This window comes from Vibrio sp. 10N.247.311.14 (assembly GCF_041467715.1).
Taxonomy (GTDB): domain Bacteria; phylum Pseudomonadota; class Gammaproteobacteria; order Enterobacterales; family Vibrionaceae; genus Vibrio; species Vibrio crassostreae_C.
Map to the genome: position 1 here is coordinate 1 of NZ_JBFSVE010000038.1, position 51,913 is coordinate 51,913.

The 51,913-nt window shown below is 44.7% G+C and carries 46 protein-coding genes and 2 pseudogenes; 17 read left to right on the forward strand and 31 right to left on the reverse strand.

Annotated features, from left to right (window positions below; translation table 11 throughout):
• Positions 1–110 precede the first annotated feature (110 nt).
• The 11 genes from pyrF to AB6F11_RS14515 all read right to left on the reverse strand — a co-directional run bounded on the left by pyrF (position 111) and on the right by AB6F11_RS14515 (position 11,714).
• The gene (gene pyrF, locus AB6F11_RS14465) at positions 111–806 is read right to left on the reverse strand and encodes an orotidine-5'-phosphate decarboxylase (RefSeq protein WP_017060241.1); all 696 of its coding nucleotides are present in this window, start codon (positions 804–806) and stop codon (positions 111–113) included.
• 124 nt (positions 807–930) lie between these two features.
• Complete coding sequence (gene lapB, locus AB6F11_RS14470; RefSeq protein ID WP_017060240.1) at positions 931–2,106, reverse strand: lipopolysaccharide assembly protein LapB; 1,176 nt, start codon at positions 2,104–2,106, stop codon at positions 931–933.
• Positions 2,107–2,118: 12 nt separating this feature from the next.
• Entirely contained in the window at positions 2,119–2,391 is a 273-nt protein-coding gene (locus tag AB6F11_RS14475; RefSeq protein ID WP_017066774.1) for a LapA family protein, read from the reverse strand.
• Between the two features lie 129 nt (positions 2,392–2,520).
• Positions 2,521–2,805: an integration host factor subunit beta gene (gene ihfB, locus AB6F11_RS14480; protein WP_017060238.1), complete on the reverse strand. Its 285-nt coding sequence runs from the start codon at positions 2,803–2,805 to the stop codon at positions 2,521–2,523.
• A gap of 121 nt (positions 2,806–2,926) precedes the next feature.
• A complete protein-coding gene (gene rpsA, locus AB6F11_RS14485) occupies positions 2,927–4,597 on the reverse strand; it encodes a 30S ribosomal protein S1 (protein ID WP_010439921.1) in 1,671 nt (556 codons plus the stop codon).
• Between the two features lie 106 nt (positions 4,598–4,703).
• Complete coding sequence (gene cmk / locus AB6F11_RS14490; protein ID WP_017060237.1) at positions 4,704–5,384, reverse strand: (d)CMP kinase; 681 nt, start codon at positions 5,382–5,384, stop codon at positions 4,704–4,706.
• Positions 5,385–5,676: 292 nt separating this feature from the next.
• Entirely contained in the window at positions 5,677–6,423 is a 747-nt protein-coding gene (gene kdsB, locus AB6F11_RS14495) for a 3-deoxy-manno-octulosonate cytidylyltransferase (RefSeq protein ID WP_102398036.1), read from the reverse strand.
• Positions 6,423–6,602, reverse strand: a complete 180-nt coding sequence (locus AB6F11_RS14500; protein ID WP_004736429.1) for a Trm112 family protein — start codon at positions 6,600–6,602, stop codon at positions 6,423–6,425. The genes kdsB and AB6F11_RS14500 overlap by 1 nt, the downstream gene beginning before the upstream one ends.
• Positions 6,583–7,590 (reverse strand): tetraacyldisaccharide 4'-kinase, encoded by a 1,008-nt coding sequence (lpxK, locus tag AB6F11_RS14505; RefSeq protein WP_102321280.1) that lies wholly within the window; start codon positions 7,588–7,590, stop codon positions 6,583–6,585. Before lpxK ends, AB6F11_RS14500 begins: the two co-directional genes overlap by 20 nt.
• A gap of 13 nt (positions 7,591–7,603) precedes the next feature.
• Complete coding sequence (msbA, locus tag AB6F11_RS14510; RefSeq protein WP_102321278.1) at positions 7,604–9,352, reverse strand: lipid A ABC transporter ATP-binding protein/permease MsbA; 1,749 nt, start codon at positions 9,350–9,352, stop codon at positions 7,604–7,606.
• Between the two features lie 31 nt (positions 9,353–9,383).
• The gene (locus AB6F11_RS14515; protein WP_102394227.1) at positions 9,384–11,714 is read right to left on the reverse strand and encodes a DNA internalization-related competence protein ComEC/Rec2; all 2,331 of its coding nucleotides are present in this window, start codon (positions 11,712–11,714) and stop codon (positions 9,384–9,386) included.
• A 17-nt stretch (positions 11,715–11,731) separates the two neighbouring features.
• Between AB6F11_RS14515 and AB6F11_RS14520 the strand changes: the two genes are divergently transcribed.
• Positions 11,732–12,244, forward strand: coding sequence for a DUF2062 domain-containing protein (locus AB6F11_RS14520; protein ID WP_017060232.1), 513 nt, complete (start codon positions 11,732–11,734; stop codon positions 12,242–12,244).
• A gap of 205 nt (positions 12,245–12,449) precedes the next feature.
• Here the strand turns inward: AB6F11_RS14520 and lolE are convergent, their stop codons facing one another.
• From lolE to lolC, 3 genes are read right to left on the reverse strand one after another with little or no spacing between them, the layout of a single operon-like run.
• On the reverse strand, positions 12,450–13,694 hold the full coding sequence (gene lolE, locus AB6F11_RS14525) for a lipoprotein-releasing ABC transporter permease subunit LolE (protein WP_102394226.1): 1,245 nt from the start codon (positions 13,692–13,694) through the stop codon (positions 12,450–12,452).
• The gene (gene lolD / locus AB6F11_RS14530) at positions 13,695–14,387 is read right to left on the reverse strand and encodes a lipoprotein-releasing ABC transporter ATP-binding protein LolD (protein ID WP_017060230.1); all 693 of its coding nucleotides are present in this window, start codon (positions 14,385–14,387) and stop codon (positions 13,695–13,697) included.
• Entirely contained in the window at positions 14,380–15,588 is a 1,209-nt protein-coding gene (gene lolC / locus AB6F11_RS14535; protein ID WP_102394225.1) for a lipoprotein-releasing ABC transporter permease subunit LolC, read from the reverse strand. Before lolC ends, lolD begins: the two co-directional genes overlap by 8 nt.
• Positions 15,589–15,815: 227 nt before the next feature.
• Here lolC and AB6F11_RS14540 point away from each other — a divergent pair, with 227 nt between their 5' ends.
• The 4 genes and pseudogenes from AB6F11_RS14540 (at position 15,816) to AB6F11_RS14555 (ending at position 21,367) form a co-directional block, all read left to right on the forward strand.
• Positions 15,816–16,385 carry a PilZ domain-containing protein gene (locus AB6F11_RS14540; protein ID WP_102394224.1) on the forward strand — a complete coding sequence of 190 codons (570 nt, stop codon included), beginning with the start codon at positions 15,816–15,818 and terminating at the stop codon, positions 16,383–16,385.
• 6 nt (positions 16,386–16,391) lie between these two features.
• Positions 16,392–19,853, forward strand: coding sequence for a transcription-repair coupling factor (mfd, locus tag AB6F11_RS14545; protein WP_102394223.1), 3,462 nt, complete (start codon positions 16,392–16,394; stop codon positions 19,851–19,853).
• A 63-nt stretch (positions 19,854–19,916) separates the two neighbouring features.
• The gene (locus AB6F11_RS14550; RefSeq protein WP_102398037.1) at positions 19,917–20,684 is read left to right on the forward strand and encodes a peptidoglycan binding protein CsiV; all 768 of its coding nucleotides are present in this window, start codon (positions 19,917–19,919) and stop codon (positions 20,682–20,684) included.
• 137 nt (positions 20,685–20,821) lie between these two features.
• Positions 20,822–21,367 (forward strand): annotated as a pseudogene (locus tag AB6F11_RS14555) (GNAT family N-acetyltransferase).
• A gap of 111 nt (positions 21,368–21,478) precedes the next feature.
• Here AB6F11_RS14555 and AB6F11_RS14560 read toward each other — a convergent pair.
• From AB6F11_RS14560 to hinT, 7 genes are all read right to left on the reverse strand, one after another.
• On the reverse strand, positions 21,479–22,768 hold the full coding sequence (locus tag AB6F11_RS14560; protein ID WP_009847154.1) for an NAD(P)/FAD-dependent oxidoreductase: 1,290 nt from the start codon (positions 22,766–22,768) through the stop codon (positions 21,479–21,481).
• A gap of 512 nt (positions 22,769–23,280) precedes the next feature.
• Positions 23,281–23,820: an alpha/beta hydrolase YcfP gene (ycfP, locus tag AB6F11_RS14565; protein WP_009847155.1), complete on the reverse strand. Its 540-nt coding sequence runs from the start codon at positions 23,818–23,820 to the stop codon at positions 23,281–23,283.
• Positions 23,821–23,928: 108 nt separating this feature from the next.
• Positions 23,929–24,783, reverse strand: coding sequence for a phosphotransferase (locus tag AB6F11_RS14570; RefSeq protein WP_017060224.1), 855 nt, complete (start codon positions 24,781–24,783; stop codon positions 23,929–23,931).
• 185 nt (positions 24,784–24,968) lie between these two features.
• Positions 24,969–25,559, reverse strand: a complete 591-nt coding sequence (gene lpoB / locus AB6F11_RS14575) for a penicillin-binding protein activator LpoB (protein ID WP_017060223.1) — start codon at positions 25,557–25,559, stop codon at positions 24,969–24,971.
• Positions 25,560–25,645: 86 nt separating this feature from the next.
• Positions 25,646–26,029, reverse strand: a complete 384-nt coding sequence (locus AB6F11_RS14580; protein WP_017060222.1) for a YcfL family protein — start codon at positions 26,027–26,029, stop codon at positions 25,646–25,648.
• Positions 26,029–27,420: a COG3014 family protein gene (locus tag AB6F11_RS14585; protein ID WP_017065296.1), complete on the reverse strand. Its 1,392-nt coding sequence runs from the start codon at positions 27,418–27,420 to the stop codon at positions 26,029–26,031. Before AB6F11_RS14585 ends, AB6F11_RS14580 begins: the two co-directional genes overlap by 1 nt.
• Positions 27,421–27,706: 286 nt before the next feature.
• Positions 27,707–28,057, reverse strand: a complete 351-nt coding sequence (gene hinT / locus AB6F11_RS14590; RefSeq protein ID WP_017060220.1) for a purine nucleoside phosphoramidase — start codon at positions 28,055–28,057, stop codon at positions 27,707–27,709.
• 277 nt (positions 28,058–28,334) lie between these two features.
• Here hinT and AB6F11_RS14595 point away from each other — a divergent pair, with 277 nt between their 5' ends.
• Together AB6F11_RS14595 and AB6F11_RS14600 are read left to right on the forward strand one after the other, a co-directional pair.
• Positions 28,335–30,326, forward strand: coding sequence for a methyl-accepting chemotaxis protein (locus AB6F11_RS14595; protein ID WP_102398038.1), 1,992 nt, complete (start codon positions 28,335–28,337; stop codon positions 30,324–30,326).
• A 197-nt stretch (positions 30,327–30,523) separates the two neighbouring features.
• Positions 30,524–31,690 carry a DUF1887 family protein gene (locus AB6F11_RS14600; protein WP_017060218.1) on the forward strand — a complete coding sequence of 389 codons (1,167 nt, stop codon included), beginning with the start codon at positions 30,524–30,526 and terminating at the stop codon, positions 31,688–31,690.
• 213 nt (positions 31,691–31,903) lie between these two features.
• Here AB6F11_RS14600 and udp read toward each other — a convergent pair whose 3' ends face one another.
• The 4 genes from udp to AB6F11_RS14620 all read right to left on the reverse strand — a co-directional run bounded on the left by udp (position 31,904) and on the right by AB6F11_RS14620 (position 37,507).
• Positions 31,904–32,662, reverse strand: a complete 759-nt coding sequence (udp, locus tag AB6F11_RS14605; protein WP_017065292.1) for a uridine phosphorylase — start codon at positions 32,660–32,662, stop codon at positions 31,904–31,906.
• Positions 32,663–32,944: 282 nt separating this feature from the next.
• The gene (locus AB6F11_RS14610) at positions 32,945–35,302 is read right to left on the reverse strand and encodes a zinc/cadmium/mercury/lead-transporting ATPase (protein ID WP_102398039.1); all 2,358 of its coding nucleotides are present in this window, start codon (positions 35,300–35,302) and stop codon (positions 32,945–32,947) included.
• Positions 35,303–35,455: 153 nt separating this feature from the next.
• On the reverse strand, positions 35,456–36,919 hold the full coding sequence (locus tag AB6F11_RS14615) for an MATE family efflux transporter (protein ID WP_017065289.1): 1,464 nt from the start codon (positions 36,917–36,919) through the stop codon (positions 35,456–35,458).
• Positions 36,920–37,090: 171 nt separating this feature from the next.
• Positions 37,091–37,507, reverse strand: a complete 417-nt coding sequence (locus AB6F11_RS14620) for a CBS domain-containing protein (protein ID WP_017060213.1) — start codon at positions 37,505–37,507, stop codon at positions 37,091–37,093.
• A 302-nt stretch (positions 37,508–37,809) separates the two neighbouring features.
• Here AB6F11_RS14620 and AB6F11_RS14625 point away from each other — a divergent pair, with 302 nt between their 5' ends.
• Together AB6F11_RS14625 and AB6F11_RS14630 are read left to right on the forward strand one after the other, a co-directional pair.
• Positions 37,810–38,043: a hypothetical protein gene (locus tag AB6F11_RS14625; RefSeq protein WP_017060212.1), complete on the forward strand. Its 234-nt coding sequence runs from the start codon at positions 37,810–37,812 to the stop codon at positions 38,041–38,043.
• A 178-nt stretch (positions 38,044–38,221) separates the two neighbouring features.
• Positions 38,222–38,518, forward strand: a complete 297-nt coding sequence (locus AB6F11_RS14630; RefSeq protein WP_029235295.1) for a hypothetical protein — start codon at positions 38,222–38,224, stop codon at positions 38,516–38,518.
• 97 nt (positions 38,519–38,615) lie between these two features.
• On the opposite strand, the gene AB6F11_RS14635 is transcribed toward AB6F11_RS14630, so the two are convergent.
• Positions 38,616–39,602, reverse strand: coding sequence for a glycosyl transferase family protein (locus tag AB6F11_RS14635; RefSeq protein WP_081324522.1), 987 nt, complete (start codon positions 39,600–39,602; stop codon positions 38,616–38,618).
• 167 nt (positions 39,603–39,769) lie between these two features.
• On the opposite strand from AB6F11_RS14635, the gene AB6F11_RS14640 reads away from it, so the two are divergent.
• Entirely contained in the window at positions 39,770–40,378 is a 609-nt protein-coding gene (locus AB6F11_RS14640; protein WP_017066785.1) for a TetR/AcrR family transcriptional regulator, read from the forward strand.
• A 123-nt stretch (positions 40,379–40,501) separates the two neighbouring features.
• On the forward strand, positions 40,502–40,996 hold the full coding sequence (locus AB6F11_RS14645) for a peptidylprolyl isomerase (RefSeq protein ID WP_017060208.1): 495 nt from the start codon (positions 40,502–40,504) through the stop codon (positions 40,994–40,996).
• A gap of 130 nt (positions 40,997–41,126) precedes the next feature.
• Here the strand turns inward: AB6F11_RS14645 and AB6F11_RS14650 are convergent.
• Positions 41,127–41,243: pseudogene (locus AB6F11_RS14650) on the reverse strand (cytochrome c); the annotation flags it as partial.
• Between AB6F11_RS14650 and AB6F11_RS14655 the strand changes: the two are divergent.
• Positions 41,211–41,366, forward strand: a complete 156-nt coding sequence (locus tag AB6F11_RS14655) for a hypothetical protein (RefSeq protein WP_017070441.1) — start codon at positions 41,211–41,213, stop codon at positions 41,364–41,366. The pseudogene AB6F11_RS14650 and the gene AB6F11_RS14655 sit on opposite strands and share 33 nt — an antisense overlap.
• Positions 41,367–41,466: 100 nt before the next feature.
• Here the strand turns inward: AB6F11_RS14655 and AB6F11_RS14660 are convergent, their stop codons facing one another.
• The 4 genes from AB6F11_RS14660 to AB6F11_RS14675 form a co-directional block, all read right to left on the reverse strand.
• Positions 41,467–42,333: a DMT family transporter gene (locus AB6F11_RS14660; RefSeq protein WP_102394218.1), complete on the reverse strand. Its 867-nt coding sequence runs from the start codon at positions 42,331–42,333 to the stop codon at positions 41,467–41,469.
• Between the two features lie 110 nt (positions 42,334–42,443).
• On the reverse strand, positions 42,444–43,541 hold the full coding sequence (locus AB6F11_RS14665; RefSeq protein ID WP_017065285.1) for an alkene reductase: 1,098 nt from the start codon (positions 43,539–43,541) through the stop codon (positions 42,444–42,446).
• Positions 43,542–43,555: 14 nt separating this feature from the next.
• Positions 43,556–43,933 carry a lactoylglutathione lyase gene (gene gloA, locus AB6F11_RS14670; RefSeq protein ID WP_017066787.1) on the reverse strand — a complete coding sequence of 126 codons (378 nt, stop codon included), beginning with the start codon at positions 43,931–43,933 and terminating at the stop codon, positions 43,556–43,558.
• 203 nt (positions 43,934–44,136) lie between these two features.
• On the reverse strand, positions 44,137–45,072 hold the full coding sequence (locus AB6F11_RS14675; RefSeq protein WP_102394217.1) for a LysR family transcriptional regulator: 936 nt from the start codon (positions 45,070–45,072) through the stop codon (positions 44,137–44,139).
• A 773-nt stretch (positions 45,073–45,845) separates the two neighbouring features.
• Here AB6F11_RS14675 and AB6F11_RS14680 point away from each other — a divergent pair.
• From AB6F11_RS14680 to AB6F11_RS14700, 5 genes are all read left to right on the forward strand, one after another.
• Complete coding sequence (locus tag AB6F11_RS14680; RefSeq protein ID WP_017065282.1) at positions 45,846–46,457, forward strand: hypothetical protein; 612 nt, start codon at positions 45,846–45,848, stop codon at positions 46,455–46,457.
• A complete protein-coding gene (locus tag AB6F11_RS14685) occupies positions 46,457–47,446 on the forward strand; it encodes an efflux RND transporter periplasmic adaptor subunit (RefSeq protein ID WP_102394216.1) in 990 nt (329 codons plus the stop codon). The genes AB6F11_RS14680 and AB6F11_RS14685 overlap by 1 nt, the downstream gene beginning before the upstream one ends.
• 310 nt (positions 47,447–47,756) lie before the next feature.
• Entirely contained in the window at positions 47,757–49,733 is a 1,977-nt protein-coding gene (locus AB6F11_RS14690) for an alkyl sulfatase dimerization domain-containing protein (RefSeq protein ID WP_102394215.1), read from the forward strand.
• Positions 49,734–49,888: 155 nt separating this feature from the next.
• The gene (locus AB6F11_RS14695) at positions 49,889–50,377 is read left to right on the forward strand and encodes a hypothetical protein (protein WP_102394214.1); all 489 of its coding nucleotides are present in this window, start codon (positions 49,889–49,891) and stop codon (positions 50,375–50,377) included.
• Between the two features lie 363 nt (positions 50,378–50,740).
• Complete coding sequence (locus AB6F11_RS14700; RefSeq protein WP_102394213.1) at positions 50,741–51,814, forward strand: YafY family protein; 1,074 nt, start codon at positions 50,741–50,743, stop codon at positions 51,812–51,814.
• Positions 51,815–51,913: the final 99 nt, after the last annotated feature.

Here is a 51,913-nt window from a genome sequence, read left to right on the forward strand (position 1 = left end):
GAGCCCGTAGAGGACTTTCACCTCCTAGATCAACGCCATGCTCGGCGCACAAAAATTAAGGCCAGCAATTTGCTGGCCTTCTTTATTTATATCTCAATCCAAATATAGACTTAAGCAAGCGTACCGTTGATCTCTGCAAGTACAGCAGCAGGGTCTATCGCTTGCGTAATCGGACGACCAATAACAAGGTAGTCTGAACCTGATTCAATCGCTTTAGAAGGCGTCATGATGCGCTTCTGGTCACCAACATCTGCGCCGACAGGACGAATACCTGGAGTAACTAGCTTGAACTCTTGACCAAGTGCACCTTTAAGCAAAGAAGCCTCTTGTGCAGAACATACAACACCGTCTAAGCCAGAGTTTTTCGTTAGAGAAGCCAAGCGCATCACGTGTTGTTGTGGTTCAAGATCCAGACCGATACCCGCTAAGTCAGATTGCTCCATACTGGTGAGTACCGTTACACCGATTAACAGTGGACGATCTTTGCCATAAGGTTCTAAGATTTCGCGAGAAGCCGTCATCATACGCTCACCGCCACTTGCGTGTACGTTCACCATCCAAACACCCAGTTCAGCGGCAGCACGGACTGCTTTTGAACATGTGTTCGGGATGTCGTGGAATTTAAGGTCTAAAAATACTGAGAAACCACGCTTATGTAATTCACGAACAAATTCAGGGCCAAACAGGGTAAACATCTCTTTGCCCACTTTTAGGCGGCAAGATGCTGGGTCAATTCGATCGACAAAGGCTAACGCATCCGCTTGATTATCATAATCCAAGGCTACAATGATTTTTTGGTCGTTCATTTCATCTCCTAACGCAGTTAACTTTCTAAAAATTTCTAATCACCTAAGCAGGTGATAAATAACAGTCATAAAAATGCAGCCCGAAAGCTGCAATTAATAATTTGGTCTTAAAGTGACCACAAATCTATTCACCATCAAGCCCACGAATAGGCTTGATCGTCCCCCACCCTTTACATGAAGGGCAGTGCCAATACAAAGAGTGTGTCGAGAAACCACACTGACGACAACGGTAATGAGGCTTAACCTTAAGCTGTTCACCAACCATAGATTGAAGTGTGGTTAAGCTGTCTTTTGCTCGGCCTTCTTCTGCTTCCGCTAGGTGGTAATCGATTAATCGATAAAAACCTTTCATGGTTGGATTTTTAACAAGCTGCTTTGTCAGTAACTCTTGAGCAGAGCCTACATCTTCATGGTGAGCAACCAATTGCGCCAGCATCAGTTCGGCAGATACACCGGCTTTCTTCTGAATACACGCTTTGAGGAACTCGACCAATTGAGCTTCTTGTCCAAGCTTGTGGTAACACTCAGCAAGGGTTGGCAACACCTCACTGATAAAATCGATATCTTGTTCAAGTACCGATTCAAGACAATCAATTGTCTTTTGGTAATCTTCGTTCGCTAAGTGGAACTTCCCTAGTGCGATACTTGCGCGAACACATTTAGGGTCTTCAGAAAGCGCCTTCTTAAAATGCTGAAGCGCTTTAGAACGATTACCATCGGCTTGTTCTTGCATTGCAAGCTCACACCAGAAATGCGCGACTGTGGCACGCATCTTCATTTTTTTCTTGCCGAGCTTAACTAAGATATTTCCGTAATGGATAGCCTTGTTCCACTCACGGGTCTGCTGATAAATAGCCACCAACTGCTGTAAAGCGCCCTCTTTATGGTCAGGTTCTTCTACAAGTTGTTCAAAGATTTTTTCAGCGCGATCAAGGAAGCCAGAGACCATGTAGTCTTTAGCTAATTGTTGCAGTGCGAGATTTTTCTGATCGAGGGTAAGCCCCGAACGAGAGATGAGATTTTGGTGAATACGAATAGCGCGGTCGACTTCGCCTCGTGAGCGGAACAAGTTGCCCAAAGCCAAGTGAGTATCGATGGTTTCATTGTCTACTTGAAGCAGTTCAATAAAGTGATCAACCGCTTTGTCAGATTGATCTGACAGTAATAGGTTCAAACCCGTCACGTATTGACGGGAGATCTGGTGTGATTGCTTTTGTTTTTCTTGCTGAGCGTTACGATTACCCATATACCAGCCATAAGCGGCTGCGATGGGCAAAAGTAAGAACAGTAACTCTAACATCAAATATAGCCTTTAAGCTTTAGTATCAGCAGCGACCTGCTTTGATTGCTTATTGAGTTGCTTCTTCAAGCGATGAATTTTTAGCTGAGACCGCATGTGCATATTACCAAAGACTAACCAAGCAAGGGCGAAGCCTGAAACGAATACAACACCTAATAAACTTGATAGGTGGAAGTCACCTTGCGCTAGCAGATAGTTGAAATTCACAGTTGTTTGGTTTTGAGAGCCTAAAGCCAGTGCAATTAGGAAAAGTGCGATAACGGCGACTATTTTTATAATTTTCATAGTTCATCACTCATTGGTTGGTTAGCTGTACGATTATGCAGGAAAATTACTAATCAGACCACCATATTATGGTCATAAAAAAGCGGCATACATTATAGTATGCCGCTTTTCTTAATTCCGATAAGTAGGCTACATTCCTGAGTTTACTCGTTCACGCAGCTCTTTACCTGGTTTGAAGTGAGGAACGTATTTACCTTCTAACTCAACCTTGTCACCAGTCTTTGGGTTACGTCCAACACGAGGCTCACGATAATGCAGAGAAAAGCTGCCAAAACCGCGAATTTCGATTCGATCACCACTTTCTAGTGTTGAAGCCATATGCTCTAAAATGTCTTTTACAGCGTCTTCAATTTCTTTTGCAGAAAGATGCGTTTGCTCAGCGCACAGTCTCTCAATCAATTCAGACTTAGTCATAGTTACCCTCGTTGGTTTTCTTTTTAGAAATTATAGACCTATCGGAAAAATAAGCAAAAAAAAAGGAGCCTTACGGCTCCTTTCTTGGCTAGATAGCTATAATTCTCTTAATGAGAAGCTATTATTCGCCTTTAGCAGCTTTGAATGCGTCTGCCATTGCGTTACCGAACGCGCCTTCTTCAGACTTGTTCAGTGAAGCCATTGCTTCTTGCTCATCAGCTTCATCTTTAGCTTTGATAGATAGGTTGATTACGCGGTTCTTACGGTCTACACCAGTGAACTTCGCTTCAACGCTGTCGCCAACGCTTAGGATTAGAGATGCATCTTCGATACGGTCGCGAGAAACTTCAGAAGCGCGGATGTAACCTTCAACGCCTTCGATTAGCTCGATAGTAGCGCCTTTCGCGTCAACTGCAGTAACAGTACCGTTTACAAGAACACCTTTCTTGTTGTCAGCAACGTATGCGTTGAACGGGTCGTTTTCCATTTGCTTAACGCCAAGAGAAATACGCTCACGCTCTGCATCTACTGCTAGAACAACAGCAGAGATTTCGTCGCCTTTCTTGTATTCACGTACAGCTTCTTCGCCGGCAGCGTTCCAAGAAATGTCAGATAGGTGTACAAGACCGTCGATACCGCCTTCTAGACCGATGAAGATACCAAAGTCAGTGATAGACTTGATCTTACCAGTAACTTTGTCGCCCTTAGCTTGCATTTCTGCAAATGACTGCCATGGGTTAGCTTTACACTGTTTCAGACCTAGAGAGATACGACGACGTTCTTCGTCGATATCAAGAACCATAACCTCAACTTCGTCGCCAACATTAACAACTTTAGAAGGGTGGATGTTCTTGTTAGTCCAATCCATTTCAGAAACGTGTACTAGACCTTCAACGCCTTCTTCGATTTCAACGAAGCAGCCGTAGTCAGTTAGGTTTGTAACACGACCAGAAAGCTTGTGACCTTCTGGGTAACGCTTAGCGATTGCTACCCATGGATCTTCGCCTAGTTGCTTAAGACCTAGTGAAACACGAGTGCGCTCACGATCGAACTTAAGAACTTTAACTAGGATTTCGTCACCAACGTTAACGATCTCTGATGGGTGCTTAACGCGCTTCCAAGCCATATCTGTGATATGTAGAAGACCGTCAACACCGCCAAGGTCAACGAATGCACCGTAGTCAGTAAGGTTCTTAACGATACCTTTAACTTCAGTACCTTCTTGTAGAGTTTCAAGAAGTTCGTCACGCTCAACACTGTTTTCAGATTCGATAACAGCACGACGAGAAACAACAACGTTGTTACGCTTCTGGTCTAGCTTGATTACTTTGAACTCTAGCTCTTTGTTTTCTAGGTGAGCAGTGTCACGGATAGGACGTACGTCTACTAGAGAACCAGGAAGGAAAGCACGGATACCGTTAAGTTCAACAGTGAAACCGCCTTTAACTTTACCGTTGATGATACCAACAACAGTTTCAGCTTCTTCGCAAGCTTTCTCAAGTACGATCCAAGCTTCGTGACGCTTAGCTTTCTCACGAGAAAGTTGAGTTTCACCGAAACCATCTTCAACAGCGTCTAGAGCTACGTCTACTTCAGCACCAACTTCAACTTCAAGTTCGCCAGCAGCGTTCTTGAATTGTTCAGCAGGGATAGCAGATTCAGACTTAAGACCAGCGTCTACAAGAACGAAACCGTTCTCGATAGCTACTACAGTACCTTTAACGATGCTGCCTTGTTGGAATTCAGTTTCAGATAGAAACTCTTCAAAGAGTTGAGCAAAAGATTCAGTCATTATTTAATCTTCAATAATTAAACGTCCATGGGTATCCTACCGCATGGGGTTGATAAATTCGCCGGTCATCATCCTTGCGACCAACGTTCGTACTAGCTCGGCGAAATTACCCAGCCAGTTTCGATTCAATATAGTGTAGTGCTTTTTCTACTACCTGCTCAATATTCATTGAGGTGGAATCAAGCACTAGAGCATCCTCTGCAGGGCGAAGTGGCGCCACTGGGCGATTACGATCTCGGTCGTCTCGCTCTTGGATCTCGCTCAAAAGGTCGTCAAATTTAACATCTAACCCCTTCTGTTGCAACTGTTTAAGGCGGCGACTCGCACGCTCTTCAGCACTTGCATCTAAAAATATTTTCGCTTCAGCTTCAGGAAACACAACCGTTCCCATGTCACGACCATCTGCAACCAAACCAGGCGCAGCGCTGAATGCACGTTGACGACGAAGCAGTGCTTCGCGAACGCGAGGTAAAGCAGCAACTTTTGAAGCCGCCATGCCTGTCTCTTCTTTACGAAGTTCACCAGACACATCTTCACCTTCTAGGATAACCTTAACTAAGTCGCCTTCAGCAATAAACTGCACGTCTAAGTGTGTAGCAAGCGGTACTAAAGCATCCTCTGATTCAGTATCCACACCATGGTGAATTGCCGCTAAAGCCAATACGCGATAGATCGCGCCTGAGTCTAGAAGATGAAAGCCTAGCTTATCTGCTAGCAACATACACAGGGTACCTTTACCTGCACCACTTGGTCCATCAACCGTAATCACTGGGCTTTGAGAAGGCATCTTTTACTCCACGTTTTGTCGTAAGTTTTATTCTGTACTAGCGATTCGCCACTACTTTATAGGCGGCATATTATAGAGAAAAATTGGAACTCGAGCGAGGTAAATCTCAGATAATTCCGTGTTGATGATGCATAAACCAATGCAACTATCCCAATATCCGTTTGCTTAGGTCAATAAGACACACACGCGCTTTTCGATAGCGCACTTTTCGGTAGATAGAAAAAAGCCTCGCAATAGGCAAGGCTCATGATTTTTCATTTTGTAGAGCAAACAAGAATTCGCTCAAAGAAGCTTAACCAATAATAGCTCGAACCGCTTCTAGGTCTTCAGGCGTATCAACACCAGCCGCAGGTGCTTCCGCCGCAACGTCTACGTGGATTTTTTCACCGTACCAAAGTACTCGTAATTGCTCTAGGCACTCAATACGTTCAAGAGTGCTTGGTTCCCAGTTAATGTAGGTATTGATAAAACCCGCTCGGTAAGCATAGATACCAATATGACGAAGCAAAGGAGATTCCGCTGCAGTACCGTTGTTCGCGTAAGCATCGCGATCCCAAGGGATGGTTGCTCGGCTAAAATACAAGGCATAACCGTCTTTATCGGTTACAACTTTAACGGCATTAGGGTTAAACACTTCATCAGCATGAGTGATTTCCACACCTAACGTTGCCATCGGGGCTGTACTGTTAGCAAGATTGTTGGCAACCTGATTAATGACCGAAGGTGGGATAAGTGGCTCATCACCTTGAACATTCACGATAATATGATCATCAGGAATATTCATAACTTCAATCACCTCAGCTAGGCGTTCAGTGCCCGATTCGTGATTCGGTGATGTCATACAAACGGTCGCGCCAAATGCTTTAGCCGCTTTTTCAACTCGAGCGTCGTCGGTAGCGATAATAACGTTATCGGCACCCGCTTTCATTGACTGTTCGTATACCCATTGAATCATCGGCTTTCCACCAATGTCAGCAAGTGGCTTCCCTGGTAAACGGCTCGATTGGTATCTTGCAGGTATAACAACCGTATAAGACATTACTTACCCTCATCCATAGAAACGGTGCGAGCTTCAGGTTCTAAAAGAACAGGAATACCCTCTTTAATTGGGTAAGCAAGGCGATCAATTTTACAAACAAGCTCTTGCTTATCCTTGTCAAAAGTTAGTTTACCTTTACATACAGGGCAAGCAACGATCTCAAGTAGACGGTGATCCATAGTATTCCATAACCTCTTTTATTCTTTTTAAAATTTGCTGTTGCGAATCTTCATCGAACTGCGCAGAAACTGGAAGATACCACCAGTTATCTTGAGCATATTCTTCGCATTTTACAGCGTCTTTTTCTGTCATAATCAGATTCATACCTTTATTAGCTAAGGCATGAAGTTCATCTTTATCAAAATCTTGATGGTCGGCGAAGCCCTGTGTGAAAACCACATCACCATCAAGATCTTCCAATGTTTTAAAAAAGCGCGGTGGGTGGCCAATACCGGCAAAAGCCACCAGCTTGTGTAATTTTGCCACAGACCTTTTCTGACCAGTCTTTAGGTTAACTGCTTGGCTTGGAAGCAAAGACATCGAGAACTCTCGACCGTGCGCTTTACCGCCATTGTTTACCAAAAAGTCGACTTCATCTAAACGAGAAACCGGCTCTCGTAATGGACCTAAAGGAATCAAACTCTCACTACCAAAGCGTCTTGCGCCGTCGATAACTGCAAATTCAATGTCGCGTTCAAGCGCGTAATGCTGAAGGCCATCGTCAGTGATAATCACATCAACGCCTTTGCTCAGCAATGCTTTCACTGCGTTAGCTCGCACAGGGTCGACTGCGACTGGCGCACCAGTTCGCTTACGAATCAAGCGAGGTTCATCACCCGAATGCTCAGCTGGGGTATTTTCATCCAACACCAACGGATAGCTTGGTGCTTTTGCACCGTAGCCACGAGATACGACTCCGGGTTTAAAGCCGTGAGCCTGAAGCATCTCAACTAACCAAATCACAACCGGTGTTTTACCATTTCCACCAGCAGTAATATTGCCCACAACAATAACAGGTAAAGGCGGGCGGTAGGTCTCTTTATTCCCTGAGAGATAAGCGTCACGACGCCGACTACTGATCATTTTGAACAGCAGACTCAGTGGCCACAAAAGCGGCCAGAGAAGATATTTCAACGGGTGATTGTTAAACCAAATCTTTTCGATCACAACAAGACCTAATTTATCCGCTGAACTGAATTCGGTGTAATTGTGCATAAGCACCATCATGCGCGATTAGCTCAGCATGTGCGCCCCTTTCTACAATATGTCCATCATCAACCACTAGAATTTCATCAGCTTGCTCGATGGTAGAGAGTCTGTGTGCGATAACTAATACTGTTTTGTCTTTCTGCAGTTCTTCTAGTGCAGATTGAATCGCTCTCTCTGACTCTGTATCCAGTGCAGACGTTGCCTCATCAAGAATCAAAACCGGTGCATCTCTCAATAGCGCTCGTGCAATCGCAATACGCTGTCTTTGACCACCAGATAGACTCGCGCCATTCTCGCCCACAACCGTATCAATGCCATTTTCCATACCATCGATAAACTCACTTGCATGAGCAAGCTTAGCCGCGTATTCGATCTGTTCACGTGAATACTGTTCTTCTGCTGCGTAAGCGATGTTGTTAGCCACCGTATCGTTAAACAGATGTACATTTTGAGAAACGAGCGCAAAGTGCTCACGCAGATTTCTCAATTCGTAATCACGAATGTCGTGGCCATCAAGCTCAATTGAACCAGAGTCTACGTCATAAAAACGAGTAAATAGGTTGGCAATGGTACTCTTACCCGAACCCGATCGCCCAACAAGCGCAACCGTTTTACCTTTCGGTATATTAAAGCTGACCTTATCAAGTGCTGGTTTCTCTGCACCGTCATAAGTAAACGTGACATCTTTTACTGCAACTTCACCCGTTACAGTTTCAGGTTTCAACGTTCCTTTGTTTTGCTCGGTATCTAGATCCATCAAGCCAAATAGAGTCGTACTCGCAGCCATACCACGTTGGAATTCAGACGTTACGTTAGTTAACGCCTTTAGCGGACGTAATAGACCAAACATTGCAGAGAAGACAACGGTAAACGTACCAGGAGTAAGCTCGGCTTTAATAGAATCGACACTAGCAAGGAATAGAACAACAACAATCGCAACTGATGCGATCATTTGAATAATCGGGTTAGCGGCCGCTTGAGCAGTGATTAACTTCATGCTTTGTTGGCGCATTTGGTTACTAACTTTATCAAAGCGGTGTTTTTCTAGATCTTGACCACCGTAAGTTAGAACCACTTTATGCCCTTTCAGCATTTGTTCAGCTGAAGAAGCAACGTGACCCATGCTAGTTTGCATGTTCTTAGAGATCTTTCTGAATCGCTTCGATACGATACTGATCGCCCACGCAACCAAAGGCGCTACAGCAAATAACACCAAAGATAACTGCCAACTATTCCAGAACATCAGCGTCAACAAGCCTATAATACTTGCACCTTCACGGACAATACTGACTAACGCTTTACTGGTTGCTGCAGACACTTGCTCTGAATCGTAAGTAATTCGAGATAGCAATGCGCCTGTCTGTTCTTTATCGAAGAAAGAAACAGGCATGTGCATGAAATGGCTGAAAATCTTACGACGAATTTCCATCACCACATTGCCAGAGACCCAACTCAAGCAATAGGTTGAAACAAAGCCACTGACGCCACGAACGAACATCATGGCAAAGATAATAAGTGGAAGTGTACGTAAAAAGTCAGATTCAGCATTACCAAAGCCTTCATCAAGTAACGGCTTTAGTAAGGAAATCATATAGGTATCAGAAACGGCATTTATAATAAGCGCAATTACCGCAACACCTAGGCCGGCCTTATATAATCGAATATAAGTCCAAAGTCTTTTAAATGTGACCCAGGTAGTTTCATCTGTTTGTGTTGACATAGAATCGCTTAATTTTCTCACAATAATCTATCTATTCTACTCCCTTACGGAGCATCTGCCTATACCACTGCCCGCCTTGTTGTTCTCTAATCGCATGATATTGCCAACCTTCTTTGCTAAGAGTGATGGTTATTTGTCCGCTTTCTCCAGTATCTAGCCAAGTACTCCCCGCTTCCTGATAACGTTCAATAACAAACTCACTCGGCATTCCCCACTGGTTGCCTTTGGCAAGAGAAGCTATCGCCAGCTGAGGAGACACCGCCTCAATAAACGACTTAATCGATGACGAATCGCTGCCATGATGCGGAACCAACATAACATCACTCCTTAGCTGTTCTCCTTCACGAGCAAGTAACCACTCACTTACCAGTTCAATATCACCAGTGAGCAACATTGAGAAATCAGCACTATGATCTGAGATCTTGACCACACACGAATGTGGGTTATACGCCCTCTTTACTTGCTTAGGCGGCCACAACACCTCAAAAACAACATCTTGCCAGTTCCAAACCTCTCCAATAGTACATGTTTGAATATTAGACGGGGCTTGAGTGATAGATTGGCGTTCTTGAATAATGTTCTGACTGGTTCTTATCCACTTTGGCGTATAGTTCTCAAGTAATGCCGGATAACCACCAGCATGGTCAGAATCGAAATGACTCACAATCACGCCTTCTAATTCATAAATCCCCCGCTGATTCAAAGTAGGAATCAACAAAGACTCAACAACCGAGCCTCCTGGCCACGCATTGCCAAGATCATAAACAACAATCTGATTGTTCTTTTCCAAGACCAAAGACAACCCATGCCCAACATCCAAGATATCAATAGTTAGTTTGTCTTGCTGGGGTTTGCTGAACTCCCACCACAGCACAAACACTGCAGTTACCAATATCGATAATGTTCGCTTGAAATACCGACTAACAAAGCTCAAAAACAAGATAAGGAATACTGATAATGCAATCGTCTGATTATCGACTTGGATCCAAAATCGCTCAGAGAAAGGAAGACTAAATACGAGAGGCTCAAGCGATAAGTCGACTAACTTCCACAGCTGACTGACCAAATCATTGTCTAGCGCTGTTATACCAACCACGCCAGACACTGACTCCGATATTAAGCTTAGAAACATTGCCAGAAACAACAGCGGGATCGTCACCATCGATACCCAAGGCAAAAGGAACAAGTTGTAGAAAACAGAGACTAAACTGACTCCTTTGAAAAACAACATCGAGGAAGGCGCGATAAGGAATGTCAGCATCAGTTGAAGCTTAATAAGTTGGAGTGCGTAGTCGATAAATGTAAAGCTTGAAGCTGAGCGCTGAGTATTACAGGCGATATAGAAAACAGCGCCCAATGCACCAAAGGACAACCAAAAACTGCTCGACAAAGCTGAAAACGGCCAAATCAGCAGAACCACGCACACACTTAAAGTAACATACCGAAGCAAACTGATATTTTGCCCACGCCACAAGAAATAACTCGCGATAACGCACATCACCAAAGCTCTCAAAGTTGGCAGCGTGAATCCAGCAAACCAACTATAGAAATACGCCAAGCCGAGCCCGAATATTGTAGGTAACCAAAGAAATGAAGGGGAAAGTAACCTTAATATCTTGCCAATCTGATAGCCGATACCAAAGGCAATCCCAATATGCAGCCCCGAAATAGCCATCAAGTGAATCAGGCCACTGCTTTTAAGCATATCCCACCGCTGAGGCGGAATAAGGTTTCGATATCCAAAACTCAAAGCGATAATGAGATCTTGATTTGCCAGCAGACTTAACCTTTCAAGGCTGGCTTCAAACCATTGGGCGCGTAAGTTGGTGCTAGAATGAATTCGGTACTTGGTATCTGCTCTGTAAGTTGCATTGGCAACCACGCCAGCACTAAACAAGTACTTTTCTCGGTCAAAGCCGGCTTCGTTGAGTTTGCCCCATATCGGCTTTATTGAGGCCGATAAATAGACATCATCTCCAAGCGTTAGCTTGAAAGGAGTAAACAAACGCAATTTTATCAATTGAGGAAAGATTAATTTTTCGCCGCCAATTGATCTGACTACTATTACGCTTTCAAAACCGTGGCTATTTTCACTAAAAAGGCTAACAACCGACGCATTTATGGTAGTATTCTGCCCTGATTGGAATAAGCGACTCGTTTGTATTTCAATCGCATTCCCTAGGCAGATAACTAGTATCAATGCTGTTACTGGACCTCTTGCACTCCGGAAAACGCTATACTTTGTTGGTGCTAGCAGTAACAACAGCATCAATGGTGCCCAAACCCAATGTGGCATCACAGGCCAGAAGCTGGCAGACACAACTGTCGCAGCAAATGAAATCAAGAACCAAGTGTTAAACAAGAGAGTAGCTTCCTCCTATGCCAAGAAAGTTTATCAAACGATTTATGCCTGACCATGATCTAATCAAGCGTCAGAAAGCATTGAAAGTTTTTGGCAATGTTTTGTACAACCCCAACTTATGGTGCCTTAATCGTCGCTCTGCGGCTGGCGCGTTTGCTGTTGGGTTATTCATGGCGTTTGTCCCTCTACCAAGTCAAATGATTATGTCTGCAGGCCTTGCTGTCGCATGTGGCGTTAACCTGCCTTTAGCTGTCGCACTTGTTTGGATCAGTAACCCGGTTACCATGCCTGTTCTCTTCTACTTTGCTTATAAAGTCGGGGCGTTTGTTATGCATGTGCCACCGCAAGCCTTCCATTTCGAATTGTCTTGGGACTTCATCTTGGCGCAAATGAGCACTATAGGGCCTCCGTTCTTATTGGGTTGTCTGATTTGTGGCGTGGTTTCAGCAATGATTGGCTACTTTGGTATTCGCGGTTTATGGCGCTACTCAGTAGTAAGAAGTTGGAAGAAGCGACAAGCAAGGCACTGAACGCCATTTCTTGTTATTCAATCTAACCTTGTATGCGCTTCACTTAAAACGTACACAAGTTAAAATCGGATGAGCTACTTACCTCTGCAAGATTGGCATGTAACGAAAGTCGTAAAGAACACGAATTGAATTCAATAAAAAAGGATCCCACTGGGATCCTTTTTTGTATCGACTGAAAACTGACGGCCTGTTATTTAGGCGAATGCTATTTAGAACTCAGCACTGAGGCTGGATTCAACTTCGCCGCGCGTGATGCTGGGTACCATGTCGCCAGTAAACTCAGCACAATCGCAGTGCCGGAAACCACAACAACATCCGTCATATCAAGTTGTGATGGCAAGAAGTCGACAAAATAGATATCACCGGACAAGAACTGGTGATCGACCAACTTTTCAAGTCCTTTGATTAGTGTCGTGAGATTAAGAGCGACTAGCACACCTATTGCACTGCCCACTAAACTGCCTAACACTCCTGAGAATACGCCCTGCCAAACAAAGATGCGCTTCACAAGGCCGTCTGATGCACCCATGGTTCTTAAAATCGCGACCTCTGATGCTCTGTCTTTTACTGCCATCATTAGCGTCGAGACAATATTGAAACAAGCCACACCAATAACCAGTACCATCACCAGATACATGATGGTACGAACGAGTTGGATATCTCGATACAAGAAACCAAACTTCTGCTGCCAGCTTCGTAGATACACATACACATCAAGCTGATTGCCCACTTCACGCACAATAGAGTTCGCGTTCAGCACATCGGTCACTTTTAAAGAGACTCCAGTTACCGCCTCACCTAAGTTGGCGTAGACCTGAGCATCACCAATCGGAATCAGAGCCAAGCTGTGGTCAATCTGGCCATTAAGCGTCAGCAAGCCAACCACTTTCACTCGAACACGCTTTGGCGCCTGAACCTTCACAGAACCGTTTACCGCTGGAATCATCAAAGTCAGATAATCACCGACTTTCGCACCCAGCACATTCGCTACACCAGAACCTAAGATGATTTGTTGTTGCCCTGCTTTAAACTCACTCCAAGCTTGCTTATCGATAAAACTCGACAGGCTCGATACTTGTTGCTCAAGTTGTGGGTCAACGCCGCGAACTTCAATTGCTTTGAGTTCTTTGCCCTTTTCAGCAAGCGCTGTAATTTTTACATAAGGCGCAGCAGCAACGACTTTATCGTGCTTAACCGACTCCTCAATCACGTGCTCCCAACGAGTCACAGGCTCATTCACGCCTTCAAATTCACCATGAGGAATGACAGAAAGTACTCGTGATTGAAGCTCTCGCTCAAAGCCATTCATCGCAGATAAGCCGATAATGATCACCGCGACACCAACCGCAATACCAATGGTCGAAGACAATGAGATGAACGACACCATCTTGTCTCGTTGTTTCGCACGGCTAAATCGGCCGCCTATCAATAGAGATAAAGAGGAAAACACTTAGCTCTCCTCTTTTTCTACGTTGACCAGTAAACCATCTTGCATGTGAAGTTGGCGATCCATCTTACCGGCAAGTTCACCATCGTGAGTCACGACCAAAAAGGCAGTATCGTATTCACGGTTCAGTTCACGCATTAAGTCGTAAATAGACAGTGCGGTGTTATGGTCAAGGTTACCGGTTGGTTCATCCGCCAACACTAGCGCAGGCTTATTCACCAATGCACGAGCAATCGCCACACGTTGCCTCTCGCCACCAGAAAGCTCTGAAGGTCGGTGGTCCACGCGGTGACTCAATCCAACTTTGTCCAACAAACGTTGTGCTTCTTGCTTTGCTTTAGCGGGCTTTTCGCCGCCAATCAATAACGGCATCGCCACGTTTTCTAAAGCTGAAAAGTCAGATAGAAGATGATGGAACTGATACACAAAGCCAAGATGCTGGTTGCGAAGCTTCGCCTGCTTATTCGAACTCAAAGATGCTAAATCTTGACCAAGAAAACTCACACTGCCCGCAGAAGCATCGTCTAATGCGCCTAAGATATGCAGTAAGGTACTTTTGCCCGAGCCAGAGGTACCGATGATTGCTACTAGCTCACCCTTTTCGATGTCAAAGCTGACTCCCTTGAGCACCTCAGTATCTAACGAGCCTTCACGGTACGTTTTACGGATATCATTACATTGAAGAAAATTACTCATAACGAAGGGCCTCAGCAGGTTTCACAGACGATGCACGATAAGAAGGGAATACAGTGGCAATCAGGCTAAGTGCAATAGCCAGAACCACAACAACAGCGATTTGAATTGGGTTAATCAAAATAGGTAACTGACCACCAAACGAGAATAGAGCAACACCCATCGCTTCTAAAATCGGGTTAAGGTTCATTGCCAGAACAACACCTAGTGCGCCGCCGGATAGTGCGCCAATCACGCCACTACTCGCGCCCTGAACCATAAAGATGCCCATCACTTGGCCGTCAGTCATGCCCTGAGTTTTAAGTATCGCGACCTCAGATTGTTTCTCCATCACCACCATAATCAGCGCAGAGATAATATTAAATGCAGCAACCCCGATGATCAGACCAAGCATTAGGCCCATCATGTTTTTCTCCATACGAACCGCTTGGAACAGCTCGCCACGTTGGTCACGCCAGTCGCTCCACAACCAACCTTCCGGTAATGGCTGAGTTGATAACTCTGCGACTTCAAACGGGTCTTCAAAAAATAGTCGCCAGCCTGAAATAGTGTCTGATTTATAACGCATCAAACGCCCAGCGTCTTGGATGTCTGTCACCATCAGTTGAGCGTCGATATCAGAACCTGTATTGAAAATACCGGCAACGGTGAAATTTCGTTGGCTTGGAATACGACCTAACGGGGTGTACTGGCTCGCGCTGGTCACCATCAGGCGAACTTTGTCACCCATAGATACCTTCAAATTTCTGGCCAAGGTGTGACCAAGAAATAGCTGATACTGGCCCGCTTTAAGTGAAGACAATCTGCCCGCAATCAAGTGGTTTTGAAGAGGGTCATCTGAATTGGGTTCAATGCCAATTAACAAACCCGCAGATAATTGAGCCGGACTCTGAATCACTGCCTCACTGCGGACAATCGGTTCAACGTGACCATTAAGCGAGATTTGCTCTGCAAAATTAGGCGCTTGGGCAGAAAGAGAGGTAGTGCCACCTTGCTCATAAACCACCGCTTGAGGAAGAACACCAAGAATTCGGTCTTTTAACTGCGCTTCGAATCCATTCATTACCGATAAAACAGTAACCAAAGACAGCACACCAATGGTGATACCTGCCGTCGACATATAAGAAACAAAACGGCTAAAGCGATCACCTGAACGGCCTTTCAAATAGCGTAGGCCAACAAACAACGAAATAGGATGAAACATACTTTGAACCATCTAAAGGGGATGCGGGTTAATGTAACGGGTATTGCTGTTACTGTGTAGGGGTTAATTGAAAATATAGAGTGAATTAACTCAATTAGTTAGGCTTGAAAAACAGAACCTTGTCAAATAGCCAAATTTCAAACAACTATTTGAGACTTTCAATTAACTGACCTTGATTACTGTGGCCACATAGCGATAATCAATAGATCACTTCAAGGAACTAACGCATGACAGAACAAGAGTTTTTCACCGTTCACCATAGCCTTACCGCTAATATTGAACCAATGGACAGCGGCTTCACTTTACCTTCTCAAATTCAATTCGAATCTGAGATCCCAGCACCATTTGTGGTGGCAAGTGAATTTAGCCAATTGGATCTGTTAGCTGACAGCGCTCGAGCGGAACTGAAAAACAGCGACTTGAAGAATGTCACCAGTTTATTGGATGCACAAAACTCAAAATTAAACCTCTTGTTGAGCTTTATGTTATCGCAGCAAGATGATGAGAAATTTCGCACTCACACCTATTCATTTGGTGCGAGTCAGTTTTCCTGCTTTTCAAAAGCAGACATCGAAGCGGGTCGCTTAGTAAAAGCCAAACTTTTTCTAGAGCACCCTGCCGCCGCTATTTATTGCTACGCAGAAGTCTTCGCTAGCGAACCAAAAGATTCAGGCTTCGAAATCAAATTCAAATACGCTCATCTTCGTGATACTGACCAAGACTTGCTGATCAAAGCTGCGCTTCATCAACAACAAAAGCTCTTACGTCAACGCTCTCTAGAACGAGATAACAAGTAAATAGACATGACAAAACAATCCATTTTCACACTACCTAAGCTCAAAGGTGCCGGTGATAAAAAACACATCGGTAACCTAGTTGGTTCATCTCTCGCGCTTGCTATCGCTAGACTTGCGGAGCAGCATAACAGCCATACTTTACTTGCAGTGCCCGACCCTCAAATCGCACTCAAGCTTCAATCAGAAATTGAGCAGTTTACGTCACATGAAGTGGCACTATTCCCTGATTGGGAGACACTGCCATACGACAGCTTCTCACCGCACCAAGAGATCATTTCGGACCGTATCGCTCGCCTTTATGCATTGCCAACGTTAAAAGATGGCATCACGATCGTACCGATCAGCACGCTACTACAACGTCAGTCGCCACGTGACTTCTTGTTGCAGCACACCTTAATGGTGAAAACGGGTGATCTGTACTCGCTTGAGAAGCTGCGTCTTCAGCTTGAAAAATCCGGCTATCGTTACGTTGACCAAGTGTTTGGCCCCGGTGAATACGCAAGCCGTGGCTCTATTCTCGATCTGTTCCCAATGGGCAGTAAAGACCCGTATCGAATCGATTTTTTCGATGACGAAATCGACACTATTCGTACTTTCGATCCTGAAAACCAGCGTTCTATCGAAGACATCTCTGAGATCCGCCTGCTGCCTGCTCACGAATTCCCGACCTCGGAAACAGCGATTGAAGATTTCCGTATTCGTTGGCGCCAACAGTTTGATGCGCGCCGCGAACCAGAATCGGTTTATATGCAGGTTTCTAAGGGTACTTGGCCTGCTGGTATCGAGTACTGGCAACCGCTGTTCTTCGATCACACAGAAACCTTGTTTGATTACGTTGCCGATGAAGCGCAACTGCTGATTCTAGGTGATGTCGAGACTGCAGTAGACTCATTCCTAACGGACGTTGCTCATCGATACGAACAGCGCGGTGTTGACCCATTACGGCCACTGCTTACGCCTGAACAACTATGGCTGAAGAAAGACGAGCTGTTCGCACACTTCAAACAGAAGCCGCAGGTCAACCTCAGCTTAGAATCAATCGAAGAGAAAGCTGGACGTACCAACCTTCCGGTTGTGTCTCTTCCTGATCTCAGTGTTCAGCATCAAAATAAAGAACCTTTAGCTAACCTAAGAAAGTTCACAGAAGCCTTCGACGGCAAAGTAGTATTTTCGGTTGAATCAGAAGGTCGTCGTGAAGCGCTGAGTGAACTGCTTCGTGGTATTAAAGTACGACCAAGCGAAGTTGAAAACCTCGATGCCTCAATTAAAGGCAAAGACAAGTTCAGCCTCATCCTTGGCTCTGCTGAACACGGTTTTATCCATGAAGAGCAAAACATCGCCCTTATCTGTGAAAGCGACCTGTTGGGTGATCGCGTTGTTCAGCGCCGTAAGAAAGACAAAAAAAGTGTTAACAGCGACACTGTCATTCGTCACTTAGCCGAACTTAAACCAGGTCAACCTGTAGTGCACATTGACCACGGTATTGGTCGCTACATCGGCTTGCAGACACTCGAAGCCGGTGGCATGAAAACCGAATACGTGACACTTGAGTACCAAAACGATGCCAAGCTGTACGTGCCCGTTGCGTCTTTGAACCTTATTGGACGTTACTCTGGTGGCGCCGAAGAGTCTGCACCGCTACACAAACTAGGTGGTGAGGCGTGGCAAAAAGCGCGTAAGCGTGCCGCTGAAAAAGTACGTGACGTTGCTGCAGAGCTGCTGGATGTTTACGCCAAGCGTGAGCTTAAACCTGGCTATAAATTTGTTTTAGATCGCGGGCAATACGCAACCTTCAAATCTGGCTTCCCATTTGAAGAAACCGATGACCAAGCGATGGCAATCAATGCGGTGATGTCTGACATGTGCCAAGCAAAAGCCATGGACCGCTTAGTGTGTGGTGATGTTGGCTTTGGTAAAACCGAAGTCGCGATGCGTGCAGCATTCGTTTGTACCGACAACAGCAAACAAGTAGCGGTTTTAGTTCCTACTACTCTACTTGCTCAGCAACACTTCGAAAACTTCCGTGACCGTTTCGCCAACTTGCCGATTCGTGTTGAGGTTCTATCCCGATTCAAATCAGCTAAAGAGCAAAAACTAATCATGCAAGATGTCGCCGACGGTAAAGTGGATATCCTAGTCGGGACTCACAAGCTGCTTTCGAGCGATATTAAGTTTAAAGACCTAGGCCTGCTGGTTGTCGATGAAGAACACAGATTTGGTGTACGTCAGAAAGAGAAAGTGAAAGCGATGCGTGCGGATGTCGATATTCTAACGCTTACTGCGACACCGATCCCGCGAACGCTGAACATGGCAATGAGTGGCATGCGTGACCTTTCGATCATCGCTACACCACCCGCACGACGCTTGGCAATTAAAACCTTCGTTCGCGAGAGTGATGATGCCATCGTCAGAGAAGCGGTGCTGCGTGAAATCATGCGTGGTGGCCAGGTTTACTTCCTACACAACCAAGTCGACACGATTGAGAAAACAGCAGAGTCATTGCAAAAGCTGATTCCAGAGGCGCGCGTGACTGTAGCTCATGGCCAGATGCGAGAGCGCGAACTGGAACGCATCATGAATGACTTCTACCACCAGCGCTTCAACTTACTGGTGTGTACAACCATCATTGAAACCGGTATCGACGTACCAACGGCAAATACCATCTTGATGGACAGAGCCGATAACCTTGGTTTAGCACAGCTGCACCAATTACGTGGTCGTGTAGGTCGTTCGCACCACCAAGCTTATGCTTACTTGTTAACGCCACACCCTAAAGCAATGACCAAAGATGCGATCAAGCGATTGGATGCGATAGCTTCGCTCGAAGACTTGGGCGCAGGCTTTACCCTAGCAACTCACGATTTAGAGATTCGTGGTGCGGGTGAGCTGTTGGGTGATGAACAGAGTGGTCAAATCCAGTCGGTTGGTTTCACCTTGTACATGGAGATGCTTGAACAAGCGGTTGAAGCGTTGAAAGAAGGTCGAGAGCCTTCGCTTGATGATCTATTGCGTGAACAAACTGAAATTGAGATGCGTCTGCCTGCACTATTGCCAGACGACTATATTCCAGACATCAACACGCGTTTATCAACATACAAACGTATTGCGAGTGTGAGTGACACCGACGAATTGGCAGAGTTGAAAGTCGAGCTGATTGATCGCTTCGGCCTTCTGCCTGATGCAACCAAGAACTTGTTATCAGTTTCTGAGCTAAAATTAGCCGCAGCGTCTATCAAAGCGAAGAAAATTGAAGCCCACGATAAGGGTGGATTCTTAGAATTCTACCCGGATGCTGACATAAACCCGACCTACCTTGTTAAACTGTTGCAATCTCAACCGCAAAAGTTTTCAATGGAAGGACCAACAAAGTTCAAGTTTACGATACCATTGGTCGACAGACGGAAGCGAATTCAATTTGTTAGTGATTTATTGGGCGAATTCAGACAAAACTTGCTGCCTTCAGCATAAGACCCAATCCACTTGCACATATAAATTATCCAGCCGGTAGTTCGGCTGGAAGACGGAGTAAAAATGAAAAGACTGATCCCACTGCTACTATTGTTCGTCTCACTGCCAAGTTTGGCGCAGAGACAATTTGATATAGAAGTGATCATTTTTAAGCGCGCTGTTGATGCAGAGAAGGTGAACGAATCTTGGCCAAATACACAGCCTAAGATTTCACTTGAACGCGTTGGTTCATTTCAAGATACCCAATACCGAGCAAAGAAAGGCGTTCAAATGCTACCTTACTCGGAATACAAGTTAACGCCTCAGAAAGACACGCTACGTAAACACGCTGGCTTTGAAGTTCTGATGCATACCGCTTGGCGTCAAGGCGACCAAGGTAAGAGCTCGGCACCTGTTTTCCATATTCAAGCAGGTAAAGATTTCTCTAAACAGTTTAATGCTGATGGCTCTGAAAAAGGCGCAATCACTGCAGGCAGCGCTGATGGGTTCCAAGAAGAGACCATTGATAAGCCACTCTACGAATTAGACGGCAAGCTGCAAATCTACGTTCAGCACTACCTATACGCTGAAACGACATTAGATTTAAAAGCGCCAAGCGTTCGTGAAGTGACTCTGCAAGAGCAACAAATTGAGCTAGATTCACCAGTAAGTGGCGCAGAAAGCAACGTCCAGGTGGGCAATCTAACTGAAATTTCTCCGACGGTTGAAGTCCAAGAGTTCCTTAAGAGCTACCGCATGGACCAAAAACGTCGTATGCGCAGTACAGAAACTCATTACCTTGACCACCCACTTCTTGGAATGGTGATTCAAGTTAGACGTGTAGCGCAGTAAATTACTTGCCGATTCGGCTATAATTATATAAATAATTCAATCCGCCCTCCTAGTGAGGGCGTTTTATTAAGTGCTATCTATCTTTATTCTGTACTGACTCTCTTTGCTCAGTACTTACACGTTACTTGGTACGCTCTATGAGCCCTGAATTTCAGATCAACACACAAAATCTTAGCCTTAAAATCATTGAGGCCTCAGATGCTCAAGAATTTTCTCAGCTGGTTAAGTCCTCCCCTAGCTTGCTGCCATGGGTCGACTGGTGTCATAAAGAGTTTTCTATCGTCGAGGCCGAGAAATTTATTCTGGCAACTCGCCTGAACTGGGTGAAAGCCGATGCGTTTGGCTTTGGCATCTTTGAACGAAAAAGCGATAAGTTAGTCGGTATGGTTGCCATTAATGAGCTTTACCACACCTTTAATATGGCGAGTTTAGGTTATTGGGTCGGTGATGACTTTCAAAGGAGAGGCATCGCCAAAGAAGCGATGTTCGCCCTATTTGAATTTTGTTTCGCGCAACTCAAGTTAACGCGTTTGGAGATTGTCTGCGATACCGAGAACCTACCCAGCCAAAAGTTGATCGAGAAGTGTGGCGCTGAGTGAGAAACCATTGCCCAGAATCGATTTCTGTTTAACGGTAAGCCGAAAGATGGCGTGGTTTATTCTGTGCTACCTCCAACGTCTTAACAGCAGAAATGAGTTCAACACCTGCGATAATCCATAATCGACACGATCAAAAAAGAGCTCCGAAGAGCTCTTTTTTATTATCAGCGTAATGCTCTGAGAAGGCTTACCTGATTAGTGAAGCTTTAGGTTTGGACGAAGTACACGGTTAATACGACCAACCAGCATCATCAGTGATGTTTTGATTAAGCCGTGAAGTGCCATCTGGTGCATGCGGTACAAAGAGATGTAAACCACACGAGCAATACGACCTTCGACCATCATCGAGCCTTTCGTCAGGTTACCCATCAAACTACCTACCGTAGAGAAACGGCTAAGTGAAACTAGCGAGCCTTTGTCTTTGTAGATGTAGTCTTTCAGGTCACGACCGTTCAACTTAGCAATGATGTTGCTGAATGCACAGCTTGCCATTTGGTGAGCCGCTTGTGCACGTGGCGGAACGAATGAACCGTCTGCTTGTGTACATTGCGCCAAGTCACCGATTGCAAAGATGTTGTCATCCAGTGTTGTTTGCAGCGTGTTCTTCACAACCAACTGGTTGATACGGTTGGTTTCAAGACCACCGATATCTTTCATGAAATCTGGTGCTTTGATACCTGCTGCCCATACCATGATTTGAGCTGGGATCTTGTCACCATCTTTGGTTGTTAGGCCGTCAGAATCCGCCTGAGTCACCATCGTATTCGTACGAACGTTCACACCAAGCTTGGTTAGCTCAGAGTGTGCTGCACTTGAAATACGAGGAGGTAGAGCTGGAAGAATACGCTCACCCGCTTCAACTAGGTTTACGTTCAGCTTGCTTGAATCTAGGTCGCCGAAGCCGTAAGTACGAAGTTCTTTAACGGCGTTGTGTAGCTCTGCAGAAAGCTCTACACCAGTTGCACCAGCACCAACAATCGCGATGTCTACCGTGCCTTGACCGTTCTTAGCGTGAAGCTTTAAGAACTGATTGTTCATTTCTGTACGGAAACGGTGTGCTTGCTCTGGGCTATCAAGGAAAATACAGTTGTCACGAACGCCTGGAGTGTTGAAGTCGTTTGACGTTGAGCCTAGCGCCATCACTAGAATATCGTATTCAAGTTCACGGCTTGGCATCAGCAGTTCACCGTGCTCGTCTGTAAGCTCGCTTAGTGCAATCACTTTACGCTCACGATCGATGTCGTTCAGGCTGCCCATTTGGAAATCGAAGTAATGGTTTTTTGCGTGCGCACGGTAGCTTAATGCATCAACACCTTCATCCAGTGAGCCCGTTGCTACTTCATGAAGTAATGGTTTCCATAGGTGGCTTGCTTTACGGTCTACCAGAGTAATCTGGGCACGTTTCTTACGACCTAAAGTGCGGCCTAGCTTAGTTGCTAGTTCTAAACCACCAGCACCGCCGCCTACTACGATAATTTTTGTCACAATGACAATCCTCTACAAAATGAATAAATGGGGTTCGGCTCGATTACTCCAACCGATAAATTCTATGTATCTACTCGGCCTTGAATGCGAAGGCTGTTACAAATTGGGTTACCGCGAAAAAGAATAACGACAGCTCACCGAGTAGTTAGAGGGGTTACAAACAACAAATAATGGTTTGTTGCTTTGCTCACGTGGATATAAAAGGTGACTACCTGAGAGGCAGAACACAAATTATGGGCAAGTTTTTTCACTCGCTCTCAATTTTTTTTGATATTTGTCAAAATATTTTGCTTGGGAACATTATATATAGCAAAAAGATGACCGCAACAAAAAAATCCTTACCCTCAATGAGGATTCGCGACTAATTAGTTAACGTTTGCGCAAACTGATCTATAAATGCACAAACCGACCGATAAAACATATACAACTACTTTATCAATACCAATCTCTAAGATTCAGATGTGAAAAAGCAGCACTCATTGAGCACTGCTTTTATAAAACATCTGGATTGATTAAGCGTTTTTGAACGCTTTCATTGCTTGAAGATGTTGAGAGATCTTTTTGAATTTATGACTCTCTTTCTCATCCCAGATTACATCATAGTAATCTTCTAGCGCGGCAGCTGTTTTGGTATTGTCGTGAATTTCATCTTCACGAGAAAGCACCACTAAACAGCGTCCTTTGTTTTTCATACGGTACTGAGCAACACATTTAGTTGCGATGTCTTCGTACTCTTCTGGACGGTCAATTCGACCTACCATGTTGTTCTCAGGGTGCAGATTAGGGTTGAACACCACCTGCTTAATCCCACATAAGAAACCAATACGCTCAGACCAAAAACCACCTAAACCTACACCACAAATAATGGGATGCGGATCATCGGATTGCTCTATCACCTTATGCACTTCTTTTAGCAGATGCTGCATATCGTGTTTTGGATGCAAAGTACTGTAGTTGATGAAACGAACGTCATCATCAATGAATTGCAACTGCAGTATTTTTTCGTGATTGCCCGGGCTTGTTGAGTCGAAGCCATGTAGATAGATAATCATTGTACCTCCCCCGTTGAATATTGGTACGTTTTGATCAATCTAACACGAAAAACAAGGTTTTAAAGGTAACAGCTGAGAAATTATATTTTTCACTTCCTAAACGTGATCCTAGCTACATAAAGTGTGACTCAGAGCCTCCGCTTCACGCAGATAACTTTCATCGCCCCAAAGCTGATGAGCAAGTAAATACCATAGCATCGCCATCATCTGGCTTCTTGGTAACCATGCTTCTACACCATCAAGCCAAGGCTGAACATCATGGATTCCTCGCAGCTGACAGTACTTCTCAACCGCTTCTGTGACTGGCGCGCCAGCAACCGCAATGGTTAATGTCAAATCGAGCCTAGGGTCTGCGAGCGCAGCGTATTCCCAATCAATAATCTTAATGCAGTCACTGTTTCTCACTAGGTTATAACCACCTAAGTCAAAATGGCACAAAGACAGGTCAACATTGGTAATACTCGGAGCCACGCGCCACTCTTGATAAATCTTAGTGCAGGCTTCGGTCTTATGAATCGCATCAAGCTGCAGCCAGTAATGGTCGACTCGCGCCGTGAAACTGAATGGTTGCAGTGGTAATCGCGCAGTATTAACCAGATGAACAGAGATCAGCGTTTTCAACAGGTCATCGAGTTCTAGATCTTCGTAAAGTGTCTCACCCGCAATCCACTCAACCAGTAACCCCTGCTCATTCACTACCATTGGGCTTGGCCCGATACCGAGTCGCTCAATGGCAGACAGCACTTGGTACTCTTCATGGCGAGAAATGAAGAACGCTTTGGTGATAGGTGTGGTTGGCCGCCAAACATACGCAGTACCATCGGCATCGACCAACTTCCAACATCGATTGGTCAAACCGCCTGTTAATGTCTGTGCTCTAACTGGAGGCTCAGAAAAGTAACCGTCAAGCGAACTCAAACTGGTATCAAGAAGCTTAGCCTCAGACCAAGAAAAAATTGCCATATTTACTCCCTATAAACGTCTTCATTCCCTACAAAAAAGACACTGACCAAAAGCCAGTGTCTCTTCATAAACAGCACATCATGCACTGCATTGGCGTGTGACCACGCTATACGCTGTCAAGATTAAGCGCTGCCAATACTAGACATTGTCAAATCCGGCTGCGCATAGTTGGCAAGTAAGCGAAATTAAAGGCCTAGTAGGCTCTTAGATTGTTGCTTACGGATTTCAGTCTCGTCAGCCCATTCAATCAAGCCAGACTCAAGATCCATTAGACGCATCGTCATTTTGTAGTATACGTCTTCATCGCTACCCGCTTTCTTAACGATGCTTGATAGGTTGCCGTACAGCATGTACTGAGCACCAACCATTTTACCGAATTGAATCGCTGAACTTTGGTTTACAAGCTCATCGTTGTTTTGGAAGTTCAATTGGTCACGAACAGACTCTACACGGTCCATATCAACGAAACGGAACTTACCAGAGTTCAGCATCTTAGTACTGATAGTGTCAGTGATTGACTCAGTATCGATGTGCTCACTTGTTTTGTTCTTGATTCGCTCTACAAACACGATTGGACGCTGTTCACGAGTAATGTAAGACACAGAACCAGACGCCATCATGCTATCGACCATTTCACCCGCAATCGTTTGAAGGTCAGTTGAACCGAAATCGATTGTCGTGGTTTCTACTGCTTGTGCATCACCGTAGCTTACCTTGTTTGAACAACCGCCTAAAATAACCGCTAAACCTAGTAGCGCAATGACACTCTTTTTCATTTTGTTTCCTCAACTTATCACTGAGCGGGGTTACCCACACTCTTAAATTCTTGTATTTACGAATCATGAGACCCGTTTAATCTAACTTACTGCTCTCGGAACTGGACTCTGAACTGAGTCGCTTTCGGGTTTACCGACACTTCCGACAACGAAATACTTTCAAAACCACGAACAATCGCTTGCTTCCAAGGACCTTGTTTAAGGTTGACCTCAAGCCCGGCATCGTCGTACCAGTAAAAACGATAAAGAATATGTTGATCGCCTTTATAGTTACTGTTTAAACGAACGATTCCTCGCGTATGACCGTCGACCAGATCGGTGCGAATATCTTCAACCTGTAAACGGCTACCCAATACCTTGTCACCAAAGAAAACGTTCTGAGTCAGACTATCGACCCTTACGCCAGCTGTATTATCAGCACAACCAGCTAGAGCCATAACCGCTGCTAAGCTCACTAACCACTTTTTCATTACAGCCTCCCTAGCTGTTTATGCCACATTGTTGCGTTATTCCCTTGTCGAGAAATCCAAACCAAGGTGGTCTGCCCTTCTCGAATATCAAAGTCATACGTTTTAGCGCCCGCTTCTAACGTATATTGACCGCTATTTGCTACAAACGTACTGCTCTTAATCTCTGCAGGTAATGATTGCCAACTGCGAGTGTCTGGTTGCTCTGTCAGTGTGTTCCACACGTTGAACAGAATATTACCGACATCATCGCCTTTGGTTGCTTCTTTTCGAATGCGATCTTTCGCGACTACACGTAGCGCTTGGCGAATAACAATGCTTGTCATACGTTCCGATAGATCGTTCTGCGCCATCGCGTTTACATCAGTGATCAAATGTTCTTGTAGCGGCTGTCCGCTGATTCGCAAGGCAGAAAAACGCTCTACGTTTTGACTTGGGTAATATGGCAGCGCAAGAGAGTATATTGCCCCCTGATCGCGACTGTCATAAACAGGCAAATCCAGTCGCCAACTGTCCATAGCTTGCACAGCGCTCTGCTCTTGAAGAACAATCACTCGCCCTTCACCTGCACTAAGTTTAGAAGATTGCTTATAGCGTTTTTCTAATGTTGCTAAATCTTGTCGCATCCCTAAACGAGCGGCTGTTGCCATGGTTCTATCGATGATTTCTTGGTTATCTGGCATCACAGCCAAAGCACGACGATAGTCAACGTAGGCGCTGTTTAAATCATTTGACGCTTCATAAAGCAGACCAGACAAGAACATCAGATACGCATTCTGTACTGACTGCAGTTTCTTACCCGCATCAGGGTAATTGGCAAGGATGCTACCCACATTGGCAGACAAGCCTTGCTTCTTCGCATCGCTGGCTGCTTTGTCTAACTCAGCCTCGCGTTGCTTCTTCGCTTGTTCTTGAACTTGGTTGGCGCGACGCATTTCGATCACCGCACCTTCTAAATCGTTTTTCTTGAGGTAATTTAAACCGAGATACAGATGAAGAAAGCCCAACTCGTAATCGGCTGGCACATACTCGGTAATATTGTCATTCACAGCTAACGCACCCACACTGGTTGCACTGTCTGAGATTGAGATCACGGCTTTGCGTTGCTGCTCAGTAACCGCCTGATCAGCCACTTCAAACGAAGCCTTACTCTCAGGGTATTTTTGATCCAGCAGATTAATTCTGCCTCTTTCAAAGTTATCAAGGATGTCGCCTGCCGCGTAATCTGGTAGCTCTTGCTGAGCCTCTGAATAATCTCCAGATTTAACGGCTTGGTAGATCGCTTTGTTTTGTGCGCTGTAATGACTGAACAGGCTTCCTGCAGACATACTCGCACAACCTACGGTCAACGCCGATAACAGGGCAATGGAAGCGAATCTAAACTGTTGCTTCACTTATCGTCTCCGTGCATGTTTAAAATGCCTACTTTATTAGGGTCTGCTGACCTTTAATGGTCTCATTATCAAAACGAAACGCGTTGTAAAAAGGATCTCAAGCCAGTTGAAACCCTACTGATTTAGCCTCTGCCTAGGCGATGCCGATGTTCAGACAACAGATAGAACTTAAAGTTGGCATACAAACTACAAATTTTCCAACTAACTACTTGTGTTAACCCACTAATGAGCGCGTTTAAACTAGCTCATTAACTCGTTAGCTTTTCATTAGCTCATTAACTTTTTATTAGCTCATTAATAGGGGGCCAAGTGGACGGCCGCCAACCAAGTGCATGTGAATATGATAAACCTCTTGGCCACCGTGAGAGTTACAGTTCACGATAAGACGATAGCCATCTTCTGCAATGCCCTCTTCTTTTGCTAACTTGCGAGCAACAGTAAACATGCGCCCCATCATCGCTTCATCTTGGACTTCAACATCGTTAGTTGTCGGAATCAGCTTGTTTGGGATGATTAGGATATGGCTTGGCGCGCGAGGGTTAATATCGCGAAATGCGGTTACTAAATCGTCTTGGTATAGTAGATCTGCTGGGATTTCTTTGTTGATGATCTTAGTAAAAATGGTTTCTTCAGCCATGTTTCTCTCCGATAAAACATTTATTTTTTAATGCTTTGAGTATGCGCTATGCCGCATCAAACCACAATAAATCTGCTTTAAAGCATAATAAAAAACACCGTTCAAATCAAAGAAAACGAGCCTTAGCTCTCAAGAATGGCATGTTGGTTATAACTGAGCGCTATTTTTGACGTGTGCGTCATAAAATGCGTAAGCCGAGCTCAATAGAATGCTGATAATTTTGTTAGTTTTACTTTGACCTGACATTAGGTCTGCATTTTTATTTAGGGAGAAAGCCATGAAGGGATCTGTGATCAAGCGTATGTACGCTGGTTTCGCACTGATCATCATCATGTTCGCAGTCACGATAACCATCATGATGAACAGCATGAATCAGATACACAGCAATTTTGAGAGTGTCTCAGAAACCTCATTACCACTTGTCGCGCTTTCAAATCAAACGAGTGTTCAATTGCTTTCTGCTGATAAGTCATTCAAAGATTTCTTAACCACACAAAACGCTGAACGCATGTCTGCAATGCGTACAGAATTTGCTGCATCACAAAACTCGTTTTCAGAAGTTCTCGGTAGTTTAGAAGCGGCAAGCCAAAACAATGCTTCACTTGTTGAACGTATCGCGCAATTAAGAGCAATGGAAGAACGCTACTTCGCCGAAGCTGACGAAGCGATGAACAACTACGTCGCGATGTTCGAAGCACAAGAACAAGTACAAAAAGCGTCTCGTGACTTCCAACGCTTACATTCAGAATTAACCGTTGGTATGAAAGAGTACGTTGCCGACCAAAAAAGCATCTCTGTAAAAGTGATGGCAAAGAGCTACTTCATCAAACTGCAAAACGCAGAAGTTATTACCTCTGATGCACTTGCTAGCTCTGATGTTGCCTTCGTTCAAAAAGCCCTTAACCAAAACAAAAAGGCCGTTACTCATCTTAACTACGCTTATCGAGGTCTATCAACACAACTACCAGCACTTAAAAATGTCTTCGATGAGTCGGTTCAGAAGTTCACCAAAGACGTTGGTCAGAAAGGTGGCGTACTAGACAAACACAATAACTACCTACAAGCCAAACAAGCGTTGTACGTGAACATCGCTAACCTAGCTCTAGAAGTTGACCAAGCGATGGCTGTTTTGGACTCATTCAACGTGACCGCTGAAGAGCAACTTAACTCATCACTCGCTGACGCAAGCAGCATCTACGACAAAGGCCTATTCAACGCGATTGCCATTGGCATTGTTGTGACTGTGTTCGCTGCTGCGATTGGTTACCACATTGCACACAGCGTACGAGAGCCATTAACTCGCATCCTCGGTACATTAGAAGGTCTAACTGAAGGTGATATGACTCAGCGTATCGATATTCGCTACGACAACGAATTCAGCCGCGTGAGCCGTCACATCAACACCTTGGCTGACAACCTGCACAATATCCTTGTGAAGTTGAATGATGCTTCAGATGACTTAACTAAGACTGCAAGCGTCAACCAGAAGACGTCATCTGAAACGCAGGCTCAATTGAACAGCCAACGTGAGCAAACCGCGACTGTTGCGACCGCAATGACAGAGATGTCTCATTCTGTACAAGAAGTGGCGAACAGCGCGCAAAGCTCACTCACCATGGTTCAACAAGTAGAATCGGCTTCTGAGTCTGGTCGTCAGATCATGAACACCAACATCAGCACCATTAATCAGCTTGAAGTTCGCCTTACTGAATCAGTGGGCGCTGTAGGCGAGCTACAACAGATGAGTAGCCAGATTGGTTCAATCCTTGACGTTATTCGTGGTATTGCTGAACAGACCAACCTACTTGCACTTAATGCGGCAATCGAAGCAGCGCGTGCAGGTGAACAAGGTCGTGGTTTTGCAGTCGTTGCCGATGAAGTACGAGTGCTAGCACAGAAGACCACTCAATCAACCTCTGAAATCGAGACTATGATCAGCAATCTGCAATCAAGCTCGAAAACGGCAAGCAACGTTATTGAAAGCTGTATGAGCGATATGGACATGTCGGTTCAACAAGCTTCAAGTGCAAACAGTGCGATGGAAGAGATCCAAGCCTTGATTCTAGAGATCAGCCACATGAGTACACACATCTCTCAAGCAGCCGCTGAGCAGAGTGAAACGTCTGGTGATATTGCACGCAACATCGAAGACATCAACCATATCGCAGATAAGAGTTACCAAGCGATGTCTTCAATTGCAGAAGCCAGCCAAAACCTAACAATTTTGGCGAATCAGCAAGGTGATTTAGTACATCAATTCAAACTATAGATAAATGAAGAATCGATAGATATTTAGTGAGATTGTTGAGACTTCTTACCCAATAGTGGTAACTAATTGAGCTAGGGCAACTTTTATCAAGGGTTGCCCTTGTTTTTTATGAGCTTTGTCATTATATGATTATTAAGGCTTGCTGCTTCCCGTTTTTTCTTTCACCTTTATGAGCGAGCCGCTATTAAGGAATTTATATGGCTGTTCATGTTGGCATTATCGATCAAGACCCCATTCGCTTGCTCACCCCATTACTTGATAACCGAACGGTCAGCACCCACATCGTGTTTATCGGCGACAAGAATCAAGTCAGTATGTACAAACGTTTAGACAGCGTTTTGCATAAGCGCGACATTACGAGTGAGTTTTTCGAAATTCCGACCATCGTAAATACGTCCGTCATTAAAGAATCTATCCAAACCCTTGCCGAAGACCTCAAAGCACGCGGTCAAGAAGTGAAGCTCAACGCAAGTTGTGGCCTTCGTCACCGCCTACTTTCTGTGTACGAAGTATTCCGTACTTACCACTGGCCAATCTTCGTGGTTGAACCAAACAGTGACAAGCTGTGTTGGTTGTACCCAAATGGTAAAGAAGATGCACAAGTTCAAGACCGCATCACCATCGACGACTACCTGACTGTGTTCGGTGCTCGCGGTGAATTCAGCGATGTTCAGCTGTCTCCGCAACTGGATCAGAAACTTTATGAACTGGGTGAACGTTGGGCAAGTAACGCACTCGAACTAGGCCCTGGCCTTGCGACATTGAACTACCTAGCAACGACCTGCCGTAAAGAACAAAAACTTGATGTAGGTCTATCTGAGAAGCAACAAGGCTATCGCGAGCTCAACATGCTGTTGAGCGATTTGGTTGAAGCTAAAATTGCGACTTACGACAATGGTATTTTGACCTTTGCCAACGAAGACGCGCGCCGCTTCTCAAACGGTGAATGGCTTGAAACATTGGTTCACAGCACAGTTAAGCAGATCCAAGATGACATGCCGACCATTCAAGACCGTTCTTTGAATGTTCAGGTATACCGTCAACTGGGTGAACGTGAGGTTCGTAACGAGCTTGATGTTGCCTCTGTGGTGAACAATAAGCTGCACATCATCGAATGTAAGACCAAAGGCATGCGTGATGATGGTGATGACACCTTGTACAAACTGGAATCGCTTAGAGACCTGCTAGGTGGCCTACAAGCACGTGCAATGTTAGTGAGCTTCCGCCCTCTTCGCCATAACGACATCACACGAGCTGAAGATCTTGGCCTTGCATTGATTGGCCCTGACGAATTGAAAGATCTTAAAACACACCTAACGGCATGGTTTACAGCTGCGGGTGGCAGTGAAGATCTAGAGTGCTAAAAACCAATAAGCTCATGAGAACTCAATGCTCTTAAGCAGATTGTTAAAAAGGCGAATGACGATTAAATCACTCGCCTTTTTTGTTGTCTGTTTTCTCTATTGATTACTTTCAGACGGCACAAAAAAATGGCCGCATCATACGATGCGGCCATTTTCAAAATTTAATGTCACTTGAAGACTTAATGCTCTCTAAAACTCAGAGCACTTTAAGACTTAAAGCATTTTACGAGCGGCTTCTACAACCACTTTGATTGAACGTGCTTCTGTTACTTTTAGAGTGTCGTGATCAGGCGTCTCTTTTTGAGTACGGTTGATGATTACACCAGCAACACAACCTGCTTTCAGACCAGAACTTGCACACATAGTTAGCAGTGTTGCAGATTCCATCTCGAAGTTTAGAACGCCCATGTCTTGCCATTCTTGCATAGAGCCTTGGAAGCGCTTAACAACGCGACCAGAGAACGTGTCGTAACGCTCTTGACCTGGGTAGAACGTATCGCTTGATGCCGTTACGCCCATGTGAACTGTTGCACCTGATTCATCAACTGCCGCTTTCATTGCTGTTGCAACTTCAAAGTCAGCCACTGCTGGGAACTCCATAGGAGCAAAGTGTAGGCTAGCGCCGTCTAGACGAACAGAACCTGTAGAAACAATCATGTCACCCACGTTTACGTGAGGTTGGATAGCACCAGTCGTACCAACACGTAGGAAAGTGCGAACACCAAGTTGAGCAAGCTCTTCAACTGCGATAGAAGTCGATGGACCACCAATACCTGTTGAACATACAACAACTGGTTTGCCGTCTAGCTCTGCGCGGTAAAGCGTGTATTCACGGTGACTAGCAAGGAATACTGGGTTCTCCATCTCTTCTGCAATTTTTTGCACACGAGCAGGATCACCAGGGATGATCGCAAGAGTAGCACCGTTAAGATCTGCTTCAGTAACACCTAAGTGGAAAACAGCTTGAGACATAGTTCGCTCCTTTTGGCTTATTGGGCTTTTTACCCTTATTTAAGCTCATAGTAAATTCGTGGGGTACGAACACACTCTAACCAAGCTCATTACAAAATGAAGTGACACATGTCACATGAATGATCGCAACAATAATTCTAGTTTCACAAAAAACCGATTGGCATCACAAAAATAAGCAATCCGCACGCCTATGTTGCATACTAATGAGACAAAAAGCGCCTTTAACGTATTACCGCTAAAGGCGCTTTTATATTAAGAATGCTCTATGTCGGTGAGCTCGATTTAGTCCGCTTTAGATTTAAATCGAAGCAGACGCAATGCGTTCAATGTCACCAATGCAGTTGCACCACTATCCGCTAAAACTGCCACCCACAAACCGGTAATACCTAACAAGCTTGTCACCAAGAATACGACCTTCAAACCAAGCGCAAGGGCTACGTTTTGACGGATGTTGTTCATGGTCGCTTGCGACAGTTCAATCATCGCTGGCAGCTCAGTTAAACGGTTATGAGTCAGTGCTGAATCCGCCGTTTCCAAAGCGACATCCGTACCACCACCCATTGCGATGCCGACATTCGCCGTTTTCATTGCTGGTGCATCATTAATGCCATCACCGACCATCGCCACGTGCGACTGTTGAGATAACTCCTCAACGTAAGATACCTTGTCGCTTGGCAATAGGCTTGCCTTGTACTGCATACCAATCTTGCTACTGATCGCTGCTGCACTGCGCGGATTATCGCCGGTCAACATGATAGATTGAATACCTAATTCATTAAGTCGTTCAATCGCAAGCTTAGCGTCACTGCGTAACGTATCTTGCCAAGCAATCAGACCAATCACCGTCGTAGCTTGCTCTGTTGATTCTTCTTGATCTTTAACCTCAAGAGCAACCACAACCGTCTTGCCCTCACCTTCTAATGCTTCTACCTGAGAAACCACATCGGCACCAAGTTCGAACGTGACTTTAGACGGTGACAGAACCTGATACCTAACACCATCAACATCCCCTTCAACACCACTACCAATCAACGCTTTCTTGTTGTGTGATTCAGGAATCTCAATATTCAGGTCTTTTACTTTAGCGACAAGTGACTGCGCCAACGGGTGAGTAGAGCCAACTTCAATCGCCCCAACCACACGCAGCATCGCGTCTTGTTGCCACCCCGATAGAGGTTGAATATCCGTAACCTGAGGCTTACCTTCGGTCAGTGTGCCTGTCTTATCGAAGGCGATGGTTTGGATTTTACCAAGCTGCTCTAGCGCTGCGCCGCCTTTAATGAGCGCGCCACGTTTCGCTGCTGCTGCTAAGCCAGAGGTAATCGCTGCAGGAGTCGAGATAACCAAGGCACACGGACAAGCAATCAACAATAGCGCTAGGCCACGGTAAACCCATGTTTCCCATGGCTGCGCAAACAACAATGGTGGTGTGATGATGACCAACAGAGCCACTACCATCATTAACGGTGTGTACCAACGGCTGAACTTATCGAGGAATCGCTCTAGTGGTGCTTTACGAGACTCTGCTTCTTCAATCAGATGAAGAATGCGATCGATCGCGTTCTCACCCTGTTTTGAAGTGATGGTGATACGAACCACTTTATCGACCACCACAGCGCCAGCCATGATGCTATTGCCTTCGATGTGTTCAACAGGAACAGATTCACCGGTTAACGCACTTTCATCAAAGCTTGCCGCGTCTGTAATCAATTGGCCGTCAGCAGGTAAACGAGAGCCCGCGGCCACTTCAATCACATCACCTGGAACCAGTTCACTGACTGCTACTTCTACACGCTCGCCGTTGATGATCTTAGTCGCGTTTTCTGGTACCAATGCCATTAGCGCTTGAACGCCACTTCTTGCTCTTGATGAAGCAAACGCTTCTAAGCGCTCACCAATCAAGAACAACAATAGAACCATCGCTGCTTCCGCAGTTTCGCCAAGGTACAAAGCACCCAGCGCGGCAACACTCATTAAGGTTTCAATAGCAAACGGTGTACCTGAACGCGCCAGCTGAACCGCTTTCTTCGCCACCGGATATAAACCAAGCAGACAAGTTACCGTAAACAAGCCTTCGCTTAATTGAGGAGAGGTACTTTTCAGAAGCGCCGCAAACAGCATTGCCGCTGCAATCGCGATAATCTGTAAATTAGGTTGGATATAAGCTTGCCAAAAAGTCTCAGGTTGTTGTTTTTCTTTCTTTGAACCGACTTCCGTAAGAGGGAAACCCGTTTTGATAGAGACCTGTTCAATGGTGTCAGCAATGCTTTCATTATCGAATTTCACAACCAGCTTTTCGGTAGCAAAGAGAACCTTCGCTTGAATAACACCGTCAATATTGCTGATCGCGTTTTCTATTTTTCTTGCACAAGCTGGGCAGTCCATTCCGGCAACCAGCCAACTTTTCGAAAATTTGGCATCGAGAGATAAAGTTGAGGACTGACTGTCTTCTTCTCCACTGTCCGACGAGCTACAACAATCATCTCCAGACGATGACGGAGCAGCAGAAGAGCTACAACAACCAGATGAAGTGCCTGCTGCTGTGATGCTTGAAATTTTAGGGCTAGAGCAACTTGCTCCTGCCGCTTGAGGTTGAACGTCCACTTTTGCTGAGCGGCACGCTGCATGTTTTGCGCACATAATGTATCTCCTTAATACTCAAAAGCCTTGAGGTTGTTGCTAACTCACGAGCAACAGAACCTTAAGTTCATCAAAAGTATAAACCTTGGAGGCTACTCCAAGGTCAAGAAGAAGTTTTCAAGAAAACAAAAATATTATGCCAGCGCCGATGGCTTACTGAGATTTAAGCTCCGCACACTCTTCACGGTTCGCCGATACATCATCAATAAGCACCGCATCGTGTGAACAGAATGGCTGTGTGTTTAGGCTGACAATCGACACATCGTCTTCCACTGGATCAACTTGAGATCCTTGCATCAGTTCAGCGATATGATGTCGAAGCACCAAGATACCTAAAATTCCGAACAGAACATTACCCAAAGCTTGACCATAAAGAACACCCAAAGCGCCATACCATTGCGAACCTAGATATACGAACGGCAGAGTACCTAACGTGGCTTTGCCCAAATTCAATGCTGTCGAGTAAAGCGGTTTACCTAGGTTGTTGAAAGACGTGTTGGCAACAAATAGTGCACCGTTAAAGGTGAAGGTTAACGCCACATAGGTACAGAAAGCCGCCACAATGATTGCTGCATCACCTTGTAAGCTAAAGCCTTGAATGACATAACCTTGAACGAAGTACAACAGAATACAAACAGCGATGGTGTATGCCGTAGTAACCAGCAATGAGTTATTGAGCGTTTCTTTTACTCGGTCCATGCGTTCAGCACCAAAGTTCTGACCAATGATTGGCCCCACAGCGCCAGACAAGGCAAAGATAACCGCAAAACAAACTGGCGTCAGACGACCTATCACGGCAAAGCCCGCGACAAAATCCTCACCATATTGTGCGATACCCGTTGTTACAATCGCATTACCGATAGGCGTTGCGGTATTGGTGATAATCGCAGGCAGCGCAATCGCCAATATTGGTCGAATATTAATGCGCCATTGCACAAAAGAAGGCGGAGCTACCAGCTGATGGCTGCGAATAAGAGGATAAAGCGAAAAGAATAGCACCGAGAAACGAGCGACAACCGAAGCGATAGCCGCCCCTTCGATGTTCCAACCAAAACCAAAAATAAACAGAGGATCGAGAATCGCGTTAACAATGCCGCCAGACAAAGTTGCCCACATCGAACGCTTAGCATCACCTGCCGCTCTTAAGCCCGCACCCGCTGCCATCGCTAACGCCAAAAATGGACCACTAGGTAGCAAAATCTGTAGGTAAGCTTGAGCGCGTTCGGCTGCAATGCCTTTGGCGCCTATCGCGGCTAGCAGCTCTGGAATATAAGCGAACATAATTGCAGTTATGGTTGAACTGATAACAAACGCAGTCAGCATGATACTGGTGCTTAGGTTTCGAGCGTGCTCTTGATTCTTAGAGCCGATGGCTTTGGACACTAATGCGCCCATGGCAATGGAAGTACCGATAGAAACGGAGGTAGAAAAGAAAGTCAGCGTACCTGCAAAGCCTACCGCAGCAGCCAATTCAACCTGTCCGAGCATACTGATAAACAGCATGTCGAGCAGATCGACCACAAATAACGCCATCAAACCGACAGAGCCAGCCCCCGACATCACCAATATGTGGCGCATCGTTGAACCTTCAACAAACTTTGCCGTTTGATTTGACATGAAACCTCCAAAAGTTGGAATACCCAAGAGCTAAAGCCTAATCAGCTGTTCAACTGGCTAGGGATCCAAAAAGAAAGGATCGACCAAGAAAAGCGCTATACAGAAAAAAGGCGCTAGTGCGCCTTTTTTCAATTGAGAGTATTGAGAAAAATAATCGTTCTTAACACGCTACTATACCTGATGTTTGAAGCATTCTTCCAAGTTCTTGCCAATTGCTCTCAAAACATCAGTTCTGGTGATAATACCCACCAGTTTTCGATTATCGATCACAGGGTATGCTTTAGGTTTTCCAACCTGCATCATGTCCGCCAATTCAATAATGGATAAGTCAGGTGACACCGACAGCACTTCTTGGTACATACAGTCACCCACAAGGTGTGTGTCTTGGCAGAAGTAACTGACCTTCACAAGTTTCTCGAGTAAATCCTGCTCTGAAAGGAAGCCAATCACTTGTTCGTTATCATCGATTACGGGCCCACCCATATGGTGGCTACGCATCACTTTGTCTAACGCTAGACTTAACGGCATATCAGGAGTAAATGTCACAACCTGCTGCGTCATGTAATCTTTCACTTTAATAGAATGCATTGCGTTCTCCCTAAATACTTTGCGTCATATATTTTCTATCTTGTTAAGTTAATTGTTGTCTAAAATCTTGATTTTACTAAATGGATTTCAACAATTTTATTGATAGGCAAAACCTAACAAGACAAAAAAGTGAGACAAACAAAGGGTTGAGCACGTTTTCGAACGCCAGAAAAAAGAAAAAAAAGAGCCCTTACAAAGCCTTACTTTCCCTTGCTTAACCTTACTTAGCCGAGCTAGCCTGCGTAAATAAACCCTGTAATCTTCACCTCACTAATAATTAGAAATCCCGTTTTAGGAAGTTTATGCAACACGACAACAACATGTACGCGTATATTTACGCAGGTAACGACGGCACAGAAAACACACTCATCGCCACTATCGATAATCAAGAAAAACCGCTGATATCAAGCTGCGTTGATGAGATAAAACGCATGTCATGCTTAGCCATTGATTTAGCAGCAAAACACGACCTAAAAGTGAAGCTGGTGAAATATCAAAGAGAACAAGAGATCGACTTCGGCCTATTCGTTAAATAGTGAATCCGACACTGATTTGGTTAATCACGAACTGGCAGCCACAGTAGCAATAGCAAAGCATTAGCAAGCGCAATAGCCGTGAATGGCTGCCGAATTCGACCTGACAAGCCTAACGGGTAAAGGCTATAATGATCAGACGGCGCCCTTGCCGATTTTCATTGTCCAAATACGGTTTACTATGTCTTCCCAAACCCCACCTAAAACGTATCTAACGAATTCCTTATCTAAGTTAAAAAGCTACTTTAGTGAGTTATTGGATTTCCAATCACGCATTTGGGTGGTTCATATCTTTGAAGACTCTATTACCGATCAGTCGTTTGTGATTAATGAAGATGGCTTTAAAGAACCGCTAGAGTGGATGAAAAAACGTGATTACCAAGCGAGAATGCTTGATCGTGTTGATAAGATGAAAATCTCACAGGTGATTGAGATTCAGTTCGAAGACAAAATGCATCGCTTGATGCGAGTGAAGTAGCTTTATTGTTTGGGTGTTCACGAAAAGCCCTTGCTAGAAATCAAGTATAAAAAGGCCAGCGCTCGCTGACCTTCTCTCATTGATTACAAACCACCATCTAACGCGCACAATACTCATGCCACAGGCGCACCGCTTTCTGGTATGCCTCAGTTTTATCGTGCGTTTCTGCAAAGAGAATGGCTGTCATGCTGTCGACAACGGTATTCGCCATTAGCGCCATATCTTCAGCCGATGTGCCAAGTACACATTGACTAGGAAGTGGCAGCTCTAGGTTCATCATCTCTTCCCAGTAGAACGATTCGACTTTGTCAGGAGAGCTCATCCATACCGTTTGGCTAACTTTAGGATTATATTCCGACTCACCGTTCATCCCTTTGAATGAAATCACCGAGTGGGATTTATTTCCGATAACATGCTCAACTTCCGCATGAAGTTGTGGAAAGCCAGGATGGAAACTGCCACGCAGACCTAAACGGCCACCACCAGGATTCAATGCTCGAACTACCGTGTTAATTGGTGTTCTCAAACCGTAGCGGTGTTTCCAACCAATCATGGTTTGTGCTTCGGGCGCAAAGTTAGCTAGCGGTAAATAAGCAATGCCGTCTTGTTCAAGAATCGACTTAGCATGTTCAGGGCTCTCAGCACTTTGCACACCGACATCTTGCAAATGGCTTTCAACGTGCGTCCTACCGCTCGGCTTATCCATATAGCCATGCATTAACACTTTATAGCCATTGTCAGCTAAGATTTTTGCCGCCAACAAGTTCCAAGGCTTGCCACTGGCGTTATCGTTACGCTTACCTGCATAACACGGCCAATCAATATCAGCGCCTAAATCTGGCACTCGAGATTGAAACGCTTTTACAAAGCCAGCGATCTCTTCATTGGTTTCATTCTGCACACGAATCAACATCAGTAGCATAGCCATTTGGTCGTCACCGACTTCTCCGCTTAAATACTCATCCATGATGCGGTAGGCTTGTTCGAACGATAAAGGCTTACGCCCTCTTTCTCCTCGTCCAACTGTACGAATACACTCTAAAATACTACTCATTGATTGTTTATTCTCTTCCGTTGATATCAATAAAATTCGAATACACTTTCGATTCTATGATACCCACCGTGCATTGCAAAGCGATTCAGTTGCTCTCGACCGAATTACCAATACGCGGATTGGTGTTCTAAAAGTAAACTTACTGGTGTAAAATTAGCGTATGTAATGCTAACCGCGACATATTGAGTAGTATCCCGATGACTGTAAAAAAAACGCTGAGCCAAAGAAAACGTGAATCGATCGTTGCCGCTGCTATCGCAGAGTTTACTGAGCATGGCTACAAGGCCACCAGCATGGATAAAATATCGAGTCGCGCAGAAGTATCAAAGCGCACCGTATACAATCACTTTGCCAGCAAAGAACTGCTTTTAGATGAGATTCTAGACAGCATTTGGAGCAAAACTCTGGCCGCAACGCATTTCCCATATCAAGCAGAACTGCCACTTGAAGAACAGCTTTCCTCGATAGCCAATCAAGAGCTTGAGTTACTTGAGTCTGAAGGCTTCATCGACCTGTCACGCGTTTTGTTCTCAGAGTATTTCCATAACGCAGAACTGGCGCATCAAGCGATGGAAAAATATTCCCAAGCAGAAAGTGGACTTACAACCTGGATTAAAGCCGCGTTGGCAGACGGTCGTTTAGTAGAACTAGACCCACAATTCGCCTCCACGCAGTTCATTGGTCTGCTTAAGTCTTTTGCGTTTTGGCCGCAAATCATTGGTCATGTGCCGTCACCGGATGCTGCACACAAGCAAGTGCTCATTACTTCAAGTGTCGAGATGTTCCTTAAACAATATCAGGCGTGATTTTGGTGGTTGACGAGAATTCAACCACAATAAAACCATCACTGGTATCCGCTGTTATTTTCCCTATACTGCAACCCACTTTCGTCATTACGACTCAGTAAAACTTCAACTTTAGGTAGCCCTATGATTACTTTCACCACCAACTTTGGCGATATCGAGATTGAACTGAACCTTGAAAAAGCGCCAGTAACGTCGAAAAACTTCCTTAAATACTGCCAAGACGGTTTCTACGAAGGCACGACATTTCACCGTGTTATTGAAGGTTTCATGATTCAAGGTGGTGGTCACACTATCGACATGACAGAAAAACCAACTCGCGCCCCAATCGTCAACGAAGCAAACCGTGGTTTGAAGAATGTGATTGGTTCTGTGGCAATGGCTCGGACTGATGCACCACATTCTGCAACGGCGCAGTTCTTCATCAACCTTGATGACAACGATTTCCTAGATCACACCTCAACAACCAATGCTGGCTGGGGTTACGCGGTATTCGGTAAGGTTTCAGCAGGTATGGATGTGGTAAACAAAATTGCGAAAGCACCAACAACCATTCGCTGGGGACACGAAGATGTGCCTTGCGAAGATATTGTGATTACAAAAGTCACTATTCGCGACTAATTCATTCACGTCCTTTCCCGCCCCTAGTGCATTCGAATTGATGGCATAAAGAAAAGAAGGCTGTGCGATAGGACTATGGTGGTAAGGGTTCGACTTTACCACCTGTATTCAAAGCTCGTTGTTAGAATAGTTACCAGCGAGAACGATAAGTACGGTGACACCCTTTGCACGTCTTATTCGCAGAATTTAACCCTTGCTCTGCACTCGACAAGTCTTGTTCAACACTCGCCTGATAAAGCTCAGAAAAGCACTTGAAGAACAACTCGTTCCTATCCCCGTTCGTTTAAACAAAGAGTTGATGAACGAGTTAGATGCTGAAGAGCAACAACAAATGCTCAAGCTACTTCAGAAAGTAGTCGCGGCAATCTGATCTTACCGCGTTCACTGCTTACCAAGCTTAGTGCTTAGAAATTATTGCTTTCTAAGCGTGCATTAAAAAACAACCCACACTCGGCCTTGCGCCGAGTGTTTTATTTTCGTCTCGACCATTTGATATAGCAAAATAGTGAAGCAATGATCACCGCCCCACCGAGCAGCTTCTGCATCTCTACACTTTCGCCAAGCACACTCACACTTAACAGCAGCGTCCACACAGGCTCAAGAATCATGATCAATGCCGCCACTTCCATGTTCACGGAGTGCTGACCGACCGTTTGTAGCAAGTAACGAATAGACGTTGCGATCACCGCAGAGACAATAAACCAGAAGACTAAGGTTTTGGTGATTTCGAACTCCGGCTGAGCTGTCATAGAAGCAAAGGCTAAACCACTCACACCCACCACAAACAGTTGCACACAGATTGATGCGATAGGCTTGATATTGGTAATCACACGCTTGTTCATCACAAAGTGAACAGACAACAACATCGATGCTAGTAAGAAATAAATCTGACTCTGCTCAACATGCCAGCCGTTACCCAAAGTCAGCAACAGCATGCCGATAATCGCGATAGGGAAAGACATCCAAAACGCACGATTAGGTTTAACTCGAAACAAAATCCAAGACACAAAGGGGGCAATGATCATGGCTAAGCTCATGATGAATGCCCCTTCAGACAAGGTCTCGGTCACCGACACTGCATACACCCAGACTTGCAGTGAGGCAGACAGCAACAAACCCACGCCGCAAAGAGACAAGATCTGTTTAAACGAAAGCTTACGAATATGATGAATACAAAACGGCAGAAGAATAAGACTCGCCACTAAAAAACGCACACCAATGAACACTGGTCCCGGCATTTCCAATACCACCAGCTTAGATGCAATCCATCCAACCCCAGCTAGCAGGGTGGCAAATAGAAGGTAAAGCTCTCCGCGCATCGCTTTCACGTTCATCATTTTACTTAGTCCAATAACAAAAAAAGCAACCCGACTCTGCAAGGTTGCTTTTTATAAACATTCAACAGGATCGAGATACTATCTCAATACTCTGCTTCAGGCAGCTGTTTTTAGCCTGCGTATTCTGGGTAATCCGTTAAACCTTTTTCAGCACCACCGAACAATGTGTTTGGATCGTGCGCTGCAAGTGGGTAACCATTTTGAATACGAGCTGGTAAATCTGGGTTCGCAACGAATGGACGACCAAAACCAACCATGTCAGTTACGCCTTCAGCAACGGCTTTTTCGCCACGCTCGCTATCGTATTTACCCGCATAAATAAGGACACCCTCGTAGGCTTCACGAACTGCTGCTTTAAATGCTTTTGGCGTTTCAGGTGCATCGTCCCAATCAACTTCTGCAATGTGTAGGTAAACAATTTTGTATAGGTTAAGTAGTGCTGCCGCCGCTGTGTAAGTCTCTACTGGTGTAGCGTCAACCGTACCATTCAACGATGTGAACGGAGCAAGGCGTACACCAACACGGTCAGCACCAATCGCTTCAACCATAGCTTCAACCACTTCGCCTAGGAAACGTAAACGGTTTTCAATTGAACCACCGTATTCGTCAGTGCGGTTGTTTGCTTCAGAATCGATGAATTGGTTGATTAAGTAACCATTCGCTGCGTGAAGTTCGATACCATCAAAGCCTGCTTCAACCGCATTCAAAGCCGCTTGGCGATACTGTTCAACCACCTCTTTGATGTCTTGTTTCGTCATTTCACGAGGTTCAACCACATCAACAAAGCCCGGTTCATCAGTACCGTTATCGATGAATACCTTTACGTTTTGTGCTTTAAGTGCAGAAGACGAGATTGGCTGTTCACCACCAATGTTGTCTGGGTGTGTTACACGGCCTACATGCCAAAGTTGAGCGAAGATAACGCCCTCTTTTTCATGTACGGCATCAGTCACTTTTTTCCAACCAGCGATCTGCTCATCAGAATAGATACCCGGAGTCCAAGCATAGCCTTGACCCATAGGTGAAATTTGTGTGCCTTCAGCAATAATCAAACCTGCAGAAGCACGCTGAGCGTAGTAAGCCGCCATCATATCGTTTGCTGAATTACCAGGTTGCGTTGCGCGAGAACGCGTCATCGGTGGCATAACAATACGGTTTTTAAGCTCGATATTACCAAGTTGAATTGGTTGAAATAGTGCGTTTGTCATTGTTATATCCTCGATTAACCTAGTTGAATCAGTTCGATTTGGTAGCCGTCTGGGTCAGTAATAAAAGCGATATGAGTTGAGCCGCCTTTCACTGGACCCGCTTCGCGAGTGACGTTGCCACCTAGCGATTTGATTTTGTCACATGCTGCGTAAATATCTTCTACACCCAATGCCAGATGACCAAACGCGCTGCCCATCTCGTACTCATTCGTATCCCAGTTGTACGTTAGCTCGATAGTCGTGCCGCCTTGCTCATAGCCAACAAAAACCAATGTGTAGCGGTACTCTTTGTTTTCGTGGCGTTCAAGTTCCTTCATTCCCAATACCTTGGTGTAGAACTCGATAGACTTGTCTAAATCAGTAACTCGGATCATTGTGTGTAGGAATTTCATATTTCGCCCTTTTTAGCCCAGCAACCTGAGCCGATATAATCGTGAGTGGAGGTTACCCACTTCTTTGTTAGGGTTAATATACGAGCTGACAGCAAATAAATGAAATTATCATAAATTCTCATTGTGATAATTTTTTATTATAACTCACTTAATACAAGTGATTTGTTAAGAAGATATTTGGCAAACAAAAGATAGGGCGACGATCAGAAAGCGGAGCGCCAACTGTTTAGTGATTTAGACATGTCATTAGTCGTATTGATGATCTGCTCTCTCAACCACTTATGTGCCGGATCGGTGTTCTGTTTTTTCAACCAAATGAGGTAATGAGAGATAGGCTGATAATCGAAAGGCGGTTTGAACAACTGTAACCCAAGACGTTCCTGATACTGGATCGCCATAGAAAGCGGCACAACAGTGATGTAATCAGTCTGGCTACACAGCATTAGGTTACTGGCCATAGAGCTACCGTGAATTACAATTTTACGCGAGGATAAGTCTAACGAAGTGTAGTGAGTCAAACTTCTTACTTGGCGACGTGTTCTGGCTAAAACCGCATGTTGCTCACTGAGATATTGCGCCTCGGTGATCTCACCTTTGATCCTAGGGTGCCCATTTCGGCAAACAATCACAAACTCACTGTCGTAGAGCTTTTCGCTCATCATGCTTGAATGCTCAGGCAACACAATGTCGATCATCAAATCAAACTTCTGAGTTAATAGATCCTCATGGACTTGATCATCACTATCTGGTTGGTCATACACCTCAAGAGATAAGCCTTGGTTAGATAACTGAGAAAATCGATCGAGCAACATCCACTTTAAATGTTCGGGAACCGAAGCCACAAACCTGCGCTCTGTACTCGCTTCATCAAACCCAGCCATACCTTGAAACACGCCGTTGAGCTCGTGTATTGGCGCTTTGATTTGCTCATACAAGCTTTGCGAGTAAGCAGTAGGCACAACCCCTCGCCCACTGCGCACAAACAACTCTTGGCCAATTTCATTTTTCAGTCGGCCGAGCGCAGTGCTGATCGTCGATTGATTGGTATTCAAATGATCGGCAGCCTTACTCAAACTGCCCTGCTCCATCACCGCTGAAAACACAGCCAATAAGTTAAAATTCGGAATGTCATTACTCATGATTCAGTGCTCATTTGGCGATAGATTTAATTATCTTATCGTAAAAGCGATAGAATGAAACAACGGATGCTCATTGAGAAAACAAAACTGAGAAGGAAGCATCATATGGTAAAGAGCAAAAATGTCAGAACAACTCATTCTTTCGAATAGCTGCCACATTCGCCAGATTGGAATCTAAATCTCTTCGCTGTGCCAGTAACGCTTAATCCACCCAAACTCACCCTAGACTGGTCGGAGTATTCAATATTTCCGTCCTGCCTTATTGATACTTTTATAGCCACTTCTATGATCCAGGCTTATTAAATAGACATATTTTATAAGCCGAGTTTGAGCCTGTTCAAATAAACCCACCTCACGTTTAAGCAACCACTCAATTCATCGTAATTACGATAATTCAATATCGCAATAATGCGTAGATAGCACCAGTTACACTTCCTATTATTTCGCCAACAAATCAATTCTTAACCTAAACAGAAAACCTAAAAATGTGTAGATGATGGTGTTGCACACATCACGGAAGACGGCCTTAAAACCCAATGCAGCAAACGAACCTATCAATGGTAGACGTTACTTAAGAATGATTTCGCCAGGTGTTTTTAACACTCTATTCGCGAGAATGCGTTGTCTACGTGGTCAAAGCGATTTTTAATTGTCATCTAGTACTTTTGACTCAGTAGGTCTATACGGTTACGTGAGTTCAACACCTCTTTCAGATGTCTTCTAAAAGTCTTGTACCAAGGCTGCACTTTCTCTCTCCTTATTTAGGTTGAGATATGAACTTTATAAAAATCGTTTTCCAGAAAATCTGGGCCGTTGTGATGGTCTTGATTAAATTCTGCCTGTTTATGGCAGTGATGTTTGCGGGAGCATGGGCTCTTGCACCATTAGGCACAATCCATTCTAAAGACATCGACATGTCTCAATTCAACAATCATCCCAATGAAATGATGATGAACTTCTTCCAGATGGAGTCCTTCTCTGGTTACTTGTTCTCAGTGACCATTGCTGTGGTTTTAGCCGGTGTTTACGGCATGTGGCAGTTGCATGAACTGGGTGTGCATAAAGCAAAAGAGCACAAAAGCGCTCACGTTCAAATCGTGTTTGCACTGTCACTTTGCGGACTCTTCATCAGCAAAACATTCTGGGTTATCGCATTGGTTATCGCATTGGCGAACTGGAAACATATTGGTCAATCACTGAGTGATGTGATTCGCCGTGGTGTTCAGCCTAAACAAGACGCGACCAATACAGAGACAGCCGCAGTCCACGTATCACCTGAACAACCGGTAACAGAGCCGTCTTCAGTAGAGCAATCTTCAAAAGAACAGGCTTCAGAAGAAAAGACTCCAACAACACCATCCGCTACAGAAAAAGAGGTCGCATAATGAAAGAGATGATGATTCCATACATCCTAATTGTATGGTCACTGTTTGCGACAGGCGCACTTAAGAAGAACTTCAAGAACTACACATGGGCTGCCATTGGCGGCGTAACGATTCTTGCGGTATTAGCGGTTATCTCTCGCTTGTGGGCACCCGTTGATCTAACCAACTCAACCACAGTGAAAGCACCACACGCGGTAATGTCACCGATCTTTGGCCAGCAGATCGACCAAGTGCTTGTTGAACACAACCAAATGGTTAAAGAAGGCGACGTAATTTACACACTCGTCGACATTGACTCAGCCGCAGACAAAGCAAAGATCGAGTCTTCAATTGTTCAGAAAGAAGAAGAGATCAAGCAAATGAATCGCGACTTAGAGCGTGCTGAAACGTCACCTGAAATTTTCAATATGCGTGACGTAGAAAAGTACGACTCTGATCTTCGAGTGCTGCATGCTGAACTGGTGTCGTTAAAAGCCGATTTACAAAAAGTAAATTGGGCGCAAGAGAAAAAGACCATTAGAGCTGAGTTTGATGGTCAGGTATCGATAGTGAATATTGCTGAAGGTTCTGTCATGGGTAACATGCACCTCTACAACACCAGCAAAAAGTTTCTTGAGATGCGTATTTCAGACCAAACTTATGGCTATGTTCAAGTAGGAGACTTCGCTGAGTTCTTCGTTGATGCATACCCAGGTCACGTGTTCCGAGCAAAAGTACACAGCTTTAATGCCGGTACTGGTGAGTCGAGTATTTCTCCACTTCAGGGGCCACAAAGCGTCGGTCAACACGTGGTAAGAAACGGCAATGGTTTAGGTCGTACTATCGTACTTGAGATCATTGAACCAGAAGGTTACAACATCCCTATTGGTTCAACTGGCGCGGCTTGGATCTCAGCTGAGAAGCCAGATCCGTTCTGGGGCTTCATCGATGTAATCGGTGCAGCAACGGTTCGCCTACAATCTTACAAGTCATACTTAGGTGCTTGGTAAACGATTAGCTCTTGATAAGCAACTAAATATTCAATGATTTGGCTGTTATTCACTCGTATCACAGCCACTCATGAACTAGCGACTAATTGTAAAACAAATGCCCTGAATTTCAGGGCATTTTTGTATCTGTTGCAAGCTCATTTACTAATTGATTTAGATCAAAATTAATCGCCAATACAATCGTTTATCAAACAAATCATCGAAAAAACGATAGATTGAAATATTATTAGCGCGTAGATAGCGACCTCCCCCACCTCTATCATTTGGCTCAAGAAATCCAATTCCTGTATCCAAATATAAGGTCACTACCATGACTAATACATTCAAAAAAATGGCGCTTCCTGTTGCTATTGCGAGCACTCTACTTGCTTCTGGTTTTGCATCTGCAACGCCAACTGTAGAAGCGACATCGAAAGTCGGCCAAGAACTTCAGACGGCAAATGCTGCGCAATACCAAAACATTGATCTTGATGCTCGCTACAAGAGCGAGGTTCTATTCGAACACAAATCAAACATGTTCTGGGGAAAAGGCGAACGTATTCAAGTTGTTTCTAAAACAGGCGATTCTCTAGCTTACACTGCTGAGTCTGACCATGTTCACCCAATCCTCACCAAGCATGGTCGTAAAATGGACCAAGCAATCATCAAAGTAGATGACAACGTATATCTTGGTTACGGTTTCGGTCTAGATACACCCGTCATGATTGAAGGTACGGACGGCATCATCATTGTTGATCCAGGCGAGTCGGTAGAAATGGCTCAATCGGTTAAAGAACAGTTCCGTCAAATCACCGACAAGCCGGTTAAAGCAATCATTTATTCTCACAACCACATCGACCACATCTCTGGTGTGCGTGCGTGGGTGACTGGCGAAGAAGTGGCATCAGGTGAAGTAAAAATCATCGCTGAAGAAGGCCTAACCGCTGCAGTGGCTAACTGGTCTTCAAACCTAGGTACTCTATTTGGTCACCGTACTTCTTACACAGGTGCTAAGCACGTAGAAGAAGGCGAGCACGGCACAGTAAACGACGGCCTTGGTCCACGCTTCATGCAAGGTGCTATCTCGTTCATCGAACCAAACCTGCTTGTACCAAGCCAAAGCCACATCGAAATCGAAATTTCTGGCGTGAAAATGCACATCGAGAACGTGCCATCTGAAACTAAAGATGAGTTAGTGGTTTACTTCCCAGACCAGAAAATCCTGCACGCGGCTGAAGTACTTCAAGGTGAGAACTTCCCTAACCTTCACACCATCCGTGGTACTAAATTCCGTGACCCATCAATGTGGTTCAAGGGCATCGACGTAATGCGTAAGTTCGACACTGAGATCATGATTAACTCTCACGGTCGTCCTGTTGAAGGTAAAGAAGCAGTAGCTGACGTACTAACGGCTTACCGTGATGCGATTCAATACACTCATGATCAAACTATCCGTTACATGAACAAAGGTATGACGCCAGACGAGCTAGTTGAAGTAGTTAAACTTCCTAAGCACCTTGCAGAACACCCTTGGTTAGGTGAACACTACGGTACTGTTGCACACGCCGTGCGTCAGATTTACGTAGGTTACAACGGTTTCTTCGAAGCGGATCCATGGCAGCTAGAGCCAATGGCTTACGAGCAACGCGCTAAAGCATTCGTAGAGATCATGGGCGGTCGTGACAACATCCTTACGACTGCACAAGCAGCAATTAAGGCTGAGAACTACACATTTGCAGCAGAAATTCTTTCTTACCCAATCACGGTAAACAAGCAAGATATGGAAGCTCGTGAGATGAAAGCACAAGCTTACAAAGCATGGGCTGCAGACCAAGTGAACATCAACTGGCGTAACTGGGCGCTCAACGCGGCGGCTGAACTAGAGAACAAACGTGACTTCTCTAACATGATCAGCTTCGCTTCTGTTGACGTTCTTACTGCACTACCAAGCAAGCAGATCTTCGACATGATGACTTCAACGCTTATCGCAGAAAACTCGTTAGACGTGAACATGATGCTAACGTACAACTTCTCTGATACGAACGAAGCATTCACTATCGAAATTCGCAACGGTATTGCTCAGTTACACGAAGAAGCAGTGAAAGGCGCAGACGTTCAAATCGACACCACTCGTGCAGTATTGAACCAAATCTTGATTGCAGGTCCAAACGCTCAACAAGTGATTGGTACCAACCTACAGTCTGGTGCATTCACGTTCTCGAATGGCGACATCAAAGGCTTCGGTCAATTCATGAGCTACTTCGATAAGGCAATGACTCCAGAAGAGATCATGCTCATCGTTCGCTAATAATCAAAGGCTGCTAAGGATGGCGAGTCGATAACTTAGGGACCCATTGTGGTCCCTTTATCGTTTATTTATTGGTACAGTTCGCAACCTTAACTCAACGATCTAGGTCTATTGTTGGAGTAAGGAAACTGCCCTGCTTCTTTTAAGGTTCACACATGCTAAAACGTTTTGTTCTTTTGCTTTCACTCAGTTCTTCTCTGGTATTAGCTTGCGGATTACACCAAGAAACCGGATTTAGTTTAGTGACAGAGCCCGGTTCACTGGAGGTATTTGGCAATGTCATCACAGCAAGGCAAGATGACGAGTTCGGAAACCTAGATAAACCGGATCATTTCAAACTGTTTTCGATAAAGTCAGCACTCGCAAAGGCGCATCCGAGTAAGATTGAATTCAACTTATTTGAAGCGATTAAAGGTCACTACAGCCAAATCAGCATTGAAAAAGGCGTGAACGTTTCAGGAAGAGACACTTTGCCGACAGAGAACGATTTATTGCTTATTACAGAGCTCGACGTGTTCGATGCATTGGCCAACGGAACGATCTCTTGGGATCAAGCTACACTGAATGGATTAGTGGTAATCAATGGCCCCCAAGATAAACGCGAGCAATTAGAAGCTTGGTTCAATGATATTTTTGCTGAGTGATCGACTCATTCTAACCTTACTTGCTCAATGGTATTCCCCTCAATATTGAGCACAAACGATAACGAGCCGATAGCAAGAAAATAGTGTGCTAACTGATTAAAAACACTTCAAAATCACAAACCACTCCCCTCTCAATTATATAAAGCCACCATTATTGGAATTAACATCACTTAATGTAAGCTCCACCTTGCAATTTTGTTCAAAATTCAACCTAAAAACAAATAGTTACAAAACACCCTCTGTAATTGGTGAAAAAGAAATCAATTACAATAGTATCCACAAAAAAAATGTGACTTCCTGCGAATCTCCAAAATAAATTTGTGGTTAAATACGGCACATCATGAATCAAAGATAAGAGAAAGCATGTCTACAAAAGCATTTGGTGACTTCTATTGCTATTTACACTGCCTCACTTTACTTTCAACAAAGGAGCAGGGGCTCACACCTAAAGAGTATCTTGATGATGTTCGAAAAGAGCCTTTTTATTACCGTGGAGACACCTCACAAGAGGCTCAACAAAAGTGGGCAGAGCGCATATTAGACTCCGTATATAAATACCATGGAGTCCAAGGTTCTGGTCCGGTCGGGCATTCGGAGTTATTAGTACGTAACGGGACTGCATCGAAAGCTCGTTATAAAGTAAAAGAAGGCGTTGATTTTGATGTAAACCCTGGATTAAGTGATTCAATCTCAATGTTAGGTAGTATTGGCAATCAATTGCGAGAACGGCTTTTGCCGTCAGCAGGAGCGAAACTCAACGACGCCCTAAGGCTTATTTCAAGAGCAAAAACAACGCTAAATAGCGCACCATTCAAAATTCAAGTAAGTTGCTACGACTTTGTAGCGCCACAGGTTGAACAATCCGTGCTTTATGACATAGAAAGTGCACTTGAAAATAGACAAGTACTCTCATTTGATTACAACAATCATCGCTGTGAGGTTGATCCATACGCTTCGTTTGTCTATCAAAAAGTATTTTATCTTGTAGCTCGAGAGCGTTACAAAAGAAGCTCTAACGGTAGCTCCATGTCTGGAGAAATGCGTACCTATACGATGCACAAGATAAACAACATTGAAATACGCTCAAATCAAAGTTTTTCAATGGGTAACAAGTCTGAATTTTGCCTCCACGCTTATCTATCGACGACAAAGGGTAAATGGGTTAACGGCGGTGAAACGTTCGAAGTATTACTTAAAATGATGAGAGATTCTGAAGGTAACAGCAAGTTTGTAAATGAATTTAAACTGAGTGAATGCCAGGAAATAGAAGAAACATCGAAAAGCCACTACATTGTCAGAGCAAGGGCTAGAGATAGCTTAGATTTTAAACATTGGCTCATTCACAACGCAGATTGTGTGGAAATTTTAGAGCCATTAAAACTACGTCAAGATGTAATACGAGACCTTAAACAAGCGATGAATGTCTATTCACATTAGATAGCATAGTCATCATCATAGACAGGATCTTAAGAGCTAACTTGTTTATTTAGATAGAAAAAAGGCTTCATTTATGATCAGATAATCGTCGCCAAACAA

Excerpts from the sequence above, each read along its gene's own strand:
- cmk (WP_017060237.1), bottom strand. The coding sequence starts at position 5,384 with ATGCCTTCTCAAAGCCCAGTGATTACGGTTGATGGACCAAGTGGTGCA.
- AB6F11_RS14570 (WP_017060224.1), bottom strand. The coding sequence starts at position 24,783 with ATGGCAATTTTTTCTTGGTCTGAGGCTAAGCTTCTTGATACCAGTTTG.
- AB6F11_RS14660 (WP_102394218.1), bottom strand. The coding sequence starts at position 42,333 with ATGATGAACGTGAAAGCGATGCGCGGAGAGCTTTACCTTCTATTTGCC.
- AB6F11_RS14700 (WP_102394213.1), top strand. The coding sequence starts at position 50,741 with ATGTCTACAAAAGCATTTGGTGACTTCTATTGCTATTTACACTGCCTC.
- ihfB (WP_017060238.1), bottom strand. The coding sequence starts at position 2,805 with ATGACTAAGTCTGAATTGATTGAGAGACTGTGCGCTGAGCAAACGCAT.
- AB6F11_RS14665 (WP_017065285.1), bottom strand. The coding sequence starts at position 43,541 with ATGACAAACGCACTATTTCAACCAATTCAACTTGGTAATATCGAGCTT.
- AB6F11_RS14620 (WP_017060213.1), bottom strand. The coding sequence starts at position 37,507 with ATGCATTCTATTAAAGTGAAAGATTACATGACGCAGCAGGTTGTGACA.
- AB6F11_RS14610 (WP_102398039.1), bottom strand. The coding sequence starts at position 35,302 with ATGTGCGCAAAACATGCAGCGTGCCGCTCAGCAAAAGTGGACGTTCAA.
- AB6F11_RS14695 (WP_102394214.1), top strand. The coding sequence starts at position 49,889 with ATGCTAAAACGTTTTGTTCTTTTGCTTTCACTCAGTTCTTCTCTGGTA.
- lolD (WP_017060230.1), bottom strand. The coding sequence starts at position 14,387 with ATGAGTAATTTTCTTCAATGTAATGATATCCGTAAAACGTACCGTGAA.
- AB6F11_RS14690 (WP_102394215.1), top strand. The coding sequence starts at position 47,757 with ATGACTAATACATTCAAAAAAATGGCGCTTCCTGTTGCTATTGCGAGC.
- gloA (WP_017066787.1), bottom strand. The coding sequence starts at position 43,933 with ATGAAATTCCTACACACAATGATCCGAGTTACTGATTTAGACAAGTCT.
- AB6F11_RS14645 (WP_017060208.1), top strand. The coding sequence starts at position 40,502 with ATGATTACTTTCACCACCAACTTTGGCGATATCGAGATTGAACTGAAC.
- kdsB (WP_102398036.1), bottom strand. The coding sequence starts at position 6,423 with ATGTCTTATACGGTTGTTATACCTGCAAGATACCAATCGAGCCGTTTA.
- AB6F11_RS14520 (WP_017060232.1), top strand. The coding sequence starts at position 11,732 with ATGCCAAGAAAGTTTATCAAACGATTTATGCCTGACCATGATCTAATC.
- AB6F11_RS14475 (WP_017066774.1), bottom strand. The coding sequence starts at position 2,391 with ATGAAAATTATAAAAATAGTCGCCGTTATCGCACTTTTCCTAATTGCA.
- AB6F11_RS14615 (WP_017065289.1), bottom strand. The coding sequence starts at position 36,919 with ATGTCAAATCAAACGGCAAAGTTTGTTGAAGGTTCAACGATGCGCCAC.
- mfd (WP_102394223.1), top strand. The coding sequence starts at position 16,392 with ATGACAAAACAATCCATTTTCACACTACCTAAGCTCAAAGGTGCCGGT.
- AB6F11_RS14580 (WP_017060222.1), bottom strand. The coding sequence starts at position 26,029 with ATGAAAAAGTGGTTAGTGAGCTTAGCAGCGGTTATGGCTCTAGCTGGT.
- AB6F11_RS14500 (WP_004736429.1), bottom strand. The coding sequence starts at position 6,602 with ATGGATCACCGTCTACTTGAGATCGTTGCTTGCCCTGTATGTAAAGGT.
- lpoB (WP_017060223.1), bottom strand. The coding sequence starts at position 25,559 with ATGAAAAAGAGTGTCATTGCGCTACTAGGTTTAGCGGTTATTTTAGGC.
- AB6F11_RS14640 (WP_017066785.1), top strand. The coding sequence starts at position 39,770 with ATGACTGTAAAAAAAACGCTGAGCCAAAGAAAACGTGAATCGATCGTT.
- ycfP (WP_009847155.1), bottom strand. The coding sequence starts at position 23,820 with ATGATTATCTATCTACATGGCTTCGACTCAACAAGCCCGGGCAATCAC.
- AB6F11_RS14595 (WP_102398038.1), top strand. The coding sequence starts at position 28,335 with ATGAAGGGATCTGTGATCAAGCGTATGTACGCTGGTTTCGCACTGATC.
- pyrF (WP_017060241.1), bottom strand. The coding sequence starts at position 806 with ATGAACGACCAAAAAATCATTGTAGCCTTGGATTATGATAATCAAGCG.
- rpsA (WP_010439921.1), bottom strand. The coding sequence starts at position 4,597 with ATGACTGAATCTTTTGCTCAACTCTTTGAAGAGTTTCTATCTGAAACT.
- AB6F11_RS14625 (WP_017060212.1), top strand. The coding sequence starts at position 37,810 with ATGCAACACGACAACAACATGTACGCGTATATTTACGCAGGTAACGAC.
- AB6F11_RS14675 (WP_102394217.1), bottom strand. The coding sequence starts at position 45,072 with ATGAGTAATGACATTCCGAATTTTAACTTATTGGCTGTGTTTTCAGCG.
- udp (WP_017065292.1), bottom strand. The coding sequence starts at position 32,662 with ATGTCTCAAGCTGTTTTCCACTTAGGTGTTACTGAAGCAGATCTTAAC.
- lolC (WP_102394225.1), bottom strand. The coding sequence starts at position 15,588 with ATGTTTCATCCTATTTCGTTGTTTGTTGGCCTACGCTATTTGAAAGGC.
- AB6F11_RS14680 (WP_017065282.1), top strand. The coding sequence starts at position 45,846 with ATGAACTTTATAAAAATCGTTTTCCAGAAAATCTGGGCCGTTGTGATG.
- AB6F11_RS14550 (WP_102398037.1), top strand. The coding sequence starts at position 19,917 with ATGAAAAGACTGATCCCACTGCTACTATTGTTCGTCTCACTGCCAAGT.
- lapB (WP_017060240.1), bottom strand. The coding sequence starts at position 2,106 with ATGTTAGAGTTACTGTTCTTACTTTTGCCCATCGCAGCCGCTTATGGC.
- hinT (WP_017060220.1), bottom strand. The coding sequence starts at position 28,057 with ATGGCTGAAGAAACCATTTTTACTAAGATCATCAACAAAGAAATCCCA.
- msbA (WP_102321278.1), bottom strand. The coding sequence starts at position 9,352 with ATGTCAACACAAACAGATGAAACTACCTGGGTCACATTTAAAAGACTT.
- AB6F11_RS14630 (WP_029235295.1), top strand. The coding sequence starts at position 38,222 with ATGTCTTCCCAAACCCCACCTAAAACGTATCTAACGAATTCCTTATCT.
- AB6F11_RS14685 (WP_102394216.1), top strand. The coding sequence starts at position 46,457 with ATGAAAGAGATGATGATTCCATACATCCTAATTGTATGGTCACTGTTT.
- AB6F11_RS14540 (WP_102394224.1), top strand. The coding sequence starts at position 15,816 with ATGACAGAACAAGAGTTTTTCACCGTTCACCATAGCCTTACCGCTAAT.
- AB6F11_RS14600 (WP_017060218.1), top strand. The coding sequence starts at position 30,524 with ATGGCTGTTCATGTTGGCATTATCGATCAAGACCCCATTCGCTTGCTC.